At 46.4% G+C, this 57671-nt stretch carries 46 protein-coding genes (1 of these 46 running past the window's edge); 30 read left to right on the top strand and 16 right to left on the bottom strand.

The annotated features are described in order from the left end of the window. From GXP65_RS15795 to GXP65_RS15780, 4 genes are all read right to left on the bottom strand, one after another. A protein-coding gene (locus GXP65_RS15795) for an error-prone DNA polymerase (protein WP_162093226.1) crosses the window boundary here: on the bottom strand, nt 1-2861 show its 5' portion. 214 nt of this gene lie to the left of the window's left edge; only the first 2861 of its 3075 coding nucleotides appear in the window; its start codon is at nt 2859-2861; its stop codon lies off the left edge, out of view. Between the two features lie 27 nt (nt 2862-2888). Beyond that, nucleotides 2889-4292, bottom strand: a complete 1404-nt coding sequence (locus GXP65_RS15790; protein ID WP_162093225.1) for a DNA polymerase Y family protein — start codon at nt 4290-4292, stop codon at nt 2889-2891. A gap of 4 nt (nt 4293-4296) precedes the next feature. Continuing rightward, entirely contained in the window at nt 4297-4989 is a 693-nt protein-coding gene (imuA, locus tag GXP65_RS15785) for a translesion DNA synthesis-associated protein ImuA (protein ID WP_162093224.1), read from the bottom strand. Nucleotides 4990-5120: 131 nt separating this feature from the next. Continuing rightward, nucleotides 5121-5867 carry a YciK family oxidoreductase gene (locus tag GXP65_RS15780; RefSeq protein WP_005425666.1) on the bottom strand — a complete coding sequence of 249 codons (747 nt, stop codon included), beginning with the start codon at nt 5865-5867 and terminating at the stop codon, nt 5121-5123. Nucleotides 5868-6145: 278 nt separating this feature from the next. Here GXP65_RS15780 and sohB point away from each other — a divergent pair, with 278 nt between their 5' ends. From sohB to GXP65_RS15740, 8 genes are all read left to right on the top strand, one after another. Next, nucleotides 6146-7207, top strand: coding sequence for a protease SohB (sohB, locus tag GXP65_RS15775; RefSeq protein ID WP_162093223.1), 1062 nt, complete (start codon nt 6146-6148; stop codon nt 7205-7207). A 210-nt stretch (nt 7208-7417) separates the two neighbouring features. Further along, nucleotides 7418-8098, top strand: coding sequence for a (d)CMP kinase (gene cmk / locus GXP65_RS15770; RefSeq protein ID WP_162093222.1), 681 nt, complete (start codon nt 7418-7420; stop codon nt 8096-8098). A gap of 110 nt (nt 8099-8208) precedes the next feature. Next, nucleotides 8209-9879: a 30S ribosomal protein S1 gene (gene rpsA, locus GXP65_RS15765; protein ID WP_005533588.1), complete on the top strand. Its 1671-nt coding sequence runs from the start codon at nt 8209-8211 to the stop codon at nt 9877-9879. Nucleotides 9880-10092: 213 nt separating this feature from the next. Then, nucleotides 10093-10377 (top strand): integration host factor subunit beta, encoded by a 285-nt coding sequence (ihfB, locus tag GXP65_RS15760; RefSeq protein ID WP_005431133.1) that lies wholly within the window; start codon nt 10093-10095, stop codon nt 10375-10377. A gap of 140 nt (nt 10378-10517) precedes the next feature. Next, nucleotides 10518-10811 carry a lipopolysaccharide assembly protein LapA domain-containing protein gene (locus GXP65_RS15755; RefSeq protein WP_005431104.1) on the top strand — a complete coding sequence of 98 codons (294 nt, stop codon included), beginning with the start codon at nt 10518-10520 and terminating at the stop codon, nt 10809-10811. Between the two features lie 18 nt (nt 10812-10829). After that, on the top strand, nt 10830-12005 hold the full coding sequence (gene lapB / locus GXP65_RS15750) for a lipopolysaccharide assembly protein LapB (protein WP_005431114.1): 1176 nt from the start codon (nt 10830-10832) through the stop codon (nt 12003-12005). An 82-nt stretch (nt 12006-12087) separates the two neighbouring features. Continuing rightward, nucleotides 12088-12789 carry an orotidine-5'-phosphate decarboxylase gene (pyrF, locus tag GXP65_RS15745; RefSeq protein ID WP_005431048.1) on the top strand — a complete coding sequence of 234 codons (702 nt, stop codon included), beginning with the start codon at nt 12088-12090 and terminating at the stop codon, nt 12787-12789. A gap of 424 nt (nt 12790-13213) precedes the next feature. Beyond that, the gene (locus GXP65_RS15740; protein WP_045379013.1) at nt 13214-15061 is read left to right on the top strand and encodes an extracellular solute-binding protein; all 1848 of its coding nucleotides are present in this window, start codon (nt 13214-13216) and stop codon (nt 15059-15061) included. 92 nt (nt 15062-15153) lie between these two features. Here the strand turns inward: GXP65_RS15740 and GXP65_RS15735 are convergent, their stop codons facing one another. From GXP65_RS15735 to GXP65_RS15690, 10 genes are all read right to left on the bottom strand, one after another. Next, nucleotides 15154-15393 carry a hypothetical protein gene (locus tag GXP65_RS15735; protein WP_005431118.1) on the bottom strand — a complete coding sequence of 80 codons (240 nt, stop codon included), beginning with the start codon at nt 15391-15393 and terminating at the stop codon, nt 15154-15156. A 148-nt stretch (nt 15394-15541) separates the two neighbouring features. Continuing rightward, entirely contained in the window at nt 15542-16024 is a 483-nt protein-coding gene (locus GXP65_RS15730; protein WP_045372742.1) for an SRPBCC domain-containing protein, read from the bottom strand. An 84-nt stretch (nt 16025-16108) separates the two neighbouring features. Next, nucleotides 16109-16888: a hypothetical protein gene (locus GXP65_RS15725; protein WP_162093221.1), complete on the bottom strand. Its 780-nt coding sequence runs from the start codon at nt 16886-16888 to the stop codon at nt 16109-16111. Between the two features lie 202 nt (nt 16889-17090). Next, nucleotides 17091-17660 carry an ABC-type transport auxiliary lipoprotein family protein gene (locus tag GXP65_RS15720; protein WP_162093220.1) on the bottom strand — a complete coding sequence of 190 codons (570 nt, stop codon included), beginning with the start codon at nt 17658-17660 and terminating at the stop codon, nt 17091-17093. Continuing rightward, nucleotides 17660-19306 (bottom strand): intermembrane transport protein PqiB, encoded by a 1647-nt coding sequence (pqiB, locus tag GXP65_RS15715; RefSeq protein ID WP_162093219.1) that lies wholly within the window; start codon nt 19304-19306, stop codon nt 17660-17662. The genes GXP65_RS15720 and pqiB overlap by 1 nt, the downstream gene beginning before the upstream one ends. Continuing rightward, nucleotides 19299-20630, bottom strand: coding sequence for a paraquat-inducible protein A (locus GXP65_RS15710; protein WP_162093218.1), 1332 nt, complete (start codon nt 20628-20630; stop codon nt 19299-19301). Before GXP65_RS15710 ends, pqiB begins: the two co-directional genes overlap by 8 nt. A 133-nt stretch (nt 20631-20763) precedes the next feature. Then, nucleotides 20764-21768, bottom strand: coding sequence for a substrate-binding domain-containing protein (locus GXP65_RS15705; protein WP_162093243.1), 1005 nt, complete (start codon nt 21766-21768; stop codon nt 20764-20766). A 190-nt stretch (nt 21769-21958) separates the two neighbouring features. Continuing rightward, nucleotides 21959-25051 (bottom strand): beta-galactosidase, encoded by a 3093-nt coding sequence (locus tag GXP65_RS15700; protein ID WP_162093217.1) that lies wholly within the window; start codon nt 25049-25051, stop codon nt 21959-21961. Between the two features lie 90 nt (nt 25052-25141). Continuing rightward, nucleotides 25142-26017 carry a MalM family protein gene (locus GXP65_RS15695; protein WP_162093216.1) on the bottom strand — a complete coding sequence of 292 codons (876 nt, stop codon included), beginning with the start codon at nt 26015-26017 and terminating at the stop codon, nt 25142-25144. Nucleotides 26018-26087: 70 nt separating this feature from the next. Then, nucleotides 26088-27329: a carbohydrate porin gene (locus GXP65_RS15690; RefSeq protein ID WP_162093215.1), complete on the bottom strand. Its 1242-nt coding sequence runs from the start codon at nt 27327-27329 to the stop codon at nt 26088-26090. A gap of 837 nt (nt 27330-28166) precedes the next feature. Between GXP65_RS15690 and GXP65_RS15685 the strand changes: the two genes are divergently transcribed. The 3 genes from GXP65_RS15685 (at nt 28167) to GXP65_RS15675 (ending at nt 35372) form a co-directional block, all read left to right on the top strand. Continuing rightward, entirely contained in the window at nt 28167-30284 is a 2118-nt protein-coding gene (locus GXP65_RS15685) for an alpha-galactosidase (RefSeq protein WP_162093214.1), read from the top strand. 395 nt (nt 30285-30679) lie between these two features. Further along, nucleotides 30680-32059: a melibiose:sodium transporter MelB gene (melB, locus tag GXP65_RS15680; RefSeq protein WP_162093213.1), complete on the top strand. Its 1380-nt coding sequence runs from the start codon at nt 30680-30682 to the stop codon at nt 32057-32059. A gap of 151 nt (nt 32060-32210) precedes the next feature. Continuing rightward, complete coding sequence (locus tag GXP65_RS15675; RefSeq protein ID WP_346265907.1) at nt 32211-35372, top strand: HD domain-containing phosphohydrolase; 3162 nt, start codon at nt 32211-32213, stop codon at nt 35370-35372. Between the two features lie 65 nt (nt 35373-35437). On the opposite strand, the gene GXP65_RS15670 is transcribed toward GXP65_RS15675, so the two are convergent. Then, a complete protein-coding gene (locus GXP65_RS15670; RefSeq protein WP_162093212.1) occupies nt 35438-36343 on the bottom strand; it encodes a LysR family transcriptional regulator in 906 nt (301 codons plus the stop codon). A gap of 139 nt (nt 36344-36482) precedes the next feature. Between GXP65_RS15670 and GXP65_RS15665 the strand changes: the two genes are divergently transcribed. The 16 genes from GXP65_RS15665 (at nt 36483) to GXP65_RS15590 (ending at nt 52138) form a co-directional block, all read left to right on the top strand. Beyond that, a complete protein-coding gene (locus GXP65_RS15665; RefSeq protein WP_240335006.1) occupies nt 36483-36881 on the top strand; it encodes a hypothetical protein in 399 nt (132 codons plus the stop codon). Between the two features lie 67 nt (nt 36882-36948). Then, on the top strand, nt 36949-39060 hold the full coding sequence (locus GXP65_RS15660; protein WP_162093211.1) for a protein-disulfide reductase DsbD domain-containing protein: 2112 nt from the start codon (nt 36949-36951) through the stop codon (nt 39058-39060). Further along, complete coding sequence (locus tag GXP65_RS15655) at nt 39057-39569, top strand: protein disulfide oxidoreductase (RefSeq protein WP_162093210.1); 513 nt, start codon at nt 39057-39059, stop codon at nt 39567-39569. Before GXP65_RS15660 ends, GXP65_RS15655 begins: the two co-directional genes overlap by 4 nt. Nucleotides 39570-39674: 105 nt before the next feature. Next, on the top strand, nt 39675-40304 hold the full coding sequence (locus GXP65_RS15650; RefSeq protein WP_162093209.1) for a class I SAM-dependent methyltransferase: 630 nt from the start codon (nt 39675-39677) through the stop codon (nt 40302-40304). A gap of 21 nt (nt 40305-40325) precedes the next feature. Beyond that, complete coding sequence (locus tag GXP65_RS15645) at nt 40326-40760, top strand: GNAT family N-acetyltransferase (protein ID WP_162093208.1); 435 nt, start codon at nt 40326-40328, stop codon at nt 40758-40760. 74 nt (nt 40761-40834) lie between these two features. Then, complete coding sequence (locus tag GXP65_RS15640; RefSeq protein WP_086369131.1) at nt 40835-41605, top strand: phospholipase A; 771 nt, start codon at nt 40835-40837, stop codon at nt 41603-41605. Between the two features lie 44 nt (nt 41606-41649). After that, nucleotides 41650-42174, top strand: coding sequence for a GNAT family protein (locus GXP65_RS15635; RefSeq protein WP_162093207.1), 525 nt, complete (start codon nt 41650-41652; stop codon nt 42172-42174). A 293-nt stretch (nt 42175-42467) separates the two neighbouring features. Further along, entirely contained in the window at nt 42468-43601 is a 1134-nt protein-coding gene (locus GXP65_RS15630) for a toxin (protein ID WP_162093206.1), read from the top strand. 210 nt (nt 43602-43811) lie between these two features. Then, a complete protein-coding gene (locus GXP65_RS15625; RefSeq protein WP_162093205.1) occupies nt 43812-44660 on the top strand; it encodes an MBL fold metallo-hydrolase in 849 nt (282 codons plus the stop codon). 167 nt (nt 44661-44827) lie between these two features. After that, nucleotides 44828-45964 carry an efflux RND transporter periplasmic adaptor subunit gene (locus GXP65_RS15620; RefSeq protein ID WP_038889915.1) on the top strand — a complete coding sequence of 379 codons (1137 nt, stop codon included), beginning with the start codon at nt 44828-44830 and terminating at the stop codon, nt 45962-45964. Further along, nucleotides 45957-47228: a TolC family protein gene (locus tag GXP65_RS15615; RefSeq protein ID WP_162093204.1), complete on the top strand. Its 1272-nt coding sequence runs from the start codon at nt 45957-45959 to the stop codon at nt 47226-47228. The genes GXP65_RS15620 and GXP65_RS15615 overlap by 8 nt, the downstream gene beginning before the upstream one ends. Beyond that, a complete protein-coding gene (locus tag GXP65_RS15610) occupies nt 47225-48469 on the top strand; it encodes an ABC transporter permease (RefSeq protein ID WP_162093203.1) in 1245 nt (414 codons plus the stop codon). Before GXP65_RS15615 ends, GXP65_RS15610 begins: the two co-directional genes overlap by 4 nt. Nucleotides 48470-48471: 2 nt before the next feature. Further along, the gene (locus tag GXP65_RS15605) at nt 48472-49755 is read left to right on the top strand and encodes an ABC transporter permease (protein WP_038889917.1); all 1284 of its coding nucleotides are present in this window, start codon (nt 48472-48474) and stop codon (nt 49753-49755) included. Between the two features lie 19 nt (nt 49756-49774). Next, nucleotides 49775-50467, top strand: coding sequence for an ABC transporter ATP-binding protein (locus tag GXP65_RS15600; RefSeq protein ID WP_038889919.1), 693 nt, complete (start codon nt 49775-49777; stop codon nt 50465-50467). Nucleotides 50468-50726: 259 nt separating this feature from the next. Continuing rightward, complete coding sequence (locus GXP65_RS15595; protein ID WP_162093202.1) at nt 50727-51710, top strand: YopT-type cysteine protease domain-containing protein; 984 nt, start codon at nt 50727-50729, stop codon at nt 51708-51710. Continuing rightward, on the top strand, nt 51710-52138 hold the full coding sequence (locus GXP65_RS15590) for a CesT family type III secretion system chaperone (RefSeq protein ID WP_005535790.1): 429 nt from the start codon (nt 51710-51712) through the stop codon (nt 52136-52138). Before GXP65_RS15595 ends, GXP65_RS15590 begins: the two co-directional genes overlap by 1 nt. 65 nt (nt 52139-52203) lie before the next feature. Here the strand turns inward: GXP65_RS15590 and GXP65_RS15585 are convergent, their stop codons facing one another. Beyond that, complete coding sequence (locus GXP65_RS15585) at nt 52204-52818, bottom strand: 3'-5' exonuclease (RefSeq protein WP_162093201.1); 615 nt, start codon at nt 52816-52818, stop codon at nt 52204-52206. A gap of 93 nt (nt 52819-52911) precedes the next feature. Between GXP65_RS15585 and GXP65_RS15580 the strand changes: the two genes are divergently transcribed. The 3 genes from GXP65_RS15580 (at nt 52912) to GXP65_RS15570 (ending at nt 57200) form a co-directional block, all read left to right on the top strand. Beyond that, nucleotides 52912-54759: a hypothetical protein gene (locus GXP65_RS15580; protein ID WP_162093200.1), complete on the top strand. Its 1848-nt coding sequence runs from the start codon at nt 52912-52914 to the stop codon at nt 54757-54759. A gap of 407 nt (nt 54760-55166) precedes the next feature. After that, a complete protein-coding gene (locus tag GXP65_RS15575; protein ID WP_162093199.1) occupies nt 55167-56141 on the top strand; it encodes a DUF1852 domain-containing protein in 975 nt (324 codons plus the stop codon). 30 nt (nt 56142-56171) lie between these two features. Then, the gene (locus GXP65_RS15570) at nt 56172-57200 is read left to right on the top strand and encodes a methionine synthase (protein WP_162093198.1); all 1029 of its coding nucleotides are present in this window, start codon (nt 56172-56174) and stop codon (nt 57198-57200) included. Nucleotides 57201-57671: the final 471 nt, after the last annotated feature.

The following is a 57671-nucleotide window of genomic DNA, read 5'->3' as shown; positions in this document are numbered from 1 at the left end:
AAGGTCACACCTGCTGCCGTGCCTGGAGATTGTCTACCTGTCACAACACCGACGACCGTCACTAAAGACTTGTGCTCCTTTTCTACCAACTGCTTCATCCGAGTAAAGCGTGGTAACTGGCCTGCTTCTTCCAGCAGAGTAATCGGGTGTCGGCTCAGTGATAATCCGGTGCTGGCGTAATCTTCAATCAAGTTCTCGTATTCAGAAGGTTGAGCTTGGTAATTCGCCATCGGTTCTTCTATGTGATTAAACAAAGGCAAATCTGACAACGAATCCATCGCGGCCCAACGCGCGTTATAGCGATTGCCAGAAAGGATCTGAAACGCATTGGCAGAAGCGAGTAATTCAATATCGCGGCGGTTTCTTAAGATCTGTTTCACCTCTTGGATAGCACGATAGCCAGTGCTTGGTCGGCGCTCAACCAGTCGAGAAGCGCTTTCTTGATTAAAGCCCTTTACTAAACGAAAGCCCAGTTGCACACCAAGACGGCCATTAGGACGCTGAACCAAATGGTGCTGATACGAAGAGTGATTGATGCAAACAGGCAGCACTTCGACACCATGTCGGCGCGCATCTTGAATCAATTGCGAAGGGCTATAAAAACCCATTGGTTGGCTATTTAGCAGGGCAGTATAGAACTCAGCAGGATAGTGAAACTTTAACCATGCAGAGCAGTAAGCCAGCACCGCAAAAGAGGCGGAGTGACTTTCTGGGAAGCCATACTCACCAAAGCCGCAGATTTGATCGAAGATGCGTTCCGCAAACTCTAAGTCATAGCCACGTTCACGCATCCCGTCGATTAACTTCGGTTTGAACTTGGCAAGATCGCCGTTCTTCTTCCATGCTGCCATAGCACGGCGTAACTGATCGGCTTCTCCACCGCTGAACCCAGCGGCGACCATCGCGAGTTTGATCACTTGTTCTTGGAAAATCGGCACGCCCACAGTGCGCTCTAGTACGCTTTTCACTTCTTCCGATGGATAACTGATCGGCTCTTCACCATTTCGTCGTTTTAGAAACGGATGGACCATATCACCTTGGATTGGGCCCGGACGGACAATAGCAATCTGTACGACTAAGTCGTAGTAACGTGCAGGCTTTAAGCGTGGCAGCATGCTCATTTGCGCGCGAGACTCAATTTGAAACACGCCAACGGTGTCCGCTTTCTGGATCATGCGGTATACGTGCGGATCATCTTGCAGGCGCGTGATCTCGGCAATCGACAGGGATCGCTGGTGGTGCTTCTCGACCAATTGAAAGCATTTACGGATCGCATTCAACATGCCGAGAGCAAGAACATCGACTTTTAACAGCTTTAAGCTTTCTAAATCATCTTTATCCCATTGAATAATAGTACGATCTTCCATCGAAGCATTTTCGACAGGCACCAGTTCATACAAAGGGCCTGATGAAATCACAAAGCCGCCCACGTGCTGAGATAAATGGCGCGGAAAGCCGATGATCTCGTTCACCAACTGGATAAATTGCTGGCCCTTTAACGACTCTGGTTGTAACCCTAATTCGATGATTTGCGCTTGCCAACCTTGGGTGCGATCACGTCGATTCACGTTTTTGATGAAGAAGTCTAGCTGAGTTTCTTCAATCCCCAACGCTTTACCTACCTCACGCACGGCGCTTTTAAAGCGATAGCTGATCACGGTAGCTGCTAAAGCGGCACGCTCGCGCCCGTACTTCTTGTAGATATATTGAATGACTTCTTCACGACGCTCGTGTTCAAAGTCGACGTCAATGTCTGGCGGCTCTTCTCGCTCTCGGCTAATAAAGCGTTCGAACAGAACCGAGATTTGTCTAGGATCGACGGCGGTGATTTCTAAGCAGTAACACACCACCGAGTTTGCCGCAGAGCCTCGCCCTTGGTAGAGAATGCCTCGCTGTTTAGCAAACATCACGATGTCGTGGATGGTGAGAAAGTAATAGTGATATTCCAGCTCTTCAATGAGCGCTAACTCATTCTCGATGGTTTGATGAATATCTGCGGGAACACCTTCAGGGAAGCGCAGTTTTTTACCACGCTCGACCAACATACGCAGATAAGAAGTAGGGGTGTAACCATCTGGAATCAGTTCTGTTGGGTATTCGTATTTCAAATCTGAGAGTTTGAATTCGCACAAGTCCGCAATATGGGTGCTTTCTTCTAGCCATTCAGATTTGTAAATTCGAGACAGTTTATTCAGTGGGCGCAATGCTCGCTCAGCATTGGATAAACGACCAAAGCCGAGCTTATCAACGCTACAACCGTGCTTTACTGCTGTCAGGACATGTTGCAAAGGTAAGCGCTCAACGGCATGCATTAAGACGCCGCCACAAGCGGTAATTGGCAATTGGAACTCGTTTGCCAGTAACTCACAGTGCGTGGTGTAGGCATCGTCGTCGCCACCTAAATGACGTTGAATCGCGATCCATAAACGATGAGCGTGATGCTGCTGGAGCCAGCGTCCCCAATAATGGTCGCTCTCTTGATGAGTTGGGAGCCACAGTACGAAACAATGGCGAACCGACATCAAATCCCACTCAGACAATTGATAGCTGCCTTTCTCGCTGCGTCGTCTGGCATTGGTGATGATCCGGCACAGCTCAGCATAAGCTTTACGGCAAGGGCAAAGCAGCACCACTTGGCATTCATCATTGAGCCAAAACATACTGCCGACGATTTGTTTGATGTCGAGTTTATGCTGCTCGATGGTAGCATGGGCTTTCACTACGCCTGCAACTGAGCACTCATCGGTGATCGCAATGGCTTGATAGCGATAAAACGCCGCCTGCAATACCAACTCTTCTGCATGAGAAGCGCCGGTGAGAAAGGAGAAGTTGGACTGACAAAACAGTTCTGCGTAACTCATAACGACCTAACAAAAATAACCGTCGATTTAACAAAAATAGCCATGGAGAAACCAGTGCTTGTGCTGATCGCGAAACACCCATAACCAGCGACCTTGCTTGGTGTGTGCAATGTAGTAATCACGCATGATCTCATCGCCATCCCACCATCCCGAGACAATCCGCTCTGGTCCATGAACTAGAGAGACTTGCTCTTGTAGCACGATAGGTTCGGGTAATTGCATCGCGGGTCGCAGAAGAGCAGGGATGGTGTTAATTGGTACATCCGGCTCATCGGCTGGGCGATATTGGTTGGCTTTCTCTGGCCTTGGGTCGCAGGCAATGTTGGGTTTGAGTACCGCGCTTTTACCCAATTTAGCTTGCAGTAAAGAGAGCAGTTCTAACGCGTTCATTTGTCCTTTTTGCCCAGCAAAGAAGTCGCTAGCAGAGCTTAAAGGTTCACCTTGGCGTTCCACTTGTAACGTCAGACCAATAACAGGACCGTTTAACGTGACAGATTCCAAACTCAAACTCGCCAATTGTTGCCAGCGTTGGCACAAGTAATCGCCTTGTGCGGATGTGAGCTGAAGGTGCTGTGCTTGCTTGTCTCGCTGGTGTAGGGTTAAACACAGCTCAAACGCGACTTTATCGCGTAGCTTGAGAAAGGTTTCGAGCTGACTAAGTAATTTAGCCAGTGGTTTCTCCACCCATTGAACGTTTTCAATCTCAAACAACAGTTCTAAATAGCCTTGGAAGGATTCGGTTGGATGATAAAAGTCGACAGGATGCTTAAACTGCCCAGTCAGTCGACCAACGTAGTTCACCAAATCAATGTCGAATCGGCGTGCGATGTCTTGCAATGGCAACTCAAGCAAGCCTTGCAAAGTGGTGACACCGACACGTTGTAGCTTCTCTACGGTCGCGCTTGATAAATCCGTCAGTGTCAGCGGCAGTGGTGATAAGGCTTGCTGCACGGCAGATTTGTCTTCGCTGATGAAGTTTGCCCCTGCTAGTGCCATCAACTTGGCAGAAAAAGGCGAAAAGCCACACCCGAATTGAAAACTCAGTTTCAGCTCTGATAAATGAGCACTGACTTTAGTCCAATAGTTTTGTAATCCTTCATACAGATTAAGCATCGGGGTTGCGCGTAGCAGAATACCTTGGTTTGGCATCAATACGACATCAGAAGTAATCAAATACAGCCATTGAGCAATTTCTTGTAACTTGCTCAGTTCGGTTTGCGGATGATAAGGATGCACTTGCAAATCTCGGCACAAAGAAGCCGCGCTACCCAAGCCCATATTTGGCTTAATGCCTTGTTGCTCGGCAATCTCGTTGTATTGAATGATCCGACAACGTTGGCTTTCTACAATCACCACAGGCTGCTCTTGGTTATCACCAAAGAGGGCATCTAACTGTAGGCGAGGGAAGTGCAAGTAAATCCACAAAACCATATCATTAACCCTGACTCGCCAATGGGAAATTGACCACAGTCGATGGAATGTGAGTTGTGCTTGGCATTACCAGTTGCGGGTAGTGGTGCTGGAAGCTGATATCGACACTACCTTTACTCCAGCCGCCTTTTCGTTTGAGAACTTCCACGCTGACACCTTGTTCATGACCTTGCAGTTTTAAACTCAGTGACACAGGTAAAGACAAACGGTTGGTCATGTTAGGCTTGAGCATAAACAAAGGGCAAGAGCCTTGTTCACTCGCCACTTGTAGACGTTTTACTTGATGGATCTCTAGTTCATCCTGCCATAACAAAACGTTGGTGCACACGCCGCTCTTGAGGCATTGCTCGGCTGCCCACAGCGCATCGCGTTGATGTTCGGGTGTGATAACCCACACTAGGTTGATGTCCAATCCAATGCTGTGGAGAAACAATGAATTCATTAACGCAGGTGGTTGAATGAATGCCGTCACTCCTCTCGAAAGAGACGCTTCTAAATAAGGTGCAAGCAAACGTAGTTCGCCAATACTGCCAACGGATTCCATTTCCACCACGCCGTGAGGAGGAAAGCCGCCGCCAAGCAGTGCGTCGAGTTCAGAAAAACCAGAGCTATGGAGGAACTGATGGTCGTCCGCTTTGGTTAAATTTGCTTGCCAAACAAGGTGTTGGCTTTTCAAGTGTTGGATAATGTCTTGCATAAATAAAATACCTGTATGTATGCACAGTATATTTCTGTGGTGGAAAGTCGCAAGATTTTTATAGGCAGAAATACGAAAAAAGGCAGCGTTTGCTGCCTTTTTAATCGATTATGTGAGGTAACCTGAGTTGATTACTTACGCTTTGGCTGCGCGTCGATACACTGACCATTTACATCAGTCACTGCTGGGTCCATCAAGTGCAAGTAAAGCGGCATGATGTCCAGTGCTGTTTTTAGTGTGTTCGCATCTTCACCTGGGTAGGCTTTTTCACGCATACGAGTACGAGTTGCTCCCGGGTTAATCGCGTTAACACGCATTGGTGTGTCACTTAGCTCATCTGCCAATACCTGCATCATACCTTCTACGGCAAACTTAGAAATGGCGTATGGGCCCCAGAAAGCACGACCAGAATGACCAACTGTCGAAGAGGTAAAGACAATACGACCCGCATCTGATTTACGCATGATAGGTAGCAGAGCTTGAGTCATCAGCACTTCGGCTTTCACGTTGATTTGCATGATGTCGTCGAAGTCTTCTTCGTTGATTTGCTCAAACGGACATAGCGTGCTGAGAACGCCGGCGTTGTGCAATAGGCCATCCAAGCGACCAAATTGACCTTCGATGGTTTCTGCCATATCGATGTAGTGCTGCTTTGTTGCACCTTTCAGGTCAAGTGGGATGATCGCTGGCTGAGGGTAGCCCGCAGATTCGATTTCATCGTAAATGGATTCAAGGTTCTGAACGTTTCGACCAAGTAGAATCACAGTCGCACCATGCTGAGCGTAAGAAAGTGCAGCTTGGCGACCGATACCATTACCTGCACCAGTGACAAGAATGACTTTACCTTTTAGGGCATCTGCTGAAACGGAGTAGTTCACGGTAGTAAATCCTTATTATTGTATCTAGTTCCGACGTACAGGCTTCATGTTCGTTTGTGTAGAAATGCGCCTGTTTCTCAATGGAAAATCTTGGTAATCGTGACAAGTTGGTTACAATACACCAATTCATGTGTTATACCAATTCCAGAACGGTTGTCCGGTATGTTATTTGAACACTATCAATCAGAACAAAAGGTTACCGATTTTCTCGCCTTCTCTCTGATTTTTCTACGTAACATATTGATGACCATTACTGGTATGAGATAGAGGAACTCTCATTGGAATTTTTATTAGATTACGGTCTGTTTTTAGCCAAGATTGTCACCGTTGTAGCGGCAGTCGTTGTGCTGCTGATTATTGCAAAATCAGCGGGTGGTAAGTCGGGTGCGGCAAAAGGTGAATTAGAAGTCACGAATCTTTCTGAGCGCCATAAAGACGCGGTAGAGCAGCTAGAACACCACTTACACGATGACGCTTTCATCAAAGCGCGTGATAAAGCGGTTAAGAAAGAAGAAAAAGAAAAGAACAAATCTCGCGAGAAAGAAATCAAACAAGCGAGCAAAGAAGGTTCTCTCGATAGCAAACGCGAACCACACCTGTTCGTTTTGGACTTTAACGGTAGTATCGATGCTAAAGAAGTAGCATCACTACGTGAAGAGGTGACAGCAGTATTAGCCGTTGCTCGCGAAGGTGATGAAGTTCTGCTTCGCCTAGAGTCTGGTGGTGGCATGGTTCATGGCTATGGCTTGGCATCTTCTCAACTTGACCGAATCAAAGCTGCGGGTCTGCCTCTGACGATTTCTGTCGACAAAGTTGCAGCAAGTGGCGGTTATATGATGGCGTGTGTGGCAGACAGGATTGTGTCTGCGCCGTTTGCGATTGTGGGTTCTATCGGCGTTATTGCACAGATCCCTAACTTCAACAAACTGTTGAAAAAGCATGATATCGAATACGAGCAGTTAACGGCAGGTGAGTACAAACGCACATTGACCATGTTTGGTGAGAACACCGACAAAGCGCGTGATAAGTTCAAGCAAGAGCTTGAAGAAACACACGTACTGTTCAAAGACTTCATCAGTGAACGTCGCCCAGCGCTAGAACTTGAAAAAGTCGCAACCGGTGAACACTGGTTTGGTACGCAAGCGAAAGAGCTAGGACTGGTAGATGAAATCAGCACTTCTGACGATCTTGTTGTCGCGGCATGCAAAGAGAAAACCGTACTAGCAGTACATTATGTGCAGAAGAAAAAACTGGCAGACAAGCTTGCTGGTGTGGCAGGTAAAGTGGCAGATAGCGTAGTACTTAAACTTGCAGAACGTGGTCAAAAGCCAATTGTTTAATCGATAAGATACGATTCAAACTTAAAGCGGCGAGGGTGGAAACTCTCGCCGTTTTTATTGGAACTTTCCTCAATAGTGTGAATCCAACTGCGCATTGGGTGTAATGCTTTACACGACATTTTTCCTCGCTCCAGAGGACGATTACCCGTATAATACGCGCCTCGAAAACCGAGCAAATTGCTGAAAAAGAAATTATAGGTGGAGAAGAACATGTCCTCTCAAACTCCGGTTGTTACCGTAGATGGACCTAGTGGTGCAGGTAAAGGCACTTTATGTATGTTGCTAGCGAAGAAGTTGGGCTTCCACCTTCTGGATTCTGGCGCAATTTATCGTGTACTTGCACTTGCAGCGATTCACCACGGTGTAGACACAGAGTCAGAAGACGCGCTTGTCCCACTTGCTACTCACCTAGACGTTCAGTTTATTGCTGAAGGTGACCTAGTAAAAGTGATTCTAGAAGGCGAAGATGTTTCTGGTGAACTTCGTAAAGAAGAAACCGGTATGGCTGCGTCTAAAGTGGCAGCACTGCCACGCGTTCGTGAAGCATTATTGCGTCGTCAGCGTGCATTTGAGACCGCTCCGGGTCTGGTTGCTGATGGTCGTGACATGGGTACGGTTGTATTCACAGGCGCACAAGCGAAAATTTTCCTTGATGCGAGCGCAGAAGAGCGTGCAAATCGACGCCTTAAACAGTTGCAAGATAAAGGGTTAGATGTTAGATTTTCTGACCTTTTGAGCGAGATCCAAGAGCGTGACGATCGCGATCGTAACCGCCCAGTGGCGCCACTACGCCCTGCAGAGGATGCGCTTGTGCTAGATTCTACGTCGATGACTATCGACGAAGTGGTAGAAAAGGCACTACAATATATCGAATCGAAGCTAGCTGAGTAATTACGCTCGGCTAGGCTAAGAGCGTTGGTCGCAAGGATGATGACTGGCGAATTTAATAACCCCATGCGGTAGGATACCCGTGGACGTTTAATTTATTGAAGATTAAATAAATGACTGAATCTTTTGCTCAACTCTTTGAAGAGTTTCTAAACGAAACAGAATTCCAACAAGGCAGCATCGTTAAAGGTACTGTAGTAGCTATCGAGAACGGTTTCGTTCTTGTTGACGCTGGTCTTAAGTCTGAATCTGCTATCCCTGCTGAACAGTTCAAGAACGCTGCTGGCGAACTTGAAGTTGAAGTTGGCGCTGAAGTAGACGTAGCTCTAGACGCTGTTGAAGATGGTTTCGGTGAAACTCAACTTTCTCGTGAGAAAGCTAAGCGTCACGAAGCTTGGATCGTTCTTGAGAAAGCTTACGAAGAAGCTGAAACTGTTGTTGGTATCATCAACGGTAAAGTTAAAGGCGGTTTCACTGTTGAACTAAACGGTATCCGTGCTTTCCTTCCTGGCTCTCTAGTAGACGTACGTCCAATCCGCGACACTGCTCACCTAGAAAACAAAGAGCTAGAGTTCAAAGTTATCAAACTTGACCAAAAACGTAACAACGTAGTTGTTTCACGTCGTGCAGTTATCGAATCTGAGAACAGCGTTGAGCGTGACGAGCTTCTAGAAACTCTACAAGAAGGTTCTGAAGTTAAAGGTATCGTTAAGAACCTTACTGACTACGGTGCGTTCGTTGACCTAGGTGGCGTTGACGGTCTTCTACATATCACAGATATGGCTTGGAAGCGCGTTAAGCACCCATCTGAAATCGTTAACGTTGGTGACGAGATCCAAGTTAAAGTTCTTAAGTTCGACCGTGAGCGTACTCGCGTATCACTAGGTCTTAAGCAACTAGGCGAAGATCCATGGGTAGCAATCGCTAAGCGTTACCCAGAAGGTCACAAACTAACTGGTCGCGTAACTAACCTAACTGACTACGGCTGCTTCGTTGAAATCGAAGAAGGCGTTGAAGGTCTAGTACACGTTTCAGAAATGGATTGGACTAACAAGAACATCCACCCATCTAAAGTTGTTAATGTTGGCGACGAAGTTGAGGTTATGGTTCTTGAGATCGACGAAGAACGTCGTCGTATCTCTCTAGGTCTGAAACAGTGTAAAGCTAACCCATGGCAGTCATTCGCTGAAGCACAAGCTAAAGGCGACAAAGTTACTGGTAAGATCAAGTCTATCACTGACTTCGGTATCTTCATCGGTCTAGAAGGCGGCATCGACGGTCTAGTTCACCTATCTGACATTTCTTGGAATGTTGCTGGCGAAGAAGCTGTACGTGAGTACAAGAAAGGCGACGAGATCTCTGCAGTTGTTCTAGCAGTAGACGCTGAGCGTGAGCGCATCTCTCTAGGCGTTAAGCAAATGGAAAACGACCCATTCAATGCTTATGTTGCTGATAACAAGAAAGGTGTTCTAGTTAACGCTACTGTAACTGCTGTTGACGCTAAAGGCGCTACAGTTGAAATCGCAGAAGGCGTTGAAGGCTACATCCGTGCTTCTGAAGTATCTCGCGATCGCGTAGAAGATGCTTCTCTAATCCTAAGCGCTGGTGATGTTGTTGAAGCGAAGTTCACAGGTGTTGACCGTAAGAACCGCGTAATCAACCTATCTATCAAAGCTAAAGATGAAGCTGATGAGCAAGAAGCAATGGCATCTATCAACAAGCAAGACGAAGCTGCTTTTGGTAATGCAATGGCTGACGCTTTCAAAGCTGCTAAAGGCGAATAATTTACTCGCTTAAGCTAAAAAGGAGCCGCAAGGCTCCTTTTTTATGCTTGCTACTTTGTGAGTAGTAATACTAATGTTGATAAACTATGCTAAAAAAAGACATTTTTTGATTGCGCATTTTGTGTAAAATTTGTCTAGAATTGATAGCAAGTGTTTGTTGGAATTAGTATTACTTACTATAATGAGTGATAAAGATACTCAAAGAGGGCAACTATGACTAAGTCTGAACTGATTGAAAGACTCTGCGCTGAGCAAACACATTTATCAGCGAAAGAGGTAGAAGATGCTGTAAAAGATATTTTGGAGCACATGGCCTCTACATTAGAGAGCGGTGACCGTATCGAGATCCGTGGCTTCGGTAGTTTTTCTCTTCATTACCGCGAACCTCGTGTAGGTCGCAACCCTAAAACGGGTGATAAGGTGGAGCTGGAAGGTAAATACGTTCCTCACTTCAAACCTGGTAAAGAGCTTCGTGAACGCGTAAATCTCGGTAGCTAAGGCTCTCTTATTAGTTTGAAAAAGCGGCATACTCTCGTGTATGCCGCTTTTTTATAACTAGATTATTGGTAATATACATGGTCTGAAGAAACATTTTACTGCATAATCTTACCTACTTACTCCTCGAAGGGTGATGTAACATGAAAATTATAAAAATCATTGCTGTTTTAGCTCTCTTTTTAATTGCACTGGCTTTAGGTTCTCAAAACCAAGAGATCGTGACGTTCAATTACCTTCTAGCGAAAGGTGAATTCCACCTATCAACGCTACTGGGTGTGGTCTTTGTCGTTGGCTTTGGTCTGGCATGGGTTATCTTTGCTAGCATCCAATTCAAGACTCAGCTTCAAGTTCGCCGTCTGAAAAAGAAACTTAAAAAGTATGAGCCCGCTGAAGCAGAGAAACCTGCAAAACCAGCAGTAGAAAAACAGGCATAAGGATAAGGCTTAACTTTAATGCTTGAACTACTCTTCTTGTTATTGCCGATAGCCGCCGCCTATGGCTGGTACATGGGCCATCGCAGCGCTCAGCAAGACAAGCAGAAGCAATCTCATCAAATATCCCGTCAGTATGTGACGGGTCTTAACCTGCTCCTATCTGATCAGTCAGATAAGGCGGTTGACCACTTTATTGAATTGCTCCAAGTCGATAACGAAACGATAGATACACACCTAGCGTTGGGTAATCTTTTCCGTTCTCGTGGCGAAGTCGACCGCGCAATTCGCATTCACCAAAATCTCATTTCTCGTTCTGGCCTGACTCTGGACCAGAAAAACCTTGCTCTTCAGCAACTGGCTAAAGACTACATGGCGTCTGGTTTTTTAGACCGCGCAGAGAAAATCTTTGAGCAGCTAGTTGAGGAGCCAGACCATCGTGAAAGCGCGCTTCAACAACTGGTTACTATCTATCAACAGACGCGTGAGTGGGAAAAAGCCATTCATTACGCCAACCAGTTGGCGAAGATGGGCAAGAAGCGTACTCGTATTCGTGCCAACATCGCACACTTCTGGTGTGAACTAGCGATGCTTGACCAAGCAGATGGCAACACCAGCAAAGCAATTCAACACTTCAAGAAAGCACTGTCAGAAGACCCGAAATGTGTGCGTGCAAGCATTGCGCTGGGCCGTGTTTATTTGGAGTCAGAAGACTACAAGCACACCATTAAATACCTCACGGGTGTACTTGAACAAGATAAAGACTTTATCAGTGATGTACTGCCGACCATTGCCGAGTGTTATCACCACCTTGGTCAAGAAGATGAGCTGGTGGAGTTCTTGCGTGCGTGTATCGATAAGAAAGCCGGTGTATCGTCTGAACTGATGCTAGCACAGCTTGTGGCGCATCATGAGAGCGTTGGTGCAGCGCAAGAGCTGTTGACCAAGCAACTATTGAAAAACCCAACCATGAAGGGCTTCTACCGCCTTATCGACTACCATATCGCGGAAGCAGAAGATGGTCGTGCGAAAGACAGTCTTTCTACACTGCAAGCGATGGTTGGAGAACAGTTAAAAGTAAAACCGCATTACCGATGTAGGAAGTGTGGTTTCTCCACGCATTCCCTTTACTGGCATTGTCCATCATGTAAAGGATGGGGGACGATCAAGCCAATCCGAGGATTGGACGGTGAATAATTTTTAATGCAGCTGGCAGAGTTTCTGTCCGCTGCATTTTTTTAACCTTTTTAATAAGAACCAAAACTAGTTAGGAGATGAAATGATCGACCAAAAAGTTATTGTCGCACTGGATTATGATAACCAAGCGGATGCACTTGCATTTGTAGATAGAATTGATCCTGCGTCATGTCGCCTAAAAGTAGGCAAGGAAATGTTTACGCTATTTGGTCCTGATTTCGTACGTGAGCTTCATAAACGTGGTTTCTCTGTATTCCTAGACCTGAAGTTTCACGATATCCCGAATACGTGTTCAAAAGCAGTTCGCGCTGCGGCTGAGCTCGGTGTATGGATGGTGAACGTTCACGCGAGTGGTGGTGAACGTATGATGACGGCATCTCGTGAGATTCTTGAACCTTACGGTAAAGACCGTCCACTGCTGATCGGCGTGACTGTGCTTACAAGCATGGAGCAAAGTGATTTGGCAGGTATTGGCTTGGACGTTGCGCCTCAAGAGCAAGTGATTCGTCTAGCTACGCTGACAAAGAATTCAGGTCTTGATGGCGTAGTCTGTTCTGCTCAAGAGTCATCACTTCTGAAGAATGAACTTGGTAAAGAGTTCAAGCTAGTGACTCCGGGGATTCGCCCTGCGGGTTCAGAGCAAGGCGATCAACGCCGCATCATGACACCAGTCGATGCAATCCAAGCGGGATCAGACTATCTGGTTATTGGCCGCCCTATTACTCAGGCGGCAGACCCTGCATCGGTTCTTAAGTCAATCAACGACAGCTTAGCAAACATGTAATGTTGCTTTGAGTTGAGCGCAAAAGGTGAAGTGGAGACGCTTCACCTTTTTTGTTTTTGCAGCACGTAAAAATCTCTAGGAGTGCTGTTATTCATATCGTGCCAGATGAACGCTGTGGCTGATGGTACTGCTAGGATCACATTTTACTAACATAAATGGCTGTGATACTCGGAAAGTGCAACCATGTGTTATGGGTAGCTTGCGTTACAAATGTGTAACGAATAGTATGGGGTTGATGCATTCACTGCGTTGTAAGGTCAGGATGACCTAGTGAAACTCTCTGATATTAATACGGAAGTGGATAGGACTTCACTTTGTATTTGCTCTCATAATTTCCTTTACCGCGCCTTGCGTGTGGTCACTTCGAGATTCACTGCCGTCACTCTTCCTGCCGTACTGCGCAAACACAACAAGGAAGAAAACAATGATAAAGACCCTGCCATTTTCGGCACTGGCAATGTTGGTTGCGAGCAGTTTTCAACTAAATGCTGCTGAACTACCTGCAGATATCGAATGGACTTCGAATAATAACGAACCGCTATTTGCTTCAGAAGAAGCAGTACGAGGTGGTACTTACCGCACCTTTATCCGCAGTTTCCCACAGACACTTCGTAGTGTAGGCCCAGATGCGAACTCTGGCCTTCGTCAGTACTTAATGGATGGTACGCCGAAACTGGCGCAGCGCCACCCTGACACAGGTAAATGGATTCCACAGCTTGCCAAAGCATGGGCATTTGGCGACGACAACAAAACGGTTTACTTTCAATTAGATGAAACGGCGAAATGGTCAGATGGTGAGAAGATCACCGCAGATGATTACGTGTTTATGATGAAGTACTACACGTCGGAAGACATCATCGATCCGTGGTACAACGACTTCTTTAAAACGAGCATTGTAAGTGTTGAGAAAATCGATGATTACACCATCAAAGTCAACCTAGCTGTCGCGCAAAGTGAAGACTCGTTAATGGTGTTAATCAACATGCCAAGTAACGGTTTCCAGCCTCGTCCTGAGCACTTCTTTAAGAAAGAAAAAGACGAAAATAACGATGGCATGCCAGATAACTTTGTTCGCAAGTTTAACTTCAAATCTGAGCCGACAGCAGCACCTTACTACATCGATAAAGTGAAGAAAGGTAAGAGCGTGACATTCAAACACGTTGGCGAAGATTGGTGGGGTTATAACAACCGTTACTACAAAAATCGTTACAACGTAGACAAAGTGCGTATCACAGTTATCCGTGATGAAGATATCGCCATGAAGCACTTTGAAAAGGGTAACTTAGACTACTTCGAGATGGTACTACCAAACTTCTGGCACGATAAAACAGATAGTGAAGTGTACAAGAAAGGCTATGTACAAAAGTACTGGGGCTTTAACCAGTCGCCTCAAGGTGCAGGTGGTCTTTGGATGAACACGGCTATGCCAATGCTGGATAACCTAGAAGTACGTAAAGGTGTCATGGCAGCAACCGACTATGACGGCATGATCGAAAACATCATGCGTGGTGACTATTCTCGTAAGCCACATGGTCTTGGTTTTGGTCATGGTGATTACGACGATCCAAACAACACACCGCCAAAATTTGATCCAGCAGAAGCGGTCAAACACTTCGAGAAAGCGGGCTTTGACAAAATTGGCTCTGATGGTATCCGTGTGAACGATAAAGGTGAGCGTCTAAGCTTTGCTATCACTTACGGTTACAACTCACATACGCCGCGTATCGCGTACCTAAAAGAGCAAGCGAAGCTAGCAGGCTTAGAGTTTACTCTGAACTTGGTTGATGGTTCTTCTGCGTTCAAATACATTCTTGAGAAGAAACACCAGTTAGCGTTCTTGAACATGGGTTCTGGTGAGATCCCTGCGTACTGGGAGTACTTCCACTCAGACAACGCTAACAAACCACAAACGAATGCGCACACAAATTACAGCAGCCCAGAGCTAGACAAGTTGATCGAAGCGTATGACAACGAGTTTGAGCAGCAAAAACGTTACGACTTGTCTCGTCAGATTCAAAAATACATCGGTGATGCGAACGTGATCGTTCCTGGTTACATGGTGCCTTACACCCGTGATGCTCACTGGCGTTGGGTTAAGATCCCGAAAAACGGTATGACAAAGAATACTGAGTGGATCCTGCACCCAATGGACATTGCGAACTTCTGGATTGATAAATCTGTGAAGAAAGAGACCGAGAAAGCAATGAAGGCGGGCAAATCGTTCCCTGAAGTGACGGTTATCGACGACCGTTACAAGTTGTCATCGAACTAGTTGCTAAATAGCAAACAATAAAAGCCCCGAAACTTGAGTGAGTCGGGGCTTTTTTCATTTTCAAAATACTAGCTTACTAACTTACTAACTTACTAGCTTACTAGGTAAGAGGCTTCCAATAGGTAAGTCTTTACGTCACCAAGTGAAGCAAATGCTGCATCGATGGTCTTAAAACGTTCATCGATAGAGCTACTCGAAACGATCTGGCTAAATGTATTCAGCGAGAAAGCCTCGTTTGCTTTAAAAAACTGGTGTACGTTTTCCAGTTGAACTTTATGGATATGCTCGACCTTACTTAACGCAGCGGTAAGATCTGAAATGTTAATCGACATTGCTAATTTAACGCCTTTCTCTTGGCCTATAGGCCATAGGATTGGAATTTCTAATTTTCGCTAAGGGTATCTTAAGCGGTGTGTCTCAAATATGATTGAGATCAGGCCGAGTGCATTTATTGAGCATTGGGTTTGAAAGGGCATCGCGCTATTTTTCGCAATGACCATGAGATTGACGGCATAGTTCTTCCAACCATCTGAGGTGATACTTCCTTAACCGCCTTGGCGCAAAGTACTTCGTTAACCACGTGATTCCACCCCGCTGGGTGCTCTCAGTAATAATACAGCAGCCGTGCTTCGTCGGTTCTAGCACCCAAGCATGGTAAATATCGATACTTCCTTTTTTCCCCTTCCATGCTAAGCGTTGGTTCTGTAAATACTCTACGACGGTACACTTCACTTCAAATCCAGAGGCCTTCCAACGAAACATAGTGTTTTTACATAAGGTGTTGTCGCCATTAAGGATTTGAACCATGGTTTTTGCACGTCGCCATGCCGGCCATTCTGGCGCTCGTACTAAATGTTGCCAAACGACTTCAGGAGGCTCTGGGATTTCAATTTGGCTACGAACATGAATCTGGGCATGTTTTGGATGGTAATAATCTGGCCAGATAACTTCCGATTTATTCATCTCGGTGGTTCCTAATAGCTCTTACTCTTATTAGCTTAGGAGAGTGTGGCGTAAAGTGCAGAAACGCTTTGCCCCACAAAGCACTTAGAAGTAAAGCCCAAGACCGATTAAGAAGCCATGTGATGCGGTGTCGTACTCAAAGGTTCCTTCATCCACATAATCTACCCAAGTGGATTTGTAGGCGAGGTTGATGTCAGACCATGTATTCATGTGATAACGCAAGCCAATTTGAGTCGCGTAGGTGAAGTTGGTGTCGGCACCTAAGCCAGCGTCCATGCTTGCGTGAAAGCGCCAATCCTCGTTAAGGTCATTCAGCCAACGGACGCCCATTAGGAAATCAACCCAGTCTTCTTTGATATTGAGTCTATCGACGAGAATGCGATTGTCATTCCGATAAACTTTACCTTTGATGTCGTTATCCCACCAACGTAAGCCAAACATGTAATCAATCATACCAAACGAGTATGCTCTGCGCTGGAACGCCTTTGCCTCTAACACGCCTTGTCGTACGTCTAAGTCTGCGCGATAGCTGACATTAGGAAGAAGGCCAGATAAGTTATTTGCACCGCCATTTAAGTTCATAAAACTGTAATCGAGGTAGTAGCCCCATTTTTCGTTGTACACCCCTTCAAGCCTTACCATTGCGCCAATATCCAAGTGATCCATGATGAATTTAGGATCAACATCGAGGTCCGTTGAGAAATTCCCCATAGTAGAGTCGCCATTAATATTCAGAGCCTGCATGTAGATTTCAACACTATGCTGCCAACTGCTTTGTGATGGTTGCATTTCTTCTGCGACTGCGTTCGGAGCCACAGCAAGTAAAGAGGTAATAGCGATAAAAGGTAAGGTCATCTTAGCCATTTCAACGTCCGTATTTTCGATGTGTTTGATAGGTTGCATAAAACTAGCGTAGGGCATGGAATGAGGGAATTCAAAGTCATGCAAGATCAAGCTAGTGAGTTGACGAACTTGAGAGGAGTGAAGTTTGCGTGAAAATTCAGAATAAAGGGAGAGGAGAATTAAAATCGCCCACTCAGAGAACTGAATGGGCGAGGAAGGGGGATTATAGTTGGGCTGCGATTTGGTCTGTTAGGTTGTTCAAACCCACTGACAGCGCATCAACAAGTGCGTTATAGCCATCATCTTGCAAAGGCATGTTGATTTTGACTGGTGCGCTATTTTTCACTTTGCCATTTTCATCAACAATCAACCATTCACCTTCAATTTCAGCGTTGCCTTGATAGCTACCATTAAACTTGCTCAGTGAAAGTAAAAGTTTGCTCTCACCACTTTGGTCAAGCAGGTTATTTACTTCAACCGGCCAGTATTGGCTTTGCTTGCTGCGCAGCTCGTCAATAATGCGTTGTGTGATTTGCTCAGAGATATTGTGCGCCCACTGATTGTGTTTCGCTTGAACGATTTTTGTTTCAGAGGTTCGATATACGATACCGCTGTCAGCAAGGTAGCTAGCAAGCTCTACAGGGCGAACCACCAGCTGTGGACGTTGAGCAATCGCGGTGTCACTTACCTTAGCAGAACTTGCTTCCGGTAAGACATACAAAGCGCCAGAGTCTTCAGGTGCACTGCTACAACCTGCCAAAAGGGCAGAGATCAATAAAAGTCCGCGTTTCATTATTTTTGCCCTCTAACTGGGGTTGGATCGTTGACTTCATCTTCACCGAATACCAACGAGTTTGGTTTTTCATTCAACTGCTTGAGAACCGGTTTAAACTCAGTCATCACTTGCTCTAGTTCTTTCAACGTCGACTCCATTTCACTGTACATGGTGGAGTTCGGGCCATAGCCATCCAACGTTTTTTGTAACTGCTCCAAGCTCTTACGAATATCCGCTGGAATTGCTTTAGTGTCTTCTTGGTTAAGGAGACGATCCACGCTATTCGCTACGCGTTCTGCCGAAGCCAGTGTTTTTTCTGAGTTCTTCAGTGTCTTATTCAGTGAGTTCAACGTGTCTTCCATCGGTAAACTGTTCAGCTTAGTGAGGAAGTCATTGACTTGGCGTTGAACTTGGGCGAAACCACCTTGCTTCGTTGGGAATACATCATAGTCTTCAAACTTGCTTGGCACATATGGCTCTTCATCTGGGTAGAAGTCAGTGTCGATGTACAGCGCACCGGTCAACAAGTTACCAGTTTTCAGTGTGCCACGAAGCCCCTTAGCAAACTCTTCTTTAAGCTTATCTTTGAACCTTGGTAGTTGGCTAGATGGTAGGTTTTCATAAACGCGACCGAGCTCAATACGCACAAGTACTGGGATTTTCTTCGCTGAGAAATCTTCTTCAGGTGTTGGCATACGCATCGGTACTTTCATTACCGTACCAATACGAAGGCCACGATATTCCACAGGTGCTTTGCGTTTTAGGCCACGGACTGATTCTTCAAACATCATCACAAATTGGATGTATTCGTCGTACATGCCTTCGCGTACTTGCTTCACATCATCGAAAAGACGGAAGTGCAACATGTCCTCAGTGACTTCATCTCCAGCACCTAAACCAGGTACAGTATCAAAAGTGACCCCGCCCGTGATTAGGCTTTCTAACGAACCAAATTTCACCTCAAAGCCTTCCGCGTTCAACTGCAAGTCAACGCCAGATGTTAGCCAAAAGTGGGTTTTGGTGCGCACTAAGCTGTCATATGGTTTGAAAATAAACAGCTGGTATAGCGCACGACGAGTTTCGACATCAAAGCTGGTCGTTTCCACTCGGCCTACGGTAAAGCCTTTGTAGATAACGGGATCGCCAACACCAAGTTTTCCGGCTTCACGGTGAGTTAAAACGATACGCAGGCCTTCTGCATCGGGAGAGGCAACGGGTGGTACGTCAAGCACATCAAAGTGCTCTTTTTCTACCTTGGAGTTCCCCGGTTGCAATTGAATATAAGCGCCTGATAGTAGTGTTTCTAAGCCAGATACACCTTCGCGACCAATACGTGGTTTCACCACCCAGAACATAGAGTCCTCACGCAGCATGCGATCGGCGTCTTTGTTCATTTGTGCGGTAGCAATGATATGGTCATAGTCTCCGCTAAGTTTGACGTCAGTGATAACGCCCACCTTTACGTTCAGAGCTTTGATTTCGGTTTTGCCGACTTCAATGCCTTCCGCTGTAGGAAGTTTTAACGTGATCTCTGGTCCTGTGCTGTTGATGTATTGGAACAGCATCCACGCTCCCATCGCTAGCGCAAGGATCGGGATGATCCAAATCGCAGAGACCTGCTTTTGAGGTTTTATTTGAGCGGTTGCGTTGTTCTCATCACTCATATTTGGCTTTCTCAGTTAAGTTATTGTTCATTGGCTCCTGCGCTTCGTTTTGTGGTAATTGCCACAACAAACGCGAGTCAAAAATCATTGCAGAGAGCATGGTTAGTATGACCACTGCAGCAAATGAGAGTGCAGCTGGACCGGGGTAAATCGCCATTAGGTTTTGCAACTGTACGAGCGCAACCAAAATCGCGACAACAAAAATATCAATCATTGACCAACGACCGATAAATTCTGTAATTCGATAGACCTTTAAACGGGAAATGCTTTCTTCCGGTGGTAAGTACTGTGCTTTTTGAGCGTTGTAGTAAAGCCACGCCAATGCCAGCATTTTTGCCATAGGGATAAACACACTAGCGAAGAAGATAACCGCTGCAATAGGGTAAGAACCCAGCTGCCACAGGAGAACCACACCTTCCATAATGGTGGAACCTTCGGAATGACCAAGGCTAACGGTATACATCATTGGATATAAATTGGCAGGAATGTAGAAAATGACCGCCGCAAACAGCAAAGCCCAAGCTTTCTGCATGTTATCTTTTGGGTTGTATCTGTGCACTGGGCTATCACAACGAAGACACTTTTGGTGCTTTTTATCTTCAATTGGATTGAGTTGATGACACGTGTGGCAACCGATGTGGTTTTCGTTATGGTGTGTGTCACCTTCTTTCACGTTTAGTAATTCAATCGCAGGAATAAAGTGTCCCCATAGCCAACTCTTGTCGACCATCGAAATGCACTTCACGACCAGCACGGTGTACACACAGAATGCCCAGAATGAGCTGCCCATACCGATTTCTGCCAGCGAGGCAATCTTAATCAAACTCACCAAAACGCCAATCAAAAATACATCAACCATCAGCCAAGGCTCGACTCGAAATAAGAGTCGACACAGCGTTTTCGCCATGCGGATTTGTTTTTTCCCTAATGGGTGCTTGAGTGATTTTAAGGCTTCAAGGTGAAGAAAGAGGATTAAACCAACATAGATAGCAGGTAACACGACCACTGTCGCGAGCAGTAACGCACCGAGAAGCGCGTTATGAAATTCCGCCAACATCTTCGCCGCGTGCATTAAGGTGATCTCTTGGGATAAACCTTGAACGCTAAACGACATAAACGGGAAAGAGATGCTCAAAACCAACATGATCAGACACGCAACCGACACAGCGATAACGCTTTGATACGGCTTGGCATTGACTTTGGTTAGCGAATGCTCACAGCGAGGACATTGGGCTTTTTGACCTTGTTCAATATCAGGGATACGAACGACCAAGCCGCACTCCTCACAGGAGATCAGTTGACGTGAATTAGGTTGAGTGCTCATTCAGTTATTATTTCGTACTTTTAATAACTAAGAATAACTCTTTTTCTTCTTAGACGCTTGTTTTTGCGGGGATGTTTTACAAGCTTCTAACCTGTTTAAATGAAAAAACCAGCCTCGGAGACTGGTTTGAGCTTTATTTGATACTGCCAACGGAAGAGCGTCTGACCAAAATTGGCATGAACAATTTGTGTTCAGTACGTTCTGTCTCTTCATTATTGACCAACTGAAGTGAGAGCTTCACCGCCTCGTTGGCCATCACTTGAATTGGGTAGCGAATGGTCGTGAGGCGAGGGTAAATATAGCGCGCGATATGACCATCATCGAATCCAATCACTGACATATCTTCTGGAATGCGGATGCCATTTTCCTGCAGCAAGGTCATGCAGCCCGCAGCCATGTAGTCGTTGTAGGTAGCAACAGCAGTGACGGGTGTGTTCTTCGCCATCAGGTTTACCATAGCTTGCTCGCCACCTGTTTCATCTGGCTCGCCGTACTCGATGTATTCTTCACGAATCTTGATGCCGTTATCTCGCAGAGCATCAAGGTAACCGTCGCGACGATCTCTTGCATCTTCAATATCATGACCAGAGCAGATATAGCCGATGTGTTCGTGTCCATTGCGAATCAAATGCTCAGTGGCAATGTAAGAGCCTTTGCGGTTATCCAAAGCAATACAACGTGAAGCGATGTCTGGCACGATACGGTTGATCAGCACCATGCCCGGAATTTCATTGGCGAGCGTGGTTAACTCGGCATCCGTCATGCCTTTGCTGTGTACGACCAAAGATTCACAGCGGCTGTTGATCAACAAGTTGATCGCGTTGCGCTCTTTCACGGCATCATGATAGCCGCTGCCAATCAGAAGCTGTTTCTCTTGTTCACTGGCTATAGTGTCGATGGCTTTGACCATGGTGCCAAAAAAGGGCGCAGAAACGTCGTTCACCAATACCCCGATCGCGTTGGACGATTTACTGACCAGTGCGCGCGCATTGGCGTTCGGGCGATAGCCTAGTTTCGTCATTGCTTCTTTGACGGCGACAATCGCGGATTCACTGGTGTGAGGTGCGTTATTGATGACGCGAGACGCGGTTGCAATGGATACGCCAGCTTCTTTTGCGACGTCTTTGATGGTAGCCATAGGGAACTCAGGATCTGAAATTTGCTTCATTTAACAATGCACAGCGGATGAACTCAAACACCCAATTGAGAATAGTGGCGGTGTATCAAGCTTTTAAAGCAAATCGAACCTAGCTTGAATAAAAAATCCCCAAGCCGAAACTTGGGGATTAAGCGACACTGACGTGTTTTATGTTTAGGTTATCAATCGATTAGTGAGCGGGTTTAAACGTCACTTTGTAAGCGTATTGATTGTCCGTTAACTGGAATTCCTTGTGTACACTTGGGCTCCATGAGTCATCACCGCCCACACCCATGTGTTTATGGTCTAGGCGCACGTAAATCTTCTCTTCTGCGACCAAATCATTGGTGTGTTTCGCTACTGCTAAGTGCTGCTGAGCGTACTGACTAACACTGAACTGGAAGTCTCCCGAGATTTCTAACTCATTCACTTTCAACCATTGCGTACCACAGCGCAGACCGCTGTCGGTTGGGAAAATGTATGGCGTGTGCATTTGCTCAAGTGTTTGGGTGTGCTGGCCGAAGCGCGCCGCTGCCAAACGGTCTGGGTAGTTTTCAAACGGACCTAAGCCTTGCCATGTGATCGAAGCGTTTTGCTTGTTCAATGGCAGTTCAAGTTCCAAACCGATACGTGGCATTGGTGGTAAATCATCAGCCAGCTTCACGTTGACAGCCAATGCCATCTCACCGTTACTGCTCAGTGTATGCGTCCAAGTCGTGATCGCCTGAACTTTACCATTAAAGTGGTAAGCGAACGTCGAAGTCACTTTCACTGCGTGCGCTAAGGTTTCACTGTGGCAAGCGACGCATTGGCGCTCCCACTGGCCGATACCCGCCATGTCCCAACGACACATCCAAGCGTTTGGATCGACGTTGTCGATTTCGCTTACACCGATGTCGTTATCCAGTGGTGCACGGAAGAAGTTATCTTGCAGTGCTGCAAGCATTTGTGCTTCACCATCGACATGCCAATCGGTCATCAAGCCAGTTTGGCTATCCCAACGCCATTGATGTTTTTCATCCAAGCTAGACACTAAAACGGTGTTGTCTTGCTGCGTTAGCATTGGCGCTGGTTGCGTTTCCAATGTTGGCAGAGCAAGGCCTGCTGTATTGCGTAGTGACATTTGCTCAGAAGCAACGACGTGTTCTACGTCTGCCCAAGGTGTTGCAGCAATCAGAGTAATGTCGGTATTTAAGTGGTATTGCGCTTCCGCTTTCGGCGTGAAGTTAAGGGCAATCTCAATACTTGCTTGGCTATCCGCTTCTACGTTAAGCGCCAATGAACCCGTTTGGATAACTTTGCCATCTTCCAACAGAGACCAGTTCAATTGCTCGTTATCGGTCGCTCGGAACAAGTTCTCGTTAGTCACCAACAGCGTACAAGCTTCTTTGGTTTGCTCTTGCAGTGACACAGTGATCATGCGTTGGCAGTATTTTGCTTCTTCCAACGTTGGATGAACCGTGCGATCTGGGAAGATCAAACCATTGATGCAGAACTGACGGTCATTGATTTCATCACCAAAGTCGCCGCCGTAAGCCCAGAAATGTTGGCCGTTTTCATCCCATTGGCTCAAGCCTTGATCGACCCAATCCCAAATAAAGCCGCCTTGTAGGCGAGGGTAATCGCGGAACGCATCCCAGTAATCATTAAAGCTACCCAGACTGTTGCCCATCGCATGTGCGTATTCACACAAAATCAAAGGACGAGTTTCATTTGGTAACGACACCCATTTCTTGATTGCCCATTTAGGCACGGCCTCGTCTTCAATGACTGTGTTCACACGCGCGTACATTGGCGCAATGATGTCGGTTGCTGTGGTGTTTGAACCGCCGCCTTCGTACTGTACTGGGCGAGAAGGGTCGTAGTTTTTAGACCAAGAGTACATGGCATTGTGGTTGCTGCCGTGACCGGATTCGTTACCTAAAGACCAGATGATGATTGAAGGGTGGTTCTTATCGCGCATCACCATCTGGGTGTAGCGACTCATGTAAGCGTGCGCCCATTGTGGATCGCTCGATAGGCGGTTCATTGGTTGCATGCCATGGGTTTCGATGTTCGCTTCATCGCACACGTACAAGCCGTATTGGTCACACAGTTCGTACCAACGAGGGTGGTTCGGGTAGTGCGCTGTACGTACCGCGTTGAAGTTGTATTGTTTCATCAAGCAGATGTCACGGATCATGTCTTCTTCCGTCATCACATGACCAAGCTCTGGGTGATGTTCGTGACGGTTCACGCCGCGGATCAACAAAGGCTTACCGTTTAGCTTCAATTGGCCATCGGTGATTTCGACTTTACGGAAGCCCACAGGGTACGCTTCGCTTTCTAAGTGCGTTCCGTCTTCATCCAATAGTGAAACGACTAAGCGGTAAAGGTTCGGTGTTTCCGCTGTCCATTTCTTTGGTTCGCGTACGTGCAATGTTTGAAAAACTACGTCATCCCATGTGCCACGTTCGTCAATGCGACGGTTGTGCGGACGGTCGATGCGTGGCTCTGTCACGGCTTGTTCGCCATCAAACAGCTGCACTTGAACTTGGTAGGTGTCAGGCGCAGAAATCGAAGTCACAACCGACAGTGAACCATCGCGGTAACACGCGTCTAAATCCGGAGTGATGAACACATCTTCAATACAGTGTTGTGGTTTAGACAGCAAAGTCACGTCGCGGAAGATACCACTTAGCCACCACATATCTTGGTCTTCTAGGTAGCTGCCATCACTCCAACGAATCACCATGACGGCTAGGCTGTTGTCACCCGCCACAAGGTAAGGCGTTAGGTCGAATTCGGAAGGCAGACGGCTGTCTTGACTGTAGCCAACCCAAGTGCCGTTACACCAAAGGTGGAAAGCTGAGTTCACGCCATCAAAGATAATGCGCTGCGTATTGACTAAGTCTTCTGCTGAAAGTGACACGGTAGTGCGGTAGCAACCCGTTGGGTTATCACTTGGTACAAACGGCGGGTTTACTTCGAATGGGTATTTCACGTTGGCGTAGATAGGCTTGTCGTAACCTTGCATTTGCCAGTTTGAAGGGACAGTAATCTCATCCCAGTCTTTGTCATTGAATTGTGACTCGATGAACTCGCCGTCAACTTGCGCTGGCGCATCAAACAGTTTGAATTTCCATTGTCCGTTCAGCGATTGGCGCTGGGCTTGAATACCGTCGCGGGCATGGTCAATATCGCGGAAACTGGAAAGAGGGCTGTGAGCCTTAAGACAGTGAATGTTCACTGATTGCGGGTTTTCCCAGTCGCGTCTTTGGAGAATTTCTGAAAATGCCTTCATGGTTTTCCTACTTAACTTTTTGTTTCTAATCTTGTTTCGCTACGGAACTTGAATCCGCAGCGAGAGTGTCTTTGGTCTTGTTGTGAAGCTTTATTTCGCTAATTGCTTCACGAGATAATCTTTTGCTTGGGTAAAGCCTTGCTCAGCTGCTTGGTTGGCAATCGCCGCAGCTTGTTTTATGTCGTTGTCTTTGAGCGCTGCATCGATTTGAGATTGGTACAATGTCCATTCATCTTGTGCTTCAGGCGATGCGGCAAGGGTTAACTCTGCTTTTGCGGTGTCGTTGGTTTGTGTGCCCAATTCCGCCAAAAGCGTTAACACCGCGTTGTTGTCGGAGGCGCTCGCCGTGACATCAATAACGCCAAAAGGTTGGAACTGCGCAGTGAGCGGAAGCTGTTTACTGCCAATGACGTTTTGTGTTTCTGCGTAAACTTCTTCTGGGTGCTTGCGAGTCAATTCGGTGCCAAGCAGTGCCGAATCTGAAGCGATGACCACGTATTTCGCGCCATTAAGTTGTGGGTTTACCGTGATCATTTGTTCAACACGTTCTAAGCCGCGCATGCCCGTTGTGTGGTAGTTAAAGTCTTTCGCCGAGTAATTGGTTATAAGTTGCCATTTCGCGTCATAAATAAGAACGTTCGCAGCAAATAACGCATTGTTATCAACATAAGAGCGAACAAGTAGCGAGAATGGTGCGTCAGAAGTGATTTGATAGCTCATCACAGGGAGCGGTTTGGATGAAGCAGAATCTGAAGAAAGTAAAACCGCACTGCTCATGCTTGGCAGATTTGCATCCATAACCACCTGCTGGTGGAAAGGAATCGATAGGGCATTCAGAGGCAAAGCATCTAACGTTGAGCAACATTGTGGTAGGCTCAAATCGGTATTGAAGGTTTGCTCTGGTAATCCACTGCATGCGCCAAGAGACAGAGCCATGAATAGAGTTGCTAGCGGTTTTAGTTTCATCTGCGTTGTCCTTTGTGGGGGGAGCGTATTACTCACCCCCGTTGGGTTCATAAATAGTAGCGGGTTTGAATTACCACCATGTTTCGACGTTAAAGCCGAAGGTGATTTCGTCGACGTTTTGTCCACCATTGCTGCGAGCATGGCCGTAGACTTCGCCGCCACGGTTCCACTCATCGGTTTTCTCTGAGTAGGTCGCGAACAAGCGCAGTGATGGACGAGCCCAAACGCCTTTACCTGCTTGGAACATTTGCGCCACCGTTACTTTGTACATGTCGTTGGTGCCAGCGCCGTTTTGTGCTTCTACTGATTCGTAGCCAACTTCAAGTGCGGTTGCCATGTATTCTGTCCAGCTGTACTGAGGACGAGCGCCTACGCTGAACCATTTCTCACCTTCGTTGTTATCCAGGTTTTTGTCTTGGTAAGCGATGGAGTACATCACTTGGAAATCTTCATTCACGTTAAGATCGCCAGAGTTGAAAATACGCCAGCTGTAACCATCGTGTTCAACGCCTGTGTTGTATTTACGGTTTGAGCCGCCTTCAGCACTCATCAAACCGCCCGCAAGGGCATCTGTACCGTATTGGAAAGCGAATGTGTTTGAACCATAGTTCCAAGCTTGACGGTAAAGTGCAGAAAGCATGGCGCCAGAAGTGGTGATGTCACTTTCGTCATAGCTAGAGTTTTGCGTGAACACGTAGTTCAAACCGACCGTAAGATCTGCACTGTCGCTCAGTTCAATGCCGCTCAAACGTGCGTCGATGTTGTGTAAGCTGCGGCCATCTGCGCTAGAGTTTGGCGCCATCCATGCGATGTGGCCTTTAGCAAAGCCAAGATCCCAGTTTTCAATACCGATACCTGTGCTCGATGTGTCCCAGTATTTAATGTCGATCATGTGCACTTCATGACGGCGGTAAAAACGTTCGCCCGCCCAAACGGTGGCATCTGCTTGGCCTTCAAACAGACCATGACCTGCTGACCACATTTGGATCAAGCTAACGTCACCCCAGCTTTCGCCACTACCAAGGTAAAGTGTGGTATCAAAGTACGCGTCGCCTTGTTGCCAAACGTCGGCTTTGAGGCCCGCTTCCCACCAGTTCAGCTCGTTACCCAAACGGTAGTTACCGTAACCTTGACCAGCACGAATCACATCGTTGCGTTCGCCTTTGCCACCATTGTGTTCATCGTTATCGGTGTAAATGTTGCCCCACTTGGCGTAGCCAAAGTAAGTGATGTTCTCCACTGCAGTCATACCAGCAAGCGGTGCTAGGGCGAGGGTTAACCCAAGCGCTCTTACAAGCGTCTTTTGTTTCATGAAGTGTCTCCATTCTATTTTTATGGATTTATTTTTTATTGGTTTGAGTCCTAACTCGCTGCGCAGTGTAAATAAACTCTGGAAACGTTTTCATGATGAGGTTGGCATTTTTGTCGTAATGAGGGGTTTATTACTATTTTGTGTGATTTTGATCTCTTAAATTGAGCTTTTAAGCGCGATTTAAGATTGATTTCTGACCGTTTGAGTTGGAATCGTTTACTTGGGTTGGGCGGTGTTTGGGTTTGGATAATGGGGTCGATGTTATTTAAGGTGATGATTTAAATTGGATTTTTCTAAGAAAAGGAAGTTGTTAGAAAGAAGAGGAAAGAGAGCCCAATTGAAATCAACTGGGCATGTGAGACAAGGAAGCATATACAACAAGTGGTTCGCGGGCGCACTGCACACGAGCATTTGCAGTATCGTCAAACTGGGATTTTGAGTTAGGACCCAAGAGAGACACTTCATAAAGAATCTCGAAGCCTCAAGAATACGGTTGTCGGTTAACCACTTCAAGAGGTGAGGAGTTCAACTGAGCGGTCTGTAACCTTATTTATGATTTTGTTGTTGTAAGGTAATGAATTAAATAACGAAAAATTCTTTATAAATCAGTTTGGTATTCGAATTTACGTGCAGTGCTTTAAAGAACTCGGTCACCAAAGAATCTGAGATTTTTGGAGCTGATCGCTGCGTAATATAAGAAGGAATAAGGCATAGCGGGCGATGACACAAGTTTGAAAAAACAACTGTAAACGTTTCCATGATTTTGGCGTGGCTCACAGATTCTTTTGTATTTTTCATTATGATGCAGCGTAATTTCCAGTTTCAAGGTAAGACAAGATGACGGACAAAACACTGATTGAGCTAACCGGTCAGCAAACTCAATTGATTGTAGAGTTGGGCGAATATGGAGAGATTCTGCATTGGGGACAAAAAGTAAGTGGTGACCTTAATGGTTTCCGCATGGCTTTACATCGTCCCGTGCCATACGGTCGTTTGGACAGCGACGTATCCATGACTCTACACCCAGAGCTTGGTCGTGGCGTTTTTAGCAGCCCAGGTGTGGAAGGGCATCGCGATGGTCAAGATTGGGCTCCAGTGTTTGTCATCTCCCATATTGAACAACAGCAAGACAGTATTGTGATTGAGAGCGAAGATGCGATCGCAGGTCTTCGTTTACAAACCGAGCTTAAGCTTGATAGCAACGATGTAGTGAAAACTCGTCACACGCTCACCAATAAGAAAGCGGGTATTTATCATGTGAACCGTCTTGCCAATACGTTGCCTTTGCCAGCTCGTGCGAATGAGTTGATGACTTACTACGGCCGCTGGGTTCATGAGTTCCAAACGGTGCGCCAGCCATTGCTGCAAGGCGGCTATCAACAAGAAAACCGTCGCGGGCGTACTTCTCATGAGCATTATCCTGCACTTGTTGTCGGCACAACTCACTTTGATGAAATGAATGGCGATGTGTGGGGCTTCCATTTCGCATGGAGTGGTAACCACAGATTGCGTGTAGACGTGAAAGCCGATGGCCGTCGTTACATGCAGGCTGAAGTTATTTACCTGCCTGGTGAAGTGGCGCTAAAAGAAGGGGAAAGCATTACGACGCCTTGGCTGTACGCGAGCCACAGTAATTGTGGTTTGAATGGTATGAGCCATCACTTCCACTCTCATGTGCGTGAAACGATTTTGCCGAGTGATTTCACCGAAAAACCTCGCCCAATCCACCTCAACACGTGGGAAGGCATCTACTTCGACCACGATCCAGAATACATCATGTCGATGGCAACTCAGTCGGCAGAGATGGGTGTAGAACGCTTTATCATTGATGATGGCTGGTTCAAAGGGCGCAACGGTGACAAAGCAGGGCTAGGGGATTGGTTCCTGTGTGAAGCTAAGTACCCAAATGGCTTGCACCCGATTGTGGAACACGTAAATAAATTGGGCATGGAATTCGGCTTGTGGTTTGAGCCAGAGATGATCAACAAAGATTCCGAATTGTTCCGTACGCATCCTGATTGGTTGTTGGCTGTAAACGGTTACGATCAGCCAACCGGTCGCAACCAATACGTGATTAACCTGCAAAACGATGATGCGTTTAACTTCTTGTTTGAGCGATTGGATCACTTCCTCTCGACTTACAATATCGCTTACATCAAATGGGATATGAACCGTGAAGTGGTTCAGCCAGCGCACTTAGGTCAGGCTGCGGCGCACAATCAAACCCAACGTTACTACCAGTTAGTTGATAAAGTTCGTGAAAAGCACCCGAAAGTGGAGATTGAATCTTGTGCGGCAGGTGGTGGTCGTATTGATTTTGAGGTTCTGAAACGCACGCATCGATTCTGGGCTTCAGACAATAACGACGCACTTGAGCGTCAAACCATTCAACGCGGTATGAGCTACTTCTTCCCGCCAGAAGTGATGGGCAGCCATATTGGTGCAAGCCATTGTCATAGCACGCGCCGTCGTCACAGCATCGAGTTCCGTGGGCTTACGGCACTGTTCGGTCATATGGGGATTGAACTTGACCCAGTGAAAGAAGAACAAGCGGAAAAAGAAGGCTTTGAGCGCTACATCAAGCTGCACAAGATGCTGCGCCCATTGCTACACAGCGGCAGAACTTGGCGAATCCCAACGGACGATAAAGCACATCAAATTCATGCGGTTGTTTCAAACGATCAATCGGAAGCGGTGGTGATGATCGCTCAGCTCGCGATGCCAACGAACTCTTTAAGTGGGCATTTGCGTGTACCGGGCCTGGATCCACAAGCGACATATCGAGTGACGGTATTGGATAAACCGTCTAACTACGATGACATCGTGAATTACCAACCGCCTTGGACTGAATCCGGTTGTGAGCTATCTGGCGCATGGTGTGGGGAGGTTGGCTTAACCATGCCAATCCTTGACGCGGAAAGTGCCATGTTGGTGAAGTTCGAACGTATTCACTAAGTCATATCTATTTAGAACCTTGCCTATTTAAAATCATGGCTATTTAGACGATTTCATCGTTTCTCATTGGTTTTCTATCGCCGTACAGACATCAGGTTTGTACGGCTTTTTGCGTTGGTTTTAATTGGTCGTTTTGAAATCGTTCTCATACTTAATGAGCGTAAAGTGTTGATAAAATGGCGTAAATAACACGATCTCCTCACATTAATAGGTCTAAATATTGTTCGATGTCTCATTTTTAAAACTTGCCTGTAAACGTTTCCATAAAGCGGTTTTTGATCACAGTAAGGCATTCAGTGTGTGAGTAGCATTAGCATCGAAATATAAATAAAAGACGTCGACGTTATGAATTCTAGTTAGGGGAATGAATAGCAGTACGACACTAAGGAACTATTATGTCTGATAAAATTACGCTACAAACCAAGCTGTCCTACGGCCTTGGCGCACTCGGTAAAGACTTTGCCTGTGCACCTATCTACATCTTCTTAATGTTCTACTTCACTGACGTAGCCGGCTTGTCTGCTGCTTTCGTTGGTACCATCTTCTTAGCCGCTCGTATTATTGATGCGATTACTGACCCAATGATGGGTGTGATCGTGGACAACACGCGCTCAAAATTCGGTAAATTCCGTCCTTGGATTGTGATTGGTACGTTATTAAACGCAGTAGTACTGGTTGGCCTTTTCAGTACTCACATGTTTGAAGGTACTACGCTTTACATCTACGCAGCAGCGGCATACATCCTTTGGGGTCTAACGTACACCATTATGGATATCCCTTACTGGTCAATGATTCCGGCGCTATCAAGCTCTCGCCAAGAACGTGAAAAGTTGGTGGTATGGCCACGTCTGTTCGCGAGCCTTGCATGGTTCATTACTGGTACTTACGGTCTGCACATCGTGGGCGAGTTAGGTAACGGCAACCAAGGCGACGGTTTCTTCAATGTTGCGATGCTGATTGCGGTTCTGTTTGTGATGAGCGCATTCTTGATTGCTCGTAACGTAAAAGAGAAAGCGGCGCCAGCTAACGCAAAACCAGCAGAGAAATTCAGCTTCAAAGACGTTTTGACTATCATCGGTAAAAACGACCAGCTTAAAGCGCTAATCGGCACGGTTCTGTCTTTCCAAATTGCGAACCTATTGGTTGGTGGCTTTGCGATTTACTACTTCTCTTACGCACTGGGTAACGCAGAGCTGTTCCCAGTTTACATGGCGGTCGCAGGCGCGGCAGAAGTCGCGGGTGTGTTCTTATTCCCACGTCTTGCGGCATTCCTTCCACGTAAGCTTCTATGGCCTATCGCGTGTGGCTTCCCAATTCTGTCTTGTGTACTTCTTCTATTGATGGGCTTTATCGCTCCAGCTAACGCGCTAATGATTGGTATGGCGGGTGCAGCAATTAAGTTTGGCGTGGGTATTGCGAACGCGCTGCAAACTGTAATGCTGGCTGACGTTGTGGACTACGGTGAGCACAAAACAGGTCGTCGTAGCGAGAGCGTTATCTTCTCAGTACAAACCATGCTTGTGAAATTCGCAGGCGCAGCTGGTGGCTTCATCGTGGGTGTTGGTCTGTCTGTTGTGGGTTACGTACCAAACGTAGAGCAATCAGCAAGCACCATTATGGGCTTAGAATTTATGATGATTGGTCTACCTGCCATCATGATGACCATCAGTGGCGTGATTTACCAACGTTACTACCATCTACACGAAGGCTTCAACAAAGAAGAAGCAGAGCAACAAACTCAAGTTGAAAGCGAAAGCGTTCCAGCACAAGCATAATTGTTACATTTTCACTTAAGTACCCCAACTCAATTTAGTCACTAAGATAAAGCGCCTCCCGATGGAGGCGTTTTTGTTTGCTTCCATAAAATTTCGTGATTGGCTTAAATTCAATTTTTAGACAATAATTTCAGTTGGTTAAAGGATTGAGGTGCTTGGATTACTCCAAGCTGAAACGATGAAGAAACGTAAACGGATTTCGTTAAGGACAGTGCTAGGGTTGATGTTTGTCTTCTGTACCCTAGTGACAGCAGGTGTGGCGATTACTTTGCAATACCATTTTGCAAGGAAAACTGAGCTGCAACACACCCTCACCCGATACCAAACCATCGCGACAGGTGTATCGAGTCATTTATCTAATCTACAAAACTTAGCTGAGAACGTGGCAAGAAGCGGCGCGCAGCTAGTGTCGCTTATCGGGGTAGATACGCCCGAAGAGAACATCATTATCCCTTTGTCTAAATTGTTGGTAAGAGAACCCGGCATTCATAGTATTTTTGTTGCCAAAGCGAACAACGACTTCTTCCAGTTGATCAACCTTTCCTCAGAGGAAGTTCGTTCACGCATAGGTGCTCAACCAGGGGACAAGTGGTTGTTGATCGCGCATAGCGGGGTGAAGCGAGATCGCCGTAAGGTAAGTATTTACTATGATGAAAACTTTGTATCACGCCACGCTTTAGATGAGTTTAGTAACTTCATCCCGACTCAACGCAGCTGGTTTGAAAATGCTGACCATGATGACATTTACAATACTTCTCCTTATTTGTTCAACACTCTAAAAGTATCTGGGGAAACCTTTTCCATTAAGGTGCCAGAATCCGATACTGTGGTAGGTGTGGACATTCTTCTCTCCTCGTTAGAGGCGCAACTCACCAACCGTTTTGTCGAAAACAAGAAAGCGCCAGAAGCGGAGGCGTTTATCTATCAAGCCAATGGCCGATTGATTGCAACTAACAAGATGGTCGACATCGAAGATCGCTTACCTTTGGTCTCTCCGGTGAACTTAACGGATGAGCAACGAGCACTGGTAGCACAAACGCCAGAGTTGAAAGTGTCGAACCAAAATAACTGGGCTCCGCTTGATTACACCGTTGGCGGTCGCCCAAATGGCTTCTCGATTGATATATTCAAGATGATTTCTGAAATGACCGGCTTAAAGTTTAAGTTTGTGAACGGTCGAAGTTGGAATGAGCTCGTCAACGATTTTAAAAATGGCAATATCGATATTCTTCAATCGATTGCCGACCAAGATGAGTTTTCCAGCATTGGTGTAGTCGGTGAACCTCTTTATCACGCAAAGTTTGCGTTACTCACCACAGAAGAGAACAAGCACATCAATACCTTAGAGCAAGTGAAGAACGACAGAATTGGTTTACTGAAAGGTTGGAGCATTCAAGATGACTTGCTAGAAGCTTATCCGCAAATGACCATCGTAAATTACGCTTCTTTTCACGATGCGATCGACGGGGTACTGAACGGTGACATCGTAGCTGTGCTCGATATCCGTCAAATATTGGCCAATAAAATACGCGAAACATTTCGTCAGAACTTAGCCATCACTTTGGTTAAGGATTCAAACCTCTCCAACGCGTTTTACTACTTGGCGAATGAGGAACAAAGACCTTTAGTTGAGATAATTAACCGCGCTATTGACGCGATTACGCCAGAGCAAAGAAAAGAGCTGCGTGAAAAATGGTTTGAGAGTAAGGCTGCAGTGTCGACCTATACCTTTACGCCATATGAAGAGCTGGTCAAATTTGCCAAAGATCCTAAGTTTATTAATTCCGTTCAACTAGTGACGATCAATGGGAAAGACAAGTATGTTTTTGTCTCCAAACTCACTCATAAGGAAGAGCGGTACTTTGCTGTTGTGATTCCACAGTCTTACGTTATGTCAGGCGTAAATGAAGTGACGCTATATGCTGTGGGCGCGTCCTTGTTTGTTCTTGCGTTGTTGATTCCCGTTGCATGGGAGATGGCGAAACCAATCTCTCAGCCAATCAATGCATTGAGAAAGCAAGTCAGATTTGTACGCGAACGCGAATACGACAAAGTGCAGCGTGTTCACTCTCGCATTGAAGAAATTCATCAACTTGGTCTTTCGCTGATGCGAGGCAGCAACTCGCTTAAGCAATTTGAACAAAGGCAAAATGAGTTTTTTGATTCCGTGATTCAACTTATCGCACGCGCCATCGATGAAAAGTCACATTATACGGCCGGTCACTGTAACCGTGTGCCGGAGATTGCGTTGATGCTTGCGGAAGAGGCAGAGAAATCTGACCAAGGCGTGTTTGGAGCTTTTGAGTTTGCCAATGACGAGGAGCGCCGTGAATTCCGCATTGCCGCTTGGCTTCATGATTGCGGTAAGATCGCCACGCCAGAATATGTGGTAGATAAAGGCAGTAAGCTAGAAACCAACTACAACCGCATTCACGAAGTTCGCATGCGATTCGAAGTACTGTGGCGAGATGCGCAGATTCAATATCTACTCAAAAAGCTAAAAACTATGGGTGTGGATGAGCAACCCGAGCAAGCACTGGAACAAGAATTTGCTGCGCTGAAAGAAGAGTTCGAATTTGTCGCCAATACGAACGTGGGGGCGGAGTTTATGTCGGATCAAGACATTGAACGTTTGCACAAGTTGGCTGAGAAAGAGTGGACGCGTTACTTCGATTGTGGACTTGGTTTATCGCCATTAGAAGAAACGCGTTATCAACCACAACCAACGCCAGCAACAGAAAAGCTGCTTTCTGATCGTCCTGAGCATGTGATTGAGCGTGAACAGCCGTTTGATCTCGACCCTGAGTTTGGCATCAATATGACGGTGCCAGAAAAGCTCTACAACCATGGCGAACTGTATAACTTGGCCGTGCAGCGCGGTACGTTGTCAGCAGAAGAGCGCTTTAAGATTAATGAGCACATGATCAGCGGAATCAAGATGCTCGAAAGCATTCCGTTCCCACCCGAACTTGAGCGCGTTCCTCGCTACGCTACTACGCACCACGAGGCAATGGAAGGCTTTGGTTATCCGAGAGGTTTGATGGGAGAGGAACTATCGATCCCTGAACGCATTCTGGCGGTAGCGGATATTTTCGAAGCGTTAACCGCGGCAGATCGACCTTACAAGAAAGCCAAGTCCTTGAGTGAGGCAATCAGTATTATGTCGAAAATGGCACTCGGTGGGCACATTGATAAAGACGTATTTAAGCTGCTTTTAACCAGTGGCGCTTACCTAAGTTACGCCAAGCGCTATCTGCCAGATGAGCTTATTGATGATGTCGATATAGAGGGGTATCTAGAGAAGCTATCTTAGCTTTCATCAGGTTTTAAAAAGTGCGTAAGTGCTTCGGTTCTTACGCACTTTTTTATGCGCCAAACTTAAACATCAAACTCCTGCTCAAATTTGGCTTTAACGAAGTCGATGAAGGTGCGCAGGCGTTTCGGTTGATAACGGTCGCGATGGAAAATTGCAGACAAAGGAACAGAAGGGATTTCCCACTCTGGCATCACTTTAACCAGTTGGCCTTGTTTGACCTCTTCGTCGCAGTAACTTAATGGCACACGGATAATTCCGTTACCGTGCAGTGCGCCCATCACAAGTGCTCGGCCGTTTTTACAACGCAGATTGCCTTTCACGATGACGTCACTGTGTTCTTTCGGGTTAGCAACGTTACGGTAGCTCCAGCGAGTGACGGAGCCAGTCAGAGTCCGGTGTTTTGCCAGTTCTTTTGGTGTCACTGGTTCCCCATGCGTTTTGAGGTAGTTCGGGCTTGCCAGCGTCACCATATCAATCATCATCAGTTTACGTGCGACGAATCCTGCGTCTTCCAACTCGCCCATGCGAATCGCCACGTCGAATTGGTCCTCAATCAGGTCAATTCGTGGTGAAGAGAAATCCAAATCTACGGTGATATTCGGGTATTCCAACATGAACTCATTGACGTATTTGGCAATGATGTCCTCGCCGATATAGCCACCCACGCAGTTTACGCGAATCAAGCCTCGAACTTCTTGAGTGTCGTCGACTGCGGCGATCAACGCTTGGTCGATATCGCGCAGAGCTTTCTCACACTCTTGGTAAAAACGTTCACCAGCATGGGTCAAACGCAGAGTACGCGTGGTGCGAGTTAGTAAGGTCACGCCCATTTGTGCTTCAAGACCACTGATTTGGCGAGACACATGAGAACGAGAGACGGAAAGCGCTTCTGCCGCTTTGGTGAAGTTACCCAGTTGAGCGATCAAAACGAAGGAGCGAATATCAGCAAGATTAACTTTATTGAGCATGTTGAATTATTTACAGAAACGGTAGTCATAAGACTATCACAGTTAATTACGAAAACGCGCTGTTCAAAAAATCATACTACTTGAGGTTTATATTAACTTGCGTATGATTTCCCGCGTTTCCACATTTATCGAAGTTAGAATGCACTCATCCACTTTACAATCTGCTGCGTCCCGACAACAGGGCAAATGGCTCCTAGCGCTAATAGGCTGGGTGATTGTGGTGTGCCTGATGAAAAATTCCGGCTTGATGTTCAGTTGTGCCATGCAATATGACGCAAGCTCGACTTCTGCGGTTGTTGGCGATGAAGTTAAAATCGTAAAAGCAGAAAGTGGGCATGACACGAGTAAATGTGAGTTGTCTGAAAAGCTGATTCAATTTGCTCAGCAACAACTGGAAACCTTGGTCGTTGTTTTGTTTGTTGGCATCCTCGCGCTTGTCGTGTGGCGCTGTTGTGCGTTCGCCAGCAAAAGACAATGGACCGAACCGATAGTCCAAAAGTATCGAGTCCATCTCACCCTGTGTGTATTCCGCGAATGACAAGTGATTTCTGACGAGTTTCGAATCGTCAGTCTTTTTCTACACTTGTTTTTAACTAGGAATAACTATGAACCACATGAAAAAAACGACTCAAGCCGCGTTGATGCTTATCATGACGCTGGCGCTGAGCTTATTCTCGCTAATTGCCCAAGCACAAACGACAGACACGGGATGGCTGACCAACCCACAGCATCCACCTGTGCAAACGCGCTTTGTCTTAACCGGACAACAAGATCCAAATACCAACACACTCACTGGTTACCTTGATGTCAAACTGACCGGTGATTGGAAAACTTACTGGCGCTCGCCGGGTGAGGGCGGTGTTGCACCTTCTATTGATTGGGAAAAATCACAAAACCTCACCAAAGTGGATTGGCAATGGCCGTACCCGCAGAAATACGAGCTGCTTGGTATCGAGACGCTAGGCTACAAAGGTGACACCGTCTTCCCAATGACGCTGCACGTCGAAGACATGAACAAACCAGTGACGATTGATGCGACGCTGACCCTGTCTTCATGTACCACCATTTGCGTACTAACCGATTACCACATTCAACTGTCTTTCCTACCTTCCGACCTACAAGTTGATGAAGGAGTGATGTTCACTTACGCGCAAGCGGTGAGCAGTGTGCCTCAAGCGTCGCCATTTGTTGAAGTGACAGAAGCAAATTGGGATGCAAACCAATCTAAGCTACAAATCAAACTGACTAACTCACAAGGTTGGCAAAAACCAGAAGTGTTGGTTGATGGCGTCGACGAAGCAACCAGCGATTACAGCTTCAAATTAGAAGGGCAGCATCAAGAGGGCAATACGCTTACCGCAAACTACTCAGTGAATACATGGTTGGGTGATGTAGAGCTGGATAACCAATCGGTTTACGTCTCAATCAAAGACAATAACTTACTGGCGCAAGAAACCGCGCAAGCAAAAGCAGGCGTTATCACGCAAACTTTGCCAAGTACGTCTTTGGTGAATATTTTCTTGTTCGCGTTACTCGGTGGTTTGATTCTCAACATCATGCCTTGTGTATTGCCAGTTCTCGGCATGAAGTTAAGCAGCATCGTAGCGGCACAAGGCGTTGAACGTCGTCAAATTCGTACTCAGTTCGTGGCTTCTTCGCTAGGTATTCTGACGTCGTTCTGGTTACTGGCTGGCTTTATCTTAGTGCTGAAGCTAACGGGTAATGCCATCGGTTGGGGTGTGCAATTTCAAAGCCCTTGGTTCTTAGGCTTAATGCTGTTGGTAACTGGACTGTTTGGTGCCAACATGCTTGGTTTGTTTGAAATTCGCCTGTCATCAGGTACCAACACTTGGTTAGCGTCGAAGGGCGATAACTCGCTATTTGGGCATTACGTGCAAGGTATGTTCGCGACTCTGTTAGCAACGCCTTGTTCAGCTCCTTTCCTTGGCACTGCGGTGGCGTTTGCACTGGGTGCAGACGTAGTAACTCTGTTTGCTATCTTCACTGCGTTAGCTCTGGGTATGGCACTGCCTTGGATCTTAGTGGCTATCTTCCCGGGGATTGCACTCAAGCTACCAAAGCCAGGCCAATGGATGAATGTCGTGAAAATCGTATTTGGCATCATGATGCTGGCAACCAGTGCTTGGTTATTGTCACTGATGGCGAATCACTTGCCGGTATTTTGGGTCATTCTGATCGGCTTGGTTGCGTTCATCGTTATCATGGCGCGTGTTAAGCGTATTTATGGCAATAAAGCGTTAGCGATTTCCGGCACGGTTTCGTTGATTTTGATTGCTGGTGGTCTGGTTCTAGGCAGTGTGACTGCCAATCACTGGGCGACGCCATTGCCAGAAGATTTGGCTTGGGAAAAACTGTCAAACGAAGCGATTGCAGACCACGTGAAGAATGGCCGGGTGGTGTTCGTCGATGTGACTGCCGATTGGTGTGTGACTTGTAAAGCCAACAAGATCGGTGTGATCTGGCAAGATCCGGTTTACTCACTGTTGCAAAGCCCTAACGTGGCGACACTGAAAGGCGATTGGACACATCCGAATGGCTCAGTGACCGACTTCTTGCGTGCACATGGTCGCTTTGGTGTGCCATTCAATATCGTTTATGGTCCAGCTGCGCCAGAGGGGATTCCTCTACCAGTGATTTTGACTGACGATGTAGTGGTGAAAGCCATCGAACAAGCGAGCGGAGGCACGATTAAGTGAACACAGTAAAAAAGCGCAAGTCGCTCAAATACTGGCTTAGTCAAGCGTTGCAAATGGTGCTCATGGTGACCGTGATTTCGGTCGCCATGGATTGGTACCGCACCAAAGACATCCCTAAAGAGCAAGCACCGCCTCTGAGTGCGATCATGGCCGATGGCGAGTTTGTCGATGTGATTGCCAAAAGTCATGAAGAACCAGTGGTTGTGTACTTTTGGGCAACTTGGTGTCCGGCGTGTAAGTTTGTTAGCCCAAGCGTGAGTTGGTTAAGCGATGACTATGAAGTGGTTGCAGTATCCGGCGCATCCGGACCGGAAGAGCGCGTACAAAAGTTCATGCAGGCAAAAGACTACCAGTTCGACAACATCAACGATCCGAAAAGCAGCATTATGCAAGAATGGAGCATCAGCGTGACGCCGACTATCTATGTATTAAAAGATGGAAAGGTAAGCTCAATCACCACAGGTGTTACGACACCAATAGGCATTTTAGCAAGGATCTGGATGGCCTAAATCAATGTGTAGCATGTCGACTTTTTTCACGCTTTTACAATAACATAGGTGTTTAAGTGAATATGGCGTGCTACATTGGCAGCGTTCAATGATAAAGGAGGGATCATGGACGTTGCCAAAATGTATGATGAAGTATCTGAGCGCTATCAGAAGCTAATTAAAGACAGCCAATACGTTGGCCCACATTGGGTAGATGAAAAGTTAAAAACACTCGATCTCAAACAAGTCTCTGCTCTCGATTTGGCTTGTGCCACAGGCAGTATCGGGGAGGTCATCAAAACACATTATCCAGAAGCTACTCTTCACGGCTTGGACATTTCATCCAAAATGGTCGATAAAGCACGCGAGACAAACTTTTATCAAAGCGTCAGCGTTCATAACCTAGACCAACCTTTCTCTCCGATTTTCAATCAAACCTTCGACATCATTACCGCACTCGGTTTCACGGAATTCCTTACCAATCCCCAATCGCTACTTCAATGCGTTGCCAACAAGCTCAATGCTGAAGGACGCTGTTTTATCAGTTTCCAATGTCACGACCCAGATGGAAAAGACCTACCGAGAAATACCTACAGCGGCACGGTGGAACATACGGCTTACACCGAGAGTGAGGTCCGTGAGTTCAGCCAAAATGCAGGGCTTGAAGTCATGTCTTTAGAAAACCTCGTCGGCTACACATCAGGTGCAGGTTATGTATGTCGATACCTGCTCTTAGAGCTAAGAAAGCCAAGTTAATCAACTTTCGGGAAGAACACCATGCAAGGATATCGCATTAGCACTGCCTTTGAAGAGATGGATCTGGATTGCATCCATCAGTTCATTTCACAGAGCTATTGGGCGAAAGGAGTGCCGAAAGACACGCTAGATAAAGCGGTGAGAAACTCCTTTTGTTTCGGCGCGTTTACTGAGTCAAATCAACAAATCGCGTTTGCTCGCCTTATTACTGACAAAACCACCTTCGCTTATCTTGCGGATGTTTTCGTGCTCCCTGAGTTTCGTGGGCAAGGCATTAGTAAATGGTTAGTTTCTGAAATCGTGTCCCATCCAGATCTTCAAGGTTTACGCAGAATGATGCTTGCGACGCGTGATGCTCATGGCCTGTATGAACAGTACGGCTTTAAGCCTATCGAGCCCGTCGAGAACTTTATGCAGATATGGCGGCCAGAGGTCTATCGAGATAACACGGATTGATTCAGCAAAATAGAGGAAAGCTGCTAATTATCTTCTATATTGAATTCAGAGAGTTACAGATAAAAAGGATGACGATGTTTCACTGTAAAAAGTTAGGTTTATTTACGGCGTTTTTATCAACCGTTGCAGCAGACGTCTGCGCAGAAGAAAAGCGCTTTTCTGCTCATGAAGACAACTATTTATTACCGTTTTATACCGAGTCTAAGGTAAACCAAGCACGCTTTGCTCCAACCAATCCAAATGGGCACGACGCAAAGGACGTGTTGGTCCAGTTCCAAATAAGCATGAAGTATAAACTCTTAGTGTTTGGGGATGATGGCTTATTTGTCGCCTATACCCAGCGCTCAAATTGGGAAGCGTACGATGACTCAGCATACTTTAGAGACGATCAATACAACCCTGCTATTTTTTATCGTTGGAACTTAAACCCTTGGCGTATTTCGCTTGGTTTTGAGCATCAATCCAATGGTGCGGGTGGCAGCGACGAAGTCAGTTGGAATCGCGTCTATCTCGATAACAAATGGCGCTTTGAGTCTGGCTTTGTTCGTTTTAAAACTTGGTTTGATGTTGGTAGCAATCATTACAATCCAGATATTGTGGATTTCCTTGGCTATGGCGAGCTAGAAGCGGCTTGGATTTCTGAAAATGATCACAAACTGAAACTCACCGTATCGAATCTTTTTACTGAAGGCTGGGAAAAGGGTTTCTATCGCGCATCTTGGAACTTCCCCGTTTATCAGGGGTTAAGAGGTTATATGAAGGCAGAAACGGGTTACGGTCTCACAATCTCAAATTACAACTTCGATGAAAGCGCGTTTGGGGTTGGCTTTGCATTCGACTTTTAGCGCCCACTCTTTAACGTCCAAAAACGTTTTTGAGAAGGAAGTGAATGAAACTTGAAGCGCAATACGTGGCAATTCGTCACGTTGAAGAATCGGATGCTGTGCCTCTCTTTGATCATTACCTCGGTGATGAGAAAGCCTGTTTGTATCTAAACCGACAAGCGCATCTAAGCTCAACTCAAACATTGCAATCTATTAACAGATGGCGAAGCCAGTACAAGTTGGCTAACCCTAATATCTTGGTACTCGCAATCGAAGAAATCGCCTCTCAAGTCCCCATTGGTTGCTTGGTGTTAATCCCTGAAAAAAGCAGTAGCGAAATTCATTTTGGTATCTCTAGAAACTATCAAGGTAAAGGGTATGCGACTCAGGCTTGTATGCTAGGTATAGAGTATCTAAAAAGTATCGGAGTCGAGGAGGTCCATACAGCTCCTCATATCGATCATCAAGCCAGCATTCGCGTGCTCGAAAAATGTGGATTTAAGAAACAAGGCTTGCTGAAAGAGTATGCGGTTTTTCCTGCCCTTAGCGACGAACCTCAGGATTGTTGGAATATGTTTTTGAACAACTAGCAGCTCACACTTCATGCTTGGGCTTCTTCTATCTAGGAGCAATGTAGCGTTATCTCCCTAAACCTATCCCCTTGAGTAATCCTCCAGTTAAGTGCTGTTAAATTGGAATCATTGTCACTGTGTAACTTTCTAATTGTGTAATCACATTTTAATTTTTGACGTTGATATGATTATAACTAGTGTGTAAGTAAACGATTGCCTAGTGATTCTGAGCGTTTTATAAAATCGATATTATTGATGATTAGTCACTGCTTTAAGATGAAGTTTCCGCTTCTTTTGTAGAGTGTTACTTCATGCCTAATCTTGATGAACTAAAAAGTAAAACCAGTACGGGTGGAGGCTACAAGCCCGTTGATGACACCGTAAAACCGCCACCAAAGCCTCCGGAATTAGAACAAACGGTTCAAGAACGCCTCGAGCGGCAACGAAGAGAGCGTAAAGAAGAGTTAACCTACAAAGCAGAAGATGAAGAGCGTTGGGCTGCGAATCGTGAGCGAGCGGCTCAGAGTTCTGCTGCAACTAGCTCTAAAACAGCTCCACCGCCACCTCCTCCGCCAAGAATGGCACCGCCACCGCCGCCTCCTCCGGCAGGAGGTATGCCACCACCACCGCCTCCGATAGGGGGAGGGGCTCCACCACCTCCGCCAGGGCCAGGTGCACCGCCACCACCACCAGGAGCGAAGAAAGCGGCACCGGTCGATGATGAGAAAGAGTTTGTCCCAATCGTACTGAGCAAGCCAGAGATGGCTGGGGATAAGGCATCAGAGACGTGGAAAACGGAAGATTACGTTGATGTAGATCGTTTGAATGCGAAAATCAGTGCGTTGTTCGGCATACCAAATCCGGGAGTGAAGGTTGAGAGCGTATCTCATGAAGAGATGTTCAATAAGATAAAAGCGCAGCCGGGTTACGGAAATATGGAATTCAACCATGAGCAATTGAATGTAAACCCAGCAGCATGGACATCGCCTGATGGCACTATCTATATGGGAACAACCGCGCCGGATTATTCGTCTGGAGGCAAACTTGACGCTGCCAAGATTCGATCGACTATTGTTCACGAAAGTTTGCATGCTTCTTCGTGCAAGCACACAGGATTTCAGGGGCCAGAAAGTTTGGCTGTACCCAACACCAACTACGATGAGTATGTGACGGACTATTTCGCCAAACAAGTTTACGACGAGCTGTTCCCTGGAGCGGTGTACAAAACCGCTTATTTCACCAAAAACCTTGGTGATAGGCCGATGCATTGGGGCGGCAACCTCGCGAAATTTATGGTGGACTCTGGCCATACTACAGAGAAAGAGCTTATCAATGCGTACTTCAAAACGGGCAAGACTCCGACACTCTCTGGAGAGAATCTAAATAAGTGGAAGAACTACGCTAAACAGGATCGCAATAAGCTCAAATATAAAGAGAAGAAGTAACAAAACTGAAACGGATTTGCTCTCTTCCTTGGCTCAATGCGTTTGATCAAGTCATCCAACGCGCGGCAACATTTGCCAGCGTTGGCCTTGTTTCTCTGTCATGTTGTAAATCACTCTCTAGTCACACAATTTCAATCAAGGCTTCCGAGATGAATGAAACCTCGTTATTGTCTCTGCGATTCATATAGTTCAACGCAGTAAGGAGACATTATGATCGTGACCACCTTGGTTGATAATTCACGCATAGAGGGGAGAGATGATCTCTGTGTTGAGCGTGGTTTATCGCTACACATTGAGACGTCGGGAATGAACATTCTCTTTGATATGGGGAGTGGACAAACGTTTTGTGACAACGCGCCTCGACTGAATGTGGATATCCAAGCCGTAGATTTTGGCGTTGTTTCTCACCGACACCATGACCATTGCAACGGTGCCTCTTATTTCCTTGAGCGGAATGAAACCGCGAAGATTTATTTAAAGGCATGTGGCGAGCAAGATTACTACTTTCGCGCCTTTGGTTTTAAGAACGATGTTGGCATCGATAAAGCGCTGTTAGAGAGCGCAAATAACCGTTTCGTACTGATTGATCGAAGGACAGAAGTTGCCCCCAATGTTCACGTGATTACCGAGATATGCGACCGCTTTCCACAACCAAAAGGCAACCAGTACCTGTATACCCAATCGCATGATGGCGGCTACGAGCAGGACACCTTCGAGCACGAATTGCTGCTTATTATCAAAGAAGAAGACGGCTTGGTTGTCTTTACGGGCTGTGCGCACAGCGGTGTGCTGAACATGATTGAAACCGCCACAGAGTTATTTCCAAACTGCCAAATCAAAGCGGTGGTGGGGGGCTTTCACCTTGTTGGTTTACCAGTATTGAATGGTATTGGTGGCACGAAAGACGATATTAGAGCATTGGGCAGAGCGCTGTCGGAATATCCGATTGATAAGTTTTACACCGGCCATTGCACAGGAATGAAAGCGTATGGCCTTTTAAAAGAAATACTAGGGGATCGTCTAGAGCATTTACCCACAGGTAGAAGCGTAAACCTATAAGTTTAGACTCATACGACTTAGTGGATTATCCATCTAGTTTATTGTCAATAGCACCTGACATAGCTATACCAAATACGACAAATTCGCGACATTAAAGCCGATATGATTCTAGAACTTTATGTTCATAAGATGGTCACAAGACTACACAAAAATAATCGGTATCAATAATGGCAAAAATTTGGCTTGTCTCTGCTGTGAGCGTTGCATTGCTTGGCGGCGGTGCATATTTTTATCTGCAATCTTCCACTCAACCAGAGGCGTTTCCAACGCTGGCGGTGGAAAAGGGAACCATTGAAAAACAAGCGGTAGCGGTCGGCAATATTGTCCCTGCACACTCGGTGTCTATTAAGTCGCAAATCGATGGCATCGTGGGCGAGATGTACGTGCAGGTCGGTGAAAAGGTCAAGCAAGGCCAAGCATTGATTAAGGTTCGCCCCAACCCGACGCCGCAAGCATTAACCGATGCATCAACAGATCTCATGCGCAGCGAAGCCGACTTAGAATCCGCTAAGCAAAAGCTGGCTAACCTTGAAAGCTTGGTGAAACAAGACATCATTCCAAACAACTACGACGAATACGTCAGCGCGCGCTCTGCAGTGAAATCCGCTCAAGCGAACGTACTGCAAAAGCGCCAGAATCTAGAATTGATTCGCAGTGGTGAAGCTTCCATTGGTGACGCCCGTTTAACCTCAACCATTTATGCACCAATCGATGGCACAGTATTAAACCGCAAAGTAGAAGTGGGTGAGCCAATCATCTCGACCGAATCCAGCCAAGCGGCGACAGAAATGATGTCTCTGGCAGACATGAACAGCCTGATCTTCAAAGGCAGCGTCAGCGAGCACGATGCCGCGCAGCTTTCCCCGGGCATGCCTGTATTACTTACCGTTGCGCCTTATCCTGATATGGAAATTTCCGGTGTGTTAACCAAAGTTGCGATCCAATCAGAGAACCTTAACTCGCCAGAAGGTAACGCGACGGCAAAAAGCTTTGATAACGGATTTGAAGTGGAAGTTGGTGACCTGAAGATCCCGAAAGAGATCTTACTGCGCTCGGGCTTCTCGTCCACAGCACAAATCACACTGAAGAAATCTGAGAACGTCTTAACCTTGCCAGAACGAGCACTGCAATTTGATGGAGATACACCAAACGTATTGATTCCAGATAGCTCAGAGCAAGGTTTCCACAAACAAAAAGTGAAACTTGGTTTGTCAGATGGCATCAACGTAGAAGTATTGGACGGCGTTAAGCTAGACGAAGAAATCATCGATAACAGCATGATGATGGGAGCCGCGCATGGCTAAGCGAAATCTATCTAAAATCGGATTTGCGATTCTGGCCGCCACACTCAGCTTACCGAGCTATGCCATCTCGATTGAACAAGCATGGCAACAGGCGAAGCAAAATGACCCGAACTACGAGAAAGCCAAAATTGGCGTTCAACTCGGCGAAGTGGGTGTTGATGCAAGCCGCAGCTCACTCTTACCCGGCTTAAGTGCGACGGCATCGGCGAATTGGAATGAATCCGCCGACAACACCAACAGTTATGGCGCATCGCTTTCTCAAACCATCTGGGACAGCAGCTTGTGGTCAGATTTGGATCAAGCCAATGCCAACTACATTAAATCTCAGCTAGAGCTCGCTCAGTCACACAATGAACTTGCACAAAGACTGCTCTCGTCTTATTTGGATGTGGCAAGCGCGCAGGGGGATCTGCAACTGGCGCAATCCAAACTGGAAGAAGGCAACAAACTGCTGAAGATCATCGAGAAGCGTTACCGAGCAGGTAAAGTGAAATCCGTTGATGTCGAAGAGATCCGTGCGACACAAGTTGCCGATAGAGCCGGTATTTTGAATGCGCGCTCAGATTTAGAAGTCAAACGAGCAGAGCTGGCGGCTTTGATCAACCAAGTTCCACAAGACGTTGACCAAATTCGCACTGACTCCCTTGTACAACCGCCAATGATGGTGGAATCGCAAGAACAATGGTTAAAGCTTGCTAAAGACAGCAGCCCTGAGTTGCTGGTGGCTGCACAGAACGTTAAAGCCAGTGAGTTTGCTAAAGACTCAGCCCAAGGCGGTTACTACCCAACGGTGAAAGGTAACGTTGGGTATAACGATGATGACCGACGCAAAGACGGCGAGTTCAGCGCAGGTATCACCCTAAGCGTGCCGATTGACTTGAACGGCGCAACGCGTGCCAGAGTGGACGAAGCGTCACTCAATACCCTCAGCGCAAAACAAGACTTACGTCGAGTCGAAATCGACATCCAAAAGCGCGTGATTCAGCAATTTACTCAAGTCGACATCAACTGGAATCAAGTCTTAATGGCGAACGAGCTGGTGACTTCTCGTGAGAAAGTGTTGCGCAGCAAAGAGAAACTTTACGATGCGGGCTTGTTAGAAGTCTCGGAAGTGATCAGTGCGCACAACAGTTTGTTTGAAGCGAAAAACAGCCTGCAAAACAACCTGTACAACTACTGGCGTCAGCGTATCGGCTTGTTGCAAACCGCAGGTAAGTTAGATGACGACACCATGGTACTGATCTCCCGAGCATTTAACTCATGATCCGTCTATTGCAACAAACGTTATTACAGCAAACCTTATTGCAGCAAACATGGCAAACACTGATGGCGCATCGCATGAAGAGCATGCTGGCCATCGTGGCTATTGCTTGGGGTGTGATCTCGGTTGTGGTGTTGATTGCATTGGGTGAAGGTTTTTATCGCCATCAAACTCAGCAGTTGTCGTTTATGGTCAACAACGTGCAAGTCGCCTTTCCGTCGAGCACCAGCAAACCTTGGCATGGCTTACCCCTGAGACGCCAGATCCAGATCCCGCAGGATAAGGTCGATATGATCGAACAATCGGGTTTTGTGAAACAAGCATCCAGTGTTTATGCCAAGTGGGATGCGAACGTCACCAATGAAAAAGGGCAGAACCTGACGAGCTTCGTCAGTGGCATTGACTCCCATTATTTCTCGTTGATTCAACGTAAGTTAGAGCAAGGTTCGCGTAACCTTTCACCCAGTGATATTGCCAACCACACCCGCGTTGCGATTTTGGGGGATCAAGTCGCTAGGATGGGGGGAATTCATGTCGGGCAAACCACCAAAGTCAATGGCATTCCATTTTTGGTGATCGGCATTATGAAAGACGAAGATGCGGGCATTTCATTTGGTGACAGTCGCAGAGTTTTCATCCCTCATACTACGTACCTTGATTTGTGGGATACCAAGCCTTGGATGCTGCTACTCAAGCCTGTCGACGGTATGGATGGCAACGCATTCCGACAAGCCATCGTTAACTTTTATGCCAAACAATTGCACTTTGACCCGACCGACAAAGAAGCGATTAACTTGCCAGACTTTAGCGAGGGAGCGGCGGTAATCACGGGTATTTTCCGCGGCATTCAAATCTTCCTGGGTGCAAGCGGCGCAATGACCATGGCCGTTGGTGCGCTTGGCGTTGCGAACATCATGTTCCTCTCTGTAACAGAGCGAACGCGAGAAATCGGTGTACGTTTGGCGATTGGCGCAACGCAAAAATCCATACTCAGCCAGTTCATCCTTGAAGGATTGTTATTGGTGGCCGTTGGTACCGCACTTGGCTTAATGGTGGCTTACTTGGTGGTCGCACTGCTCGGGTCTATGCATTTACCAGATTGGTTAGGTTTTCCTGTGATTACGCCAGATTCCATTACTTGGTCATTATTGGTGACTCTCGTTCTGGCGCTGCTGGCGTCTTACTTTCCGGCAAGGCGAGCATCGCGTCTCACCCCCGTAATAGCATTGAGTGCGAGGGCGTAAATATGTTGCTACCAATGAGACAAATCTTTCAGGAAATGGCAGCAGAAAAGCTGCGTTTGGGATTGACCATTCTTGCCGTTGCGTGGGCGACCCTATGTATCGCGGCCATGCTGGCGGTGGGCGAGGGCATACGCCAAGGCGTATTAAGAACAGCGCAAGATGGTAACGGGAACCTGATTTACTTAACCGGAGGCATGGCGACCGTCGATTATGGCGTGTTTCACCAAGGTAAGTTTCTCACCTTAAAAGCCGACGATACCGACGTAATTAAAGCCTTGCCTGAGGTGAAAAGTGTTGCGCCAACCGCCGTTTGGGATGAGCGCATTACAGTCGGTGATCGAGGAATATGGCAAAAGCCACTCGCGGTCACGACAGACTTTGCATCGATGACCAACTTAATCCCAATGGATGGCGGACGTTGGCTCAATCCACTTGATCAAAAAGAGATGCGTAAGGTTGTTGTGTTGGGCTATTCACTGGCTGCGGACTTGTTTAACCCTAATGAAGACTTCAGCTGGTTTGCCCCCGTGACACTGCAAACCAATCCTGTCGGTGAAAAGGTCAAGATTGGCAGTGAAGAGTTCACCGTAATTGGTGTGTTGAAGAAGAACAGCGCCGAAGTTGAGCAGGGTGACCAAATCAACTACGCCAGCTTTGTGCCTTTAGCCACGTGGCAACGCTTTCATACTAACGGCGATATCGGAGGCATCAACGTCGAGCCACAAGCTCATGCTGATCGTGAAAAACTGGCAAAGACCATTCGTCAGGTGATTGCTCGTAAACACGGCGCCAGTGTGAGTGATGAGCAAGTCGTCCAAGTGGAAGACATGTTCCTCAAACAGAAAAGCATGCAGCAGTTCTTGATTGGTTTACAAAGCTTTCTTGGGATCATCGGCTTTGTCACGCTGGCCGTGGCGGGCGTAGGGATTGCGAATGTCATGTACGCGACCGTAAAACGTTCCACCCGAGACATCGGTGTGCGCATGGCAGTCGGTGCCACGCCCACAGCCATTCGTCTTCACTACCTAGTGCAATCACTGATGACCATGATGCTCGGCGGTGTACTGGGGTTAGGTGTGACCTACGCGCTTGTATCGGCCATCAGCGCCATAAACCTAGAGGGCAACACCTTTTATGAACACCTTGGAAAACCCGTTCCTGAGCTGTCTTGGATCGTGGTTGCGATTGTGATTTCCACCTTGGTGTTTATTGGTGTCGCTTCTGCATGGCTGCCCGCAAACCGCGCCGCAAAAGTGAGCCCGTTGGAGGCACTGCAAAGTGAATAACAAGAATTCTGGAGACAAGATGTCGAACACGCCACTGGTTGATTTGACCAACATTTGTAAATACTACTCAAGCGGAGAGGCGGAAGTTCGTGCGCTAGATGGCGTCGACTTGACCATCAACCAAGGGGAATTTCTTTCCATTCTTGGTCCGTCTGGCTCGGGTAAATCGACTCTGATGAACATGCTGGGCTGCTTGGATAAACCGACCGATGGCCAATACCAATTGGGTGGTCAAAACGTCGCAAGTTTAAGCCCGAACGAACTAGCTGGTATTCGCAACCAAAAGATAGGCTTTGTCTTCCAAAGCTTTAACTTGTTGGAATACGCAACAGCATTGGATAACGTGGCACTGCCGTTGGTTTACTCTGGAATCAAAGCCAAAGAGCGCCGTCAACGCGCCGCTAAATTGCTAGAGCAAGTCGGACTAGGGGATCGCCTCGACCACAAACCAAACCAGCTTTCTGGTGGTCAAAAGCAGAGAGTGGCGATTGCAAGAGCCTTGGTCAACGATCCACAAATCATCTTAGCGGATGAGCCAACAGGGGCATTGGATTCAAAATCCGGCGCAGAGATTGAAGCCTTGTTCAATCAACTCCACGCTGAAGGCAGAACCTTGATCATCGTGACGCACGATAACGCCCTTGCAGAGCGCACCAAGCGCATCATCACCATCAAAGATGGCAAGGTAATTTCGGATAGAGTGCCGCAGTAACCGTCTCTATGTTTGCTAACACTCAACGCATAGGGAAATAAAGCTTGGAGGGCAATGATGGTTGCGAAAATCATCATTGCCCTCTACTCAAACAGAACCACTACAACGATTTCTTTGCCTCAAAAATACACCCTTCCCAAATCTCTTCAAACAAGCTCTCTGATCAAATCAACAAAACAACGACCATGACTAACAGCCCAACTTCATCGCTTTGGTTAACCTTGCTGCATACAAAAATAAACAAAGAAAGCAGGTAGTTATGCAAGGTATTACTAATATTTCCTCTATCAGTGGACCAATCATCTCTGCGCCAGTCAGCCAACCACAAAACCAAGGTCAACTTGGTGGCTTGAGCGCAAGCACGCAAATGACGCCAGATGCCATTCGCAACTTGATGCTGCAACAGATGAGTAGTGGTGCTACTGCAAACCCAGCACCAATCAGTTCGTTTTCTCTGCAAAGCGCGACACCAGAACAGAGCGCAGAGCCTCGCTCAAAGCTACAAAACTTCAAAACAGCGGTACAAACGCTGGGCGACCGTATTTTGCACGCTCTGGTTAGCACTAAAACCGCTTCATTGCGTAACTCGGCAGCAAAACACAACGGCGAAGTGACCATGCAAGTCTCTCAGGTAACGGGCAGCATCAAAAACGCCATCCTAAAAGACACCAACACCTCTGGCGGATGTTGTGAAGCACTGAGCGCTCACTGGATGAAGGCACGAGCAGAAGGCTCTAACCTTGGCGAACAGCTATTTCAATCAGGAACGGCAAGCGACAAAGGCAAGCTGAATAAAGAGACAATGCAGTCTGTCGCGCAACTGCAAACCGATGGCATGGTGGGTTATGACCAAGAAGCGATCACAGAAGGTTGGCTAAGAAGCAACAACATCGAATCGCCTTACCGAGAACTTGGTGCATTATCACGTGTGCATGGACAAACAAGCCGTGGCCGAAATGGTGCAGCAGAGCTTGCGGCGAAGATCGTTGATAACGGCCCTAAAACATCGCTATTGAAGAAGATCGGCCTTGAAGGTCCAAGTAATGCACACGCCGTCGCCGCCGCGGTAGATGGAGAAAAAGTGACCTTCTTTGACCCGAACTTCGGTGAGTTTTCTTTCCCAAGCAAGGAAGATTTCACCAACTGGTTTGTTCAGGATTTCTGGCACAAATCAGGCTATGACTTCCCAAAATTCGGCTTATCGGGAGAATTCAGCATCGTCAACTTGGAGGCTAACCACTAATGACAACCACATTCGATCACCTAGTTAAACACTTTTTCGAAAAGAACGGCCTAGAGAACCCAACCGCGCAAGATGGTATCTACAGCCTGTTGATTGACCAAAAGTATCAACTTCATTTCACGCATCAGAATGAAGAGTGGATGGTACTGTATGCAGAACTTGGTGAGGCAAACCCGATATCGGAGCAGCTGGCAAAGAGCAATATCTTTGGTGAATACTGGCCTGCGCACATTGTGTCGCATCAGGAAAACAGCGCCGTTTTATGGTCGCAACAACCGATGGCGATGCTAAATGTGGCAGCGTTAGAGGCGTGGACAGAGTGCTTTATTCAAGATCTTATTGAAAAGCAGGCGGCGATTTCTGGTGTAGAGCCAACGCCAGCAAGCGCAGAGCCAACCAATATCCGACCTCATATGATCTCGGTGTAAACCCTAGAATCTAAATTTATAGGGCTAAGTAACGCCCGCATGATTGGGCGTTACTTGTTTGTGGGTTAAGCGCGGCTTTTAGCCAGTAGCTGGCCCACTTTTCCTTTTGCTGTTTTACTTACCGTCTTCATAAACTTAAAGCTTGGCGCTGCAATGCCCGATTGCTCAAGCTCTTCTACCATCAACAACCACAGTTTTGCCGTTACCTGTGCATCGGCTAACGCGCGGTGGAATACACCGTCGTTTTCAATGTTCTTGTAACGAACCAACTCACCCAACTTGTGTGACGGCGCATCTTGAATCAGGCGTCTTGCCACCAATAAAGAACACGCGAACTCGCCAGAATAACCGCAGTCGATTCGCTCCAACTCAGCATCCAGAAATCGCTTGTCGAACGACGCGTTGTGCGCGATAAGATTCTCCCCCGCAATAAACTCACTGAACGATGCCATCACTTCATCGCAGCTTGGCGCGGTGCGCAGCATGTTATTGGTAATACCTGTGTAGCCCTCAATAAATGAGCTCACACGAAAGCCAGGATTCATAAGTTGCTGAAAACTATCGACCACCTCACCATCAACGATCTTAACCGCACCGATTTCAATCGCGCGATCACCCATATTCGGAGACAGACCTGTGGTTTCAAAGTCGAGTACGACAACGGAGTTAGCTTGAGGCATGAAGTTTTCCAACTGAACAATAGGGCGCAAGAGTATCGTTGAAAGTGGTGGAAAAGGGAAGGAGGGGCGATGTTTTAGTCGTTAGTGAAACTGATGAACCAATGGGTAAACAATAAATGCTGTGAGATCTATAAAGCTAACTTAACTCCAACATCAATTAACTGTCGTTTAGAGGTGAAAAATCTTAAGATAGTTTTAAATGAAACTGGTTTAGTAAAAAGCATTGATATGGAACTTACACTCGACTGTGAAAAAACGATAAATGTTAAACTTGATGATGGTCGTTACGCGATACTGACTTTGGAGAGAGGCAGGTATCCAAAACTTGATTGTGCCAATGAGTTTGATTCTTTTATATCTCAGGAAATCGATGAAGTCGTTGTCCATGATTACGTGAGTGGTGGTAAATCAACGTTCTATTTATCTGGTCGTCACAATTCTTCATACGATGATGAGCTGTTTGACCACGTATATACAGGGGATGCAAATAGAAAAAAGATTACACAAGTCTCTTTTATAATGCCTCAGCTATCCGTTTACTTTAATCATGAGATAAAAAGGAGATTTGAGGAAAGTGGAGATATGCTCGCGCAGACTCACATTGAGTCACTTAATGCAGAGTTAATTAATAGTAAAAGCATAAAGAGCGTTGATATATTTCAATCTAAACATCTAAAAGACAATGATTATGGGGACGGGTTTGTATTTACTAGTACTCTAGATATCAACTTTACCTATGATGCTCCGGTTTCAATGAGTGAGATTTCCAAGCTGAGATTCAAAGTAATTAACTTGTTTACGTGGATCTTTGGAACATCTAGTTACTTAACAAGAATTGATTTGTTCGACGAAGATTCAAATAAAGGTTATCTCTACGTTCCCACTCACAAGGCAAAAGAGACTGAAAAGGTTTCTCAACCATACCCGTTCATGCCAGCTGACCAGTTGAGAGCCTCATTTCAAGCAATCTGTCAGAGCTATTTTGTTGAGAACTCGTTTGTTTTCGACGAGATATGGGCAAAAACAATTCCCTTATTCAGCATAAAAAATGTGCTTGAATATGAATTGATGTTATACGCGTCTATTCTGGATAAATACTTTAGCTATAAAGTTGACCAGCATGAACTAAGTAATGTGATGCCCCAAAATGATTACGCCAAGTTAATATCAAGGCTTGCGAATGTTGCTGAGAACGAACCATTGATTACGGGTGCAATTGATAAAGGTTCTATCGTTAACATAGCAAATGAAGTCACGTTAAAAAGGCTTATACCCAATAGTAATGCAACTACGTTTAACAAGAAGGCTAAAATTTACTTGCGCTATATAGGGAAAACTGTGTCAGATGTTTTTATAAATGATAAGGATTTTTATCAGATTAAGGAGATTCGAGATCGAGCTGCACACGGTGAGATGGAAGTTTTACATACACAGCAAGTCTATCTATTCCTGAACAAAATTAAGATGCTTACTATGTATCTGATATATAGAGACTTAGGTATTTCAGATCACAGTTTCCTTGAGTTACTCTGCTTGCCTTTCCACGAAATAAAACAAGGTTGTGTACAGGATACCTTTAAGAGAGATGTTGCTTTGGGTAAGGCAAATATTATGCAGGTTAATGAGTCAACATTTAACTTCGTTAAGAAAGAAAGGGGCATTCTGTCTTTCGTCTTTTCTAGGGAGCAGCATACTTATCACGTTGATAAAAAATTAACCCTTTGTCTAAAAGAGGCATTTTGGGGAGGTAAAACCACAATAAATAAATATAGAAACCTTGAAGAGTTTGTACAATCACAAATCCCTAATAACAAGAAAGCGGCTTACCTATCAGAGTCTTATATTAGGTATGGTAACCAGACTTATCTTATGCGTGGAATTATTGTTATCGATAAATTACCTAAATTAAAGTCATTTAATAGAGCTAGGATCTCAGATTAAGATAGCAACAATAAATAGGACATCTATGCTCTATTTATTAGGTGAGTAGGGCTTTTGGTTATTCAAGACTGTTCAATTATGAGGTGTCACGAGAAAGGAGAGTTTACCTCTTCTTCAAATACCAGTTTATGATACTGAAGTTGCTTCGTCACAATGACTCCGTTCTAGAACCATGAAATTCCTTCATGTTCAACGTGAAGTATTACCAATGTTATTCAAGTAACGAAGCAAGTATAAAAAACAGACTGCTCTGGTGTTAGGCACTGTGACAGCTGTTTTTGAACTGAATTTTCGAAGTAAACGCTGTACACACTGACGATTGGGAAAATCAAAAAACACAACCATCCCCAAGAACAGAGTTAGGAATCAGTCAGCGTTTATCTAAGGAAATAGGATACCAACTCACCATGAATAACGATTTCAATTTTGCTATTAAAAGCATCCGTTTTGATGAGAATTACCAACCATCAGACAGCACGCGAATCACCACCAACTTTGCCAACCTAGCTCGTGGTGACAGCCGCCAAAATAACCTTCGTAATGCACTGCGTATGATCGACAATCGTTTTAACGCCTTGGCACATTGGGATAACCCGAATGGCGATCGTTACAGCGTCGAGTTGGAAATCATTACTGTGGATATGGATATTCAAGGCAGTGGTGAAGCGTTCCCTTCCATCGAAGTGCTTAAAACCAACATTATTGACCGCAAAACCAACGAACGTATCGAAGGCATTGTCGGTAACAACTTCTCCTCTTATGTGCGCGATTACGACTTTAGCGTTCTGCTGTTAGACCACAACAAAGACCAGCCTCAATTTAGCATTCCTGCTGATTTTGGTGAGTTGCACGGCAAGCTGTTTAAAGCGTTCGTGAAGTCAGAATCGTACCAACAACATTTCCAGAAGCCGCCAGTGATCTGTTTGAGTGTATCGGACAACAAGGTTTACCGCCGTACTGACAACCAGCATCCAGTGTTGGGTTTTGAATATCAGCCAAACGAATCGTCATTGACCGAGCAGTACTTCAAAAAGATGGGCTTACAGGTGCGCTACTTTATGCCGCCAAACAGTGTCGCTCCGTTGGCGTTCTATTTCTTCGGTGACTTGTTGAATGACTACTCAAACCTAGAGCTGATCAGCACCATCAGTACCATGGAGACGTTCCAAAAGATTTATCGCCCAGAGATTTACAACGCAAACGCGGTAGCCGGCCAGTGTTACCAACCGAACTTGAAGAATCTCGATCACTCGTTAACCCAAATCGTTTATGACCGCGAAGAGCGCAGCCAGCTTGCGAAAGAGCAAGGGAAGTTTGCTGAGGAGCACTTCATCAAACCTTATCAAGCGATCCTTGAGCAATGGTCTGCAAGTTACGCGTAATCGAAAAAGAGAATCTAGAAGGGAATGACGATGAAAACACTATTACCGACTTCAACGGCGGGCAGCTTACCTAAGCCTTCTTGGCTGGCTCAACCAGAGACGCTTTGGTCACCGTGGAAACTACAAGGTGACGAATTGATTGATGGCAAACGTGATGCGTTGCGAGTCTCTATACAAGAGCAAGAACTGGCAGGGGTAGATATTGTCAGTGACGGTGAACAAACTCGCCAACACTTTGTGACGACGTTTATTGAACACCTTAGCGGAGTAGACTTTGAGAACCGCAAAACCGTGACCATTCGTAATCGCTATGACGCGAGTGTACCGACGGTTGTTGGCCCAGTCAGCCGAACCAAACCTGTGTTTGTGGAAGATGCGAAGTTCTTGCGCCAGCAAACCAAACAACCGATCAAATGGGCGCTACCGGGGCCAATGACGATGATCGACACACTGTATGATGATCACTACGGGAGCCGAGAAAAGCTGGCTTGGGAATTCGCAAAGATTCTTAACCAAGAAGCCAAAGAGCTTGAAGCGGCAGGTGTCGACATTATCCAATTTGATGAGCCTGCGTTTAATGTGTTCTTTGATGATGTGAACGAGTGGGGCATTGCGTGTTTAGAGCGTGCTATCGAAGGGCTAAAATGCGAAACGGCTGTACATATCTGCTATGGCTACGGCATCAAAGCCAACACGGATTGGAAGAAAACATTGGGCTCTGAATGGCGACAATACGAAGAGGTGTTCCCGAAGCTCCAAAAGTCCAATATCGATATTATCTCGCTTGAGTGTCACAACTCGCGTGTACCTATCGAACTATTAGAACTTATCCGAGGCAAAAAGGTGATGGTTGGCGCAATTGATGTGGCAACTAACGAGATTGAAACACCAGAAGAGGTTGCAGAAACTCTGCGTGAAGCGCTGAAATATGTTGATGCCGACAAACTTTACCCATGCACCAACTGCGGCATGGCGCCTCTCTCTCGTGAAGTTTCAACGGCAAAGCTTAATGCACTCAGCGCAGGCGCAGAGATCATTCGAAAAGAGTTGGCGGGTTAATATCAGAGTTTAAGTTCGACGCAGCTAACTCAAGTTGGGTCATTCCAGCGAGTCTAAGCGAGACTAGGAATCTGCTAACCACTCGCTGGGAAATAGCGATAACCTGAGACCTTCACAGCACTTTGCGGGCAGATCCTGAATCACCTCGTCCCTCGTTGTTCAGGATGACAGACGTTGGGAGATACGTTGCTCACGATGTTCTTATATTTGGTATGTATCCAAAATTGGGTCATTCCAGCGAGTCTAGACGAGACTAGGAATCTGCTAACAACTCGCTGGGAAATGGCGATAGCCTCAGGACTTAACAGCACTTTGCGGGTAGATCCTGAATCACCTCGTCCCTCGTTGTTCAGGATGACGGGTGTTGGTAGATAAGTTGCTCGCGATGTTCTTATATGTGTAGTGTATCCAAAGTAGGGTCATTCCAGCGAGTCTAAGCGAGACTAGGAATCTGCTAACCACTCGCTGGGA

Source organism: Vibrio sp. LB10LO1, assembly GCF_010092875.1.
Taxonomy (GTDB): domain Bacteria; phylum Pseudomonadota; class Gammaproteobacteria; order Enterobacterales; family Vibrionaceae; genus Vibrio; species Vibrio campbellii.
The sequence above is the reverse complement of the archived record's forward strand: the minus strand, read 5'-3'. Positions and strand labels throughout refer to the sequence as shown.

Bases quoted from the DNA above. Each gene is read 5' to 3' on its own strand.
- GXP65_RS15705 (WP_162093243.1), bottom strand. From the start codon at position 21,768: ATGGCTACCATCAAAGACGTCGCAAAAGAAGCTGGCGTATCCATTGCA.
- GXP65_RS15740 (WP_045379013.1), top strand. From the start codon at position 13,214: ATGATAAAGACCCTGCCATTTTCGGCACTGGCAATGTTGGTTGCGAGC.
- GXP65_RS15670 (WP_162093212.1), bottom strand. From the start codon at position 36,343: ATGCTCAATAAAGTTAATCTTGCTGATATTCGCTCCTTCGTTTTGATC.
- GXP65_RS15575 (WP_162093199.1), top strand. From the start codon at position 55,167: ATGAATAACGATTTCAATTTTGCTATTAAAAGCATCCGTTTTGATGAG.
- lapB (WP_005431114.1), top strand. From the start codon at position 10,830: ATGCTTGAACTACTCTTCTTGTTATTGCCGATAGCCGCCGCCTATGGC.
- pyrF (WP_005431048.1), top strand. From the start codon at position 12,088: ATGATCGACCAAAAAGTTATTGTCGCACTGGATTATGATAACCAAGCG.
- GXP65_RS15735 (WP_005431118.1), bottom strand. From the start codon at position 15,393: ATGTCGATTAACATTTCAGATCTTACCGCTGCGTTAAGTAAGGTCGAG.
- GXP65_RS15620 (WP_038889915.1), top strand. From the start codon at position 44,828: ATGGCAAAAATTTGGCTTGTCTCTGCTGTGAGCGTTGCATTGCTTGGC.
- imuA (WP_162093224.1), bottom strand. From the start codon at position 4,989: ATGCAAGACATTATCCAACACTTGAAAAGCCAACACCTTGTTTGGCAA.
- GXP65_RS15665 (WP_240335006.1), top strand. From the start codon at position 36,483: ATGCACTCATCCACTTTACAATCTGCTGCGTCCCGACAACAGGGCAAA.
- GXP65_RS15650 (WP_162093209.1), top strand. From the start codon at position 39,675: ATGGACGTTGCCAAAATGTATGATGAAGTATCTGAGCGCTATCAGAAG.
- GXP65_RS15570 (WP_162093198.1), top strand. From the start codon at position 56,172: ATGAAAACACTATTACCGACTTCAACGGCGGGCAGCTTACCTAAGCCT.
- GXP65_RS15585 (WP_162093201.1), bottom strand. From the start codon at position 52,818: ATGCCTCAAGCTAACTCCGTTGTCGTACTCGACTTTGAAACCACAGGT.
- GXP65_RS15635 (WP_162093207.1), top strand. From the start codon at position 41,650: ATGAAACTTGAAGCGCAATACGTGGCAATTCGTCACGTTGAAGAATCG.
- melB (WP_162093213.1), top strand. From the start codon at position 30,680: ATGTCTGATAAAATTACGCTACAAACCAAGCTGTCCTACGGCCTTGGC.
- GXP65_RS15610 (WP_162093203.1), top strand. From the start codon at position 47,225: ATGATCCGTCTATTGCAACAAACGTTATTACAGCAAACCTTATTGCAG.
- GXP65_RS15755 (WP_005431104.1), top strand. From the start codon at position 10,518: ATGAAAATTATAAAAATCATTGCTGTTTTAGCTCTCTTTTTAATTGCA.
- GXP65_RS15660 (WP_162093211.1), top strand. From the start codon at position 36,949: ATGAACCACATGAAAAAAACGACTCAAGCCGCGTTGATGCTTATCATG.
- GXP65_RS15690 (WP_162093215.1), bottom strand. From the start codon at position 27,329: ATGAAACAAAAGACGCTTGTAAGAGCGCTTGGGTTAACCCTCGCCCTA.
- pqiB (WP_162093219.1), bottom strand. From the start codon at position 19,306: ATGAGTGATGAGAACAACGCAACCGCTCAAATAAAACCTCAAAAGCAG.
- GXP65_RS15685 (WP_162093214.1), top strand. From the start codon at position 28,167: ATGACGGACAAAACACTGATTGAGCTAACCGGTCAGCAAACTCAATTG.
- GXP65_RS15595 (WP_162093202.1), top strand. From the start codon at position 50,727: ATGCAAGGTATTACTAATATTTCCTCTATCAGTGGACCAATCATCTCT.
- GXP65_RS15730 (WP_045372742.1), bottom strand. From the start codon at position 16,024: ATGAATAAATCGGAAGTTATCTGGCCAGATTATTACCATCCAAAACAT.
- GXP65_RS15640 (WP_086369131.1), top strand. From the start codon at position 40,835: ATGTTTCACTGTAAAAAGTTAGGTTTATTTACGGCGTTTTTATCAACC.
- GXP65_RS15605 (WP_038889917.1), top strand. From the start codon at position 48,472: ATGTTGCTACCAATGAGACAAATCTTTCAGGAAATGGCAGCAGAAAAG.
- GXP65_RS15630 (WP_162093206.1), top strand. From the start codon at position 42,468: ATGCCTAATCTTGATGAACTAAAAAGTAAAACCAGTACGGGTGGAGGC.
- GXP65_RS15790 (WP_162093225.1), bottom strand. From the start codon at position 4,292: ATGGTTTTGTGGATTTACTTGCACTTCCCTCGCCTACAGTTAGATGCC.
- GXP65_RS15580 (WP_162093200.1), top strand. From the start codon at position 52,912: ATGAACCAATGGGTAAACAATAAATGCTGTGAGATCTATAAAGCTAAC.
- GXP65_RS15710 (WP_162093218.1), bottom strand. From the start codon at position 20,630: ATGAGCACTCAACCTAATTCACGTCAACTGATCTCCTGTGAGGAGTGC.
- GXP65_RS15615 (WP_162093204.1), top strand. From the start codon at position 45,957: ATGGCTAAGCGAAATCTATCTAAAATCGGATTTGCGATTCTGGCCGCC.
- rpsA (WP_005533588.1), top strand. From the start codon at position 8,209: ATGACTGAATCTTTTGCTCAACTCTTTGAAGAGTTTCTAAACGAAACA.
- GXP65_RS15590 (WP_005535790.1), top strand. From the start codon at position 51,710: ATGACAACCACATTCGATCACCTAGTTAAACACTTTTTCGAAAAGAAC.
- GXP65_RS15645 (WP_162093208.1), top strand. From the start codon at position 40,326: ATGCAAGGATATCGCATTAGCACTGCCTTTGAAGAGATGGATCTGGAT.
- cmk (WP_162093222.1), top strand. From the start codon at position 7,418: ATGTCCTCTCAAACTCCGGTTGTTACCGTAGATGGACCTAGTGGTGCA.
- GXP65_RS15725 (WP_162093221.1), bottom strand. From the start codon at position 16,888: ATGGCTAAGATGACCTTACCTTTTATCGCTATTACCTCTTTACTTGCT.
- ihfB (WP_005431133.1), top strand. From the start codon at position 10,093: ATGACTAAGTCTGAACTGATTGAAAGACTCTGCGCTGAGCAAACACAT.
- GXP65_RS15695 (WP_162093216.1), bottom strand. From the start codon at position 26,017: ATGAAACTAAAACCGCTAGCAACTCTATTCATGGCTCTGTCTCTTGGC.
- GXP65_RS15600 (WP_038889919.1), top strand. From the start codon at position 49,775: ATGTCGAACACGCCACTGGTTGATTTGACCAACATTTGTAAATACTAC.
- GXP65_RS15625 (WP_162093205.1), top strand. From the start codon at position 43,812: ATGATCGTGACCACCTTGGTTGATAATTCACGCATAGAGGGGAGAGAT.
- GXP65_RS15700 (WP_162093217.1), bottom strand. From the start codon at position 25,051: ATGAAGGCATTTTCAGAAATTCTCCAAAGACGCGACTGGGAAAACCCG.
- GXP65_RS15720 (WP_162093220.1), bottom strand. From the start codon at position 17,660: ATGAAACGCGGACTTTTATTGATCTCTGCCCTTTTGGCAGGTTGTAGC.